This is a genomic window from Pseudomonas sp. KSR10 (assembly GCF_022355455.1).
Taxonomy (GTDB): Bacteria; Pseudomonadota; Gammaproteobacteria; order Pseudomonadales; family Pseudomonadaceae; genus Stutzerimonas; species Stutzerimonas stutzeri_E.
Genome location: NZ_JAKOEN010000019.1, coordinates 1 through 51,657 on the forward strand (window position 1 = coordinate 1; position 51,657 = coordinate 51,657).

The following is a 51,657-nucleotide window of genomic DNA, read 5'->3' on the forward strand; positions in this document are numbered from 1 at the left end:
CGCCCGCGTCCGCACTTCCTGTGCAAACTGGGCGGTAGCCTCGGCGCCGCGCAAAGCATCTGCGAGTTCGCCCTCTCCGTTGTCGTCGCGATAGGTAGCTTGCAAGGCCTCCAGCGTGGACGCCTGAGCCGTGACCTTGCCATCGATCTCACCGATGGCAACCGTGTGCTGCTCAACCTGCACCGCCAGGCCGTTCGCGGTTTCAACCGCCTGCCCAATGTCCAGCCAATAGGCTGCGTTAGGCGGAGGCGTGTTGATAGGGACGGCCTGCAACGCCTGGTACAGCCGGCGTCCGTTTGCACCACCGCGGACTACATCACCATCGGCATAGGTCAGGTCGGGGGCGTATGCGAGCGCATCGGTTATCTGGCTGACAGCCTCACTGATCCGCTCGTTGACGCTGCCCGGTCCATTGCCGTCGATGAGGTCGATGCGGTCGGCCAGGTGCTGGCCGAGTTCGGTCTCGCTTATCTGCCCAGCGATAATCTGCAAAATCAGTTCGGGATCGCTGCTTGTTTCAGCCTGCCGATAAAAGAAGGCGCTGGTCCCGTATGCGTTCACCGTCCGCACGTAGTAGTGATAGACCGTGTTGTATGCCAGACCTGTGTGGGTGAACGTGCCTCCACGTCCTAAATAGGTTGCCGCCTCTGGGTTCTCGGTTGGCGTCAGTGCATACCAATACTCGTATGTTCCCCCGTTCAGGCCGGTGATGTTGAACGGGATGAGGGTGATTGAATCAAACCCCTCTTGAATACTGACCGATTGTGGTTGCGGCGGGCCCATGATCGCTACGCTAATAGTCGATTCGGCCGATCGGCCATTTGCGGAGCTGGCATAAACTGACATCGCGTAATTGCCAGCGGGCAAACCCTGTACTTGACAATTCGAGGTTGCGCCCGGGACTTGGTAGGTTTGAACCGCCTTGTTCTCAGCGTCCCGGATAACCACCCCGTAATAGCTGATCTCGCCGTATGGCGGCGTCCAGCTCAGTACGCCCTGGCGCACCTCTGGTTCGCGATCAGCATCCCACGCCAGACCAGTTGGAGGCGCAACACCACCGACCGGGATATCGATAAACCCAATCGGCGTGTACTCGCGCCCCGCTTGGTCATCGAATATCTCTGGGCCGTATGGCTCAATGGTGACCGAGCACGCACTATCTGCCACCATCGACCAGTCGGTGACGATGAACTCGCCGGCCATATTGAGTGATGGCAGAGACACCATTACAGGACGGCCAGGGCGGCAATTGTAGCCCGCGAAATTCAGAGGCAGCTTAAGCCCGCCGCCGGTGCGCCGCATGCGAAGGACGATATCCGCCAGGCGCTGGGCCTGGTATGGATTGGTCACATACTTTAGATCGAGCGTCTCTGACAGCTCTTCTCCGTCCTCAGCCAGCCATGCTGCGCTCTGCACAGGCGGGTAATCAGTTTCTGCCCATGTTTCCGGATCGACGAACAGGCCGGTGATGGTGTTGATCGCGCTATCGTTGTCAACTTCCACCGACCCCTGCACCGCGCCAATCACCATATCTTCGGTGATGGTGAAGTTGGCAGGGCCATAGTAAGCGCCAACACGCATCATCCATCGGCCACCGACGCGGGAGATCTTCCCGCCGCACGCGGCCTCGATCTTCTTCAGCACATCGCCCCGGCGCTCGTCGTCGCCGATCACGGCACCCATCACATACCGAGCGCTGCCGGACCCGTCAGGGTTGCTAACGCTTTCGATGCAGATGTTCGCGGAATCGATGAACGATTCCATCACAAGCTCGTCGTCCGGCACGCCAAGCACAGTGCGCAGATACCACAGGGCAATCAGCGCGCAGTTGTCGCTGTAGCCAGTGTTCCCTGTTCGTGGGTCGTATATATCGGTTCGCCCGCGTACGATGAATTTTGCGTCTGGTATACCGCTCGGAAACTTCTCGTTGCTGTACTTCAGCGATACGCGCACGAATGACAGACCTTCGCCGATCATCGATTCGCGCCAATCCGGGCAATTCGCAAGCAGAAATGCGTTTGGCGTCGTTGGGTTGATGATTACCTCGTACGATGCGTGGCTGCCGTAGCTGGAGATAGGCTGATCGTTCAGCAATATCTCGTCAACGCCTGCAATGGCTCCTTCGCTCAGCGTGTAGACGAGATGCAGCCATTCGTTATCCGTCTGACCCCCAGCTTGCTCCTGCGCCCACTGCAGAACGCCACCAGTACTGATCCGACCTACGATGTACCGCGCCGCAGCCTTGGAAGAGCGCAGTGTCTGGCCGGATGGCTCAGCTGTGTAGCCGTCTTGGGAGACCTGCGACTGCTTCATCATCGAGAAGATCGCGCCGGCCGCCAAAGCCACCCCGGCAATGGCTAGGGCACTGGCGCCCGCGACAGCGGCGGCACCCGCTGCGATTGCTACTACGGCTATTGCTGGTGGCATTATTCAACTCTCCAAACAATCAAGGGCTCGGCCTGAACGCTGGTCGCGCCTTGTACGGTCAGCCCCCACCATGCCCCTGCCCAGCGGACCGCAACGGCCCGCCCCTCAGGAGCCTCGTGCACGCATACGTCACCGCGCTGCGCCATGGCCGGCTGAACACGCTTAAAGCAAGCATCCCAAGCAGCCTCGAGCGAACCATGACGCTTGGCCAGGGCGCGCTTTGCTCCAGTCTCGGTGCTGTATCGCCCTCGATAGTCCGCAGCAGGATCGACGCCGCAAACAGCCGCGCAGCAGTCCGCAGCAAACAGGCAGCAGTCGTTTTCCCCCCACAAAAAAGGCCGCTCAATGGCGGCCTGTATGGTTTCGTGTAGGCGTTTAGCCCAGTCTGGGTTTCGCATCATTCATACCTGAAGGTCGGAGCGTCTTTCTTGCTACCCCAGAACAGAGGCGACTCGCTCAGCTGGGCGATGGCGAAGAAGATTCGGTCGCCGGGGTAGCGTAGCTGGTGGTTTTCATCCGTCCATCGCTTCGAGCCGGGGCGGCTCCACTCAGCCATGCGATCAATGATCGTCACGCTGATCGAGTTCTTCCCGTCGTTTCCGCCGTAGTTGAACTTGGCGGCATCCATGCGGCCACTAAACAGGACGTCTGCGGCCATAGTGCCGTCTTGGCCGATCACGACGAACATCACGCGCCCCGGCCTTCCACGGCACCGCTCAACCAGCGTCTGCCGCAAGATGGTGTTGTCCAGGCCACTTAGGGTCAGGTCGACACTCATCGGACCGGACGGGCTGTCTGTCTCCTTCGCGGGTCCGATCTCTCCGAGACGGCCAACTCCGGTATAGACCTGCCCGCCTATGATGACGTCGCCGGTTCCGGTATGCGCCCGCACCACCTCGCTTGCGAAGTGAAGCTCGACCGCATAGAACGCTGTGAAGTTTCCCTGACCGATGATGTCTACAACGGCCTGGCTGATTGGGAACCCGTCCATCAGAAGGCCTCTCTCATCTCAATTGCACTGCCAGCAGACATCTGCTGCATGTCGACCGAGAACGAATCGTTCGACAGACGCATCTCGCAATACGGGTTCTTATACTCGACCGGAGTGCCTGGTGCGATCGTCGAGCGAATCCGCTTGTTAACTCGCACAAGAGCTGATCCGCCGCTGGCAATCGCGTCCTCGACGACCTCAAACAGCTGGCCGCCGATGGTGATGTAGTCGCCAGCACTGAAGGCTCGCCCATTGACAGAAATTCCAGTCATGCCGATCGCGAATGCGTTCGTGGCTGCAGATGAAACCGCCGGGGTGCCTATGTCGTCAGCCCGAGTACGCGTATCAGTGGGGACGTTGATTGTCCCCGCCATTCCCTGCAGGCGTCCCAGCATTGCTGTCAGGCGGCGCTCACGCTCTTGGCTCATGCTGTTGAACCGCATGGAGCAGCGCCAGTAGGCTCCCGGATAGCTCACTATCTGCTGCGCGTTCGAAAGTGACGATGTAAATGCTCGGCTGTTGTAGACGCAGCCCCACGTCATTTGGCTGGGGTACAGCTCGGACGGCCAGTTTTCAGCCATTTCACATCCTCCGTCGGATCGTCTGGATGATCGGCCCGTTCTGATTTGCGTCACGCATGACCTGCTCCAGCACCTGGCGCGACATATCGGTCATCATTTGGATTGCCTGTGGACTTACGTCGCTTGCCACGTTGAAGTTCTGATTCACCGTCATGCCGCCCGCTTTCGGTCCTTCTCCACTGCCCTTGCCAGATAGGTAATCCTTCAGGTCAGCGTTTGTTCGCCGGTCAACAACTCGCTCTCCCTTGTCGAGCAGCCATGTGCCCTCGCTAGGGATAGAGTCGATGCCGTCGTGGGCCATGCCGGACAAGCCGATAGAGCGGATGCCGGAAGCTTGAGCGGCTTGATAGCTGAGCGCGGCAGCAGCTGCTGCAACACCCAGGGCTGGGCCGATGTAGGGAATGCCTGCCATCGCCGAGTAGGCGTCCGATGCTGTCTTCGGCGCGTTCATCAGCACCTTAGCAAGCGCGTACCCCTTCTCTATGGCGAACATCGCTTTGTATGCGCTCGACTGCTCTCCGGCGAAGACCTCGGTAAGCCCCGCCATGTTGCTGAAGAACGCTTCGCCTGCCGCAAGCTGTACTTGCTGCCGCGCTGCTTCGATCTCTGCTATCCGGTTCTGGTGCTGCTGGTAGACATTCTGCTCGCGAATCAGATACTCCTGCTCAGTGATCGCCTTTGCCTCAAGGAATCCACGATGCTTCTCTAACTCTGTGGCTCGCCACTGCTCTAGCGCTACCGCATCCTGCTCAAGCACCATCAGCTCTCCGCTTGGCCCGGAAACAACCGCATCAACACCGCGAGTGCCAGGGGCTTGCATTACGCCCTCGACGGTCCCCGGCGCCTGATCGGCATTCATCTGCACTTCACGGATGCGACGCAGGGTTTCAAGTCTCTGCAATGCCTCGACGTTACCCTGGCGCTCGTACTCGGCGATCTTGGCGGCGTACTCCAGCTGGAACTGTGCGTCGTTGGCAGCGCGCAACTGGCCGGATTCGCGCAGGATGTCGATGCGCAGTTGTTCCTGCTCGGTCAGGTCGCGCTTGGTGTCGAGTTCTCGGGCCAGACCTATGAGGTACTCGGCTTGCTGGCCAACGATTCCTTTAAGCTCCCCGTTTTCAAGCTCGAATCTCAGGCTTGCGACTTCGCCTGTTTGCCCGTAGAGAGCGAGCTGGCGAGAGAGCGACTTCTCTATTGAGTCGTACGAGCTGGTGAGCTTCTTTATGGCTGCGTCGGCTGTTTTGGTGTCCTGCACGACGGCAGAAACCATCGCCGCGGAATCCTTGATCACTGCTTCAGGGCCGCCTGATGCGGGCACTGGCGGCGGTGTACGCGCCGACTTCCAAAACTCGTCAATCTGTCGCTGTGTGGCAGCAATGTTCGCCTTGATCTCTTCTTCGTCGAACAGCTTGATCGCTTGATTGTCGCCGCCGATGCGCAGCCGCTTCAGTGGATTGGCGAGCATGTCTTGGTAGGTCTGTAGCTGATCCTCAAGACGAACAATATCGTCCGATGCTGCGCCGTGAAACGTGGCCGCCATTTCCTCAGCAGCCCATCGAACAACCTCAACGGTGCCTTTCACTCCAGATGCTATGGCGTTAAAGGCGCTTACAATTCCTCCCGCCAATTGCTGAGCAGCTTCAACCGTAGCGGGGTCGGCCAGAATGGCCGACAGCTCCCCAATGGAATCAACTAGGCCGCCACTTGCGCCGGAGGTTTCATTGACCCTTCCAATGAAGACGCCGAACTGAGTTTCGAGGTTAACGAGCGCGTCTTTGACAGACGTCTCCATCTCGTCGGCGAACGCCTTGTTTTCGTCCCGGCTACGCCGCAGCCCTTCATTCAGCGCTTCGACCGATAGCTTGCCGGTGGCGCCAAGCTTGCGGATTTCTTCGGTACTACGGCCGGTCGCCTCAGAAATACCATTTACGATGGAAGGCGTGGCCGCAAGGATCGTCGCGAAGGCGTCCGCATCGACCTTGCCCTTCATCAAGGCCTTGGAGTAGGCATCCATTGCGCTGGTTGCTTGATCTGCACGGGCCGCATCACGCACTAAGGCGTATGAGAAGGAGTCGGTTATATCAAGCACTTCAGAGGTCGCATACCCGAGGTCGCGCAGAGTGTCAGCAGTGGACAGGTAAACCTCTTGCGCTTCACTGAGGGCGCGGTAGGTGCCGTTCGCCGTCTCCAACAGGCGCGCCTGTACCGTCTCGTACTCCTCCGTGCTACTCGTGGCGTTCCGAATACGCGAAGCCATCTGGCCGTACTCGTCGGAAGCCCGAATGACGGCGCGGACGCTAAGAAACGCAGCGAGAGGCGCGGCAACCGAGCGAACCACGCCGCCGAGGTTTCCGATGCTCTGCTCTGTGCGCCGAGAAGATTTCTCGAGCTGCCCGAGCGCCGTTCCGGCCCTGCCGACTTGCGTGCTGTCAACGCTGACGACCAGCTTTGCATATTCAGTCATTCGGCAACTCCAAAGTGCAAAGCATGGTTTTCGGATATGCGCTCGATCTGCCGACGAAGGCGCGGATTGATGGCTAGCAGATCAGCAACCTCTGCCGGCGTCTTGATAGGCAGCGACCACTCGGCAACCAGAGCGGATGCCAGAGTCGCCCGGCGCATCCTTCCTAGGCGCTTGCGCTCGACGGGACCCGCCGAATCAATAAGGGCTCGGTAACGCTCGGCACGCCTAGCCACTGCTGCGGCAACTGCCACGAACTCTGCGCTCAGCACAGAGCGCACCAATACCCACTCACGATTACCGTCCGGGTCTGCGAGTTCAGCGCGCACGCCTCGGCTTGAGCGAGTGCGCGTGTAGAAGTCTTGGGGTCGCATCACTTTTCCTTGAGCAATAAAAAACCCGCCGAAGCGGGTTTCGTTAATTCTGGCTTACTACATCCCAGGATATTTACCCAGGTCAAATTCAAACGCCCTTGTGCCTGCCCGGTAAAAGTCGATGCCAACACGGATTGCTCCGCCCTTCTTGACGATAGCTTCTAGCTGAGCCGCATCGCGCACAAACATGATGTCGCTGTCGTGCGTGCTACTTGGAAGGCCGGTCCACTGCTGAACCTTGCCGTCTCCTACGCGGAGGCTGAATCGGCAATCGTTTCGGTGGCAAAGCATCTGCCCTTTATCGATCTGGAGATACGCATCCAGCGCTCCTTCGACCCTGCGGAACGACAAGGTAAGGCCTGACCCTCCGCTAACGTTGTAGGGAAACTCAAAGTTTGTTGTGTTCTTCGAGCGGATTCGTAACACCTTAGCTTTCTTGTCGGTCATCGCTTCGGTGTACTCGTGAAGCGTCCAGGGAGATACTTCTGGCTTTGGTTGAGAGGGCAAGTTAGGCAGGTCAGGTCGAGCTTCGCCTGACGCCTGAGTTGAAGTAACAGGAGTTGTTGTCGGCGCCTTCCCCATTCCGCTGCCAATGCTGTACGCAATCGGGAGCACTACTACTAAAACAAATAGCCAGCCCAGCACGCCGACCTTCTTTTTCACTTTCGCCCCACAGTGCGGGCAGGCTTTAGCGCTACTAGCAACCTGACCACCACACTCCTTGCACTTTGAAATAGCCATTTGATTCCCTTCTAGTTACGCGTTTGCCTGCTTTTGCGCGGTCAACGACCATACAAGCGCCGCAACCCAGCCTATCAGCGTCCACCCAAGCAGCAGATTCAGGGCAGTTATCGCCACGGCATTCGCGTGATTCCGCATGGACGCAACAATTGTGGGCACAAAGTAGAGCGCTACGGCGAGCGCGAGCAGCACGAATTCCATTCAATACCTCGGACTTTGGATTGGAACAACTCTACCTCAGCCGAACAAGGCGCGCTCCGCTATACGCCTCGAAACCGAGGCGGTACACCCTGCTTTCGCCCCACGAAAGCTCGATGTCCTTTGACATGGAGGCTTTCGGACATAATCCCTCACCTAGCTCCATGCGAACGAAGTGCTCGCCGGGCTTCAGGTAAACGGTAATGCCCTCGCCCGGCCTAGCTGTGAAAGCACGGGTGTTGTCTACGTAGACCAGCAGATCGCAAGCAGCGCCCGTCATCCCAGTGTCGCGCAAGAAGACAACTTCACTCAGCCCTTCAGCTGGCGTAACGAACTGGGGCTCATAGACCCTTGTGGAAGGAATCGGCTTTGCTTCGCTTTCTGGCGTGGCTGAAGTCGCGCAGGCAGAAAGCAAAACCGTCAAAGCGATCGTAAAAAACTTCAACATACGAAGTCCTCTCCCTGTCAGAAAGCGCTGACTCTACCAAAACGCCAGCACAGAAACCCAGCACTAGGCTGGGGCTGGGTGGACTGAATGGTTAGGCGGTTGCCTTGGTTCAAGCAACAAGCACAGCCTATCCTGCAAGCAAAATACATTTTGCTTGCATAGTGCAAGCATTAGCGGATATTGTTCGTACACCAACAACCTGAAGAGCGGACCTCCATGCCAGAAGAAGCCAACAAGAAACCAACCGGACGCGCCAAGGGCGGTGCTGCACGCCAGGCCAGTCAAACGCCAGCTCAGCGCAGCGAGAACGCCAGGAAGGCTGCGCTGGCAAAAGCTGATATTGCCAAACTTCCTCGCGCAACCCACGGATCAGCAGATCACCCACTTAAGATCGGAGACATCGAGATACCATGCTATGTCCTTGACGATGGAACCCGTGTGATTTCACAGAGAGGAATGCTCTCTGGCCTGGACATGAAATACGGCACTCGTGCAGGTGGCGCTGACCGGCTCACGAATTTTGCGAGAGGAAAAGGAATTTCTCCCTTTATTAACAATGACTTAATGCTGCTGATCGAAAACCCAATAAAGTTCACTCACAGCGGCGGCGGCGGCGTAGCGTTTGGCTATCCTGCGACTCTCCTTGCTGATCTCTGCGACGCCATCCTTGCCGCACGAAAGAATGGCAGCATCCAAAAGCAGCAAGAACACATTGCCGCTCAAGCCGAAATCCTCGTGCGCGGCTTCGCTCGTGTAGGCATCATCGCGCTGGTGGACGAAGCAACCGGCTACCAGAAGGATCGTGCCAAGGACGCCCTTGCTCAAATCCTAGAGGCCTTTGTTGCTAAAGAGCTACAGCCATACGTTCGAGCATTTCCTGCTGACTACTACGAAGAGCTGTTCCGGCTTCGTGGCCTGAAGTATCCCCCGGAGAACCCTAAGTTCCGCCCTCAGTACTTCGGCCTGCTCACCAACGACATAGTCTATGAGCGCCTAGCGCCAGGGCTGCTAGAGGAGCTGAAAAAACAAGCCGCAAAAGATGAGAAGAAAAAACACCTGCACCGCAGGCTTACTCAGGAAGTTGGTCACCCGCGCCTTCGAGAGCATCTGGCATCCGTCGTCACCGCGATGAAGCTCTCGAATGACTACCCTGACTTCATCAGCAAGCTGAACCGGATACACCCTCGGTTTGGTGATAATCAGATACTGGATCTCGAAGAAGGCGACCGGTAGTCCGCAGCAAGCCCCCGGAGCCGGCCAGCTTTCGGGGTTTTTCTTTTCTGGCCGGCAGAGCGATTAGAAATAAATCCCCATGGTGATTCATCTCAACTCGCTGTAGTTACTGCTTCACCGGCTTGTAGTGAGGGGTTTTGTTTCGTTATCCATATGGGGAGCCAATTGAAAACTGCCACATATGCGGCCAGCCTTTCAGCTCAACGCCACCCGCTCCTCCACCGAAGCCAGCCGGCGCATCAGCGTGATTTCGTGCGGCTTGAGCGTGCGCCCGTACAGGTCCGCCCACGCTTTGATCTCGACCAGAGAGCCGATCGGCCTGGCTGAGCAGTACCACTCCCACACATAGCCCAGTTCAGGCGGGCATGGCGGGCCATCGAGGCGCGAGGGCCGCTTGCCAGTTTTCTCGGCGATTGTTTCCAGCTGTGCGCGAATAGTGATGCGCTTATCCGGCCCTTTCTTCGGCCTCGGGCCGGCAGGCTTGAGCAAACCCAACTGATGTTCTGCGTACTCGATCAGGCCTTGGCTGAGCCCGTCGAGCGTTTCCCAAAAAAACGGCGGCGATCACTCGCGAAACGGTCAACCTCAGCGGTGATGTAAGGCGACTCGCGCAGGAACTCCAGTAGGGCCGGCTCGCTGAACTCGTCCTCGAATGACCAGCCGATGATTAGCGCTGCGTTGAGCTTGAGCCTGGACTGCTCCGTCCGATCCGTCTTTTCCTTCTCATCCTTCACTGATGCGAAGGTCAACAGGTCGCGCCGGAACTCGTCCAGGGCGGCACGAAACTGATCGGAGTCGACGCCACGAATCAGCAGCCATTCGTCTGTCGGCGTGCCATCCGGCAGGGAGAGCGGCATGCGTTCCCCCTCGTTCGCCTTGGCACGAGTGAAAAAGTCACTCGGTTTCATGCGATGTCCTTACGGTGCCGGAATGCGGGTGATGGTGATTTCTGTCGAGACGGCCGGATCGTTGAATGCCCGGTAGTCGTAGGACTGAATGATTGGATCGTCGCCGCTGCCTTCTTCGCTCGATGTGGTCAGCTTGGCCTGAGTCATGCTGATTTCGTAGCTGTTGTCGCCGTCGGTCAGGGTCACAACCAGCGGAGTCTTCGTCTCGCCGAGGTACTTGGCCTTTAGGCGATCATCCTCGATGTACGCCGACAGGCTTCCGGAGACATTGATGCGGCCCAGTTTGATGTCGTAGGCATCGCGCGAGAACAGGCGATAGATCGCCTCCATGCCGTTGTCGAGATTGACGCTAAGCGCGGTAGCGTGGTTGAGGCCGGTACCGCCTTCGAACAGTGAGCCCTCGAACGTGGTCATCATCACGGTTTCGGTTGGATCAGCGATGCTCTCGGTGACGCCATCAAAGACGTAGGCCTCTTCCTTCGTGCCAATGATGGAGAAGGTGACGCCGATCTTGCCTTGCAGCGGGCAGTCGATGGCGACAGTGCCAACTTCACAGCCTCGGTAGATCAGCCAGCGGCCGATATCTTCGTTGTGCTTGAGGATGGAGAACTTGCGGCGGGGCGATCCGGTCTTTTGGACGTTGGCAGCCCAGGTTCCATGGAATGCGGCCTCCAGCAGCATGTCGAACGTGCCGTAGGTCAGCTCGGCCTCGAGGTCACCGGTCACGCTGGAGACGCCACTGCGCGACTCTGCCTGATGGCGGCCCGGAAGCATCTCGTCCGACTCTAGCTCCTCGACGGATTGGCTCAAGCCGTTGTTGATCAGGCGCAGCGGAATCCAGGCCACCGCAGGGTCCAGTGCGCCGCCGACGCCCTCGATCTTGATGTACGTGTTTTGGTTGACGCCTTGCGCATAGGGCATTTGCTATCTCCAGAAATGCAAAAGCCCGCTCAAGGCGGGCTGCGGTGTTTCGGGTTGTGGTTACGCCGGGAATGACCAGGCGGTGCAGTAGATGCTGACGCTGACGGACTGCCAGACGTCTTCTTGGCGAATCTGAGAGCGCTCAGCGCGGCGGATCAGTACGCCCTGACCTTGGTAATCCAGGCGCTTGCCGGACGCAAAGAACGCCAGCAGCGTGTCAGCGTCAGCCAGCAGTCCGGCATGGCCGGTGTTCTTCGGATGGAACAGGTCGATCTGCAGAATGCCCGTCCATTCCTGCGCCGCATCCTTGCCTTGGGCGGCCGGGACTCGACCAGTAGGAAGGCCAGTGAGGCGCGCCCAGCTTTGGCCCAGCACCGGATCATAGGTGCGACCTTCGAATGCCGTGCGCTCGATCGGCATGACCCCGGACGCGATGTAGGCCGACACCAGCGCCGAGTGAATTTTGCTCTCGCTCATGTTCACACCTTGTTTTTGCGGATTGCCGTGTCGACCATGCGCTCTACGCGGTCCATGTTCCGTTTCACCATCCCTTCAGGCGCCTGCTTCGAGCTGCCCTCCTCCAAGGCTATGATGTACGGGAGGTTGTTGGAAAGGTAGGTGACCTGCCCTGCGCCGTCCGGGGTTTTCTCAGCAACCTCGGAGACAGCCGCACTACCTGAAGGGTCAAGCCGCTCAGGGGAGGCAGCAGGAGCGCCAACAGAAGTAGTCCAGCCGCCTCTCGCCCGGCCGTGTTTTACTGGCGTCGCAAGAATTACGCCCCGGAACAACTCCAACGTCGCCAATCTGGTGATCTTGTTATGAGCCGATACAGCCTTCTCGTTGAACCGTCGAATGTCTTCGGAGAATGACATCAGCGCCTCCCTTGGACCTCGTAGGCCAGAACTTCACCGGTTGGATTTAGCGTGGAGACGGCAACCACCTTCCATACCAGGCCGGCAGCCGTGATCGTCGTTTCCAGCGTTGGCGCCCATTCAAGGCCGGCAGCACCGAAGAAGAACTTCTTGTCGTCGCGAAGGATCATCGAGCCGTCCGCGTACTGGGTACCTGACGACTGCAGGGTGTAATTGTCGAGGATGGCTTTCGTCGTCTGCGTGAGCGTCTGAGGCGGCGTTATCTCTCCCGTAACCGGGTCATACCCGCCGGCTTGCTCAAGCGTGAGCGTGATTGTTTCGCCGATTTCCTCGACGACAGCCAGCGCCTCGGCGGCGCCCTCTAGAATCTCGTCGCGCAGAGACATATCAGCCCCTCACCAATCGAATCTGGCCGCTGTTCGCCCACGGCCTGATGAGAGCCAGCGCGAACGCCTCGGCAGCCGACAGCGCCTTGCTGCCTTCGCGGAACGTCTTGCTCGACTGGACCGGGCCAGCGGTCACGCTTGTGCTCGTAACCTCTCGATCCTGAGCGCCGTACAGCCCGCCAGACGCCGCCAGCTGCGCGATCTCCGCCCCCGCCTGTACTACGTCAGCCGGGACGGTGGAAAACGTCACAGACAGCCGCTCCGTAAGCCAGACGTTTGCCATCAGCACCGCGCGGGCTTTTTTGTCTTCGGTAGTCCAGTCGGACCCCAGCAGGCTATCTACCTGCGCGATGGTGATGTACTCGGTCATGGCTTATTCCTAAGGAGCTTCGTCGAGCAGTTTTGCCAGTTCGGCACGCTCTGCCCCTTCGTCGAAGGTGATGCCCTTCTCGGTCAACTTTGCCTTGATGTCATCGACTCGCAGGCCATGGGAAGGCTTACGGCCGGTGCCACCTGCTTCCGGCTCTCCGTCTGCATCCTGAGGCTTGAACCGCGCATCAATGATCTTAAAGCCCTGCTTGCGCAGTTCAGCTTTGCGTTCCGGCGTGACCGGATGCGGCTCGTACGCGATTTTCAGTTCGGACATTTCAGTCTCCAGCAAACGGGGCGAGCCGAAGCCCGCCCCTATCGGTTACTTGGAAGCGTCACCGATGGTGATAACGCCTGCGCTGGCCTTGATCGAGTTGGCGACCAGATCCCAGTTGGAGCCCGTAGCCAGCTCGACATCGCTCGGCGACTTGCCGCCATTGGCGGTATCCCAGGTGTACCCCTTCATCGCCAGGCCGAAGGTGTAGTCGGCCTGGAAGGTCGTCTCGATGCGCTCCTTGCCGTTCGATACCGAGATGTTGGTGATGAGGTCGGAGCCATCCATCACCATGCCGGCGCCGTCTGCCAGCGACAGCACGCGCTGTTTGGCCGGAGCGGCAGGGTCGACCACGGCATCCGAGTACAGCGCCGGGGAGTCGGTGACGATCACGGCCTTGCCGAGAATGTCGACGATTGTCACGTCGCCGGCACGGAACAGCTGCTGCGCGTTGCCCAGGTTCTGCCCGATCAGCGCATGGAAGGTCGTGCCGTTCATCACCTGCGCAACCAGGCGAGCCGACGCATCGCCGAACTTGGCGTGCGCGGCGTTGATGGCGGCGTAGGTGATGCCTGCGGTAGCCGACACATCGTTCGTCGCAGCGGCCTGATTGCTGATGGCAGCGACCAGAGCCGCGATGACGGTGTTCAGCTGATCCGCGACGATAGCTTCGGACAGGTTGCGGCTGATGACCTCCAGCGCCTCTTCCGGGCTTTTCTGAATCCATGCGAGCTGGGAAGGCTCCCACAGGATCGGGCCGAAGCCGCCCGCGATCTTCACCGCGTCGTACTGCTTCTGTGCCAGCGCGGTGGCCGCCTGGTCCCCGTTGGCGGCGTAACGATCTACTCGACGCTGAGCGCCATGCAGGCCAGCCCAGAAGGACTCCTGCAGGAAGTCGCCGTCGATCCCTTGCGTGGTGAGGCGGATGGCACCGGCAGACGCGCCGTTGAACTTGTCGACGTCTTGGGCCAGGGTTTCGATGGTGGTTTGCTTGAGGTATTCGTTGAATACCTTCATATCGGAAAGGGCCATTGGGCCTCCTTATGCGTTTTCGGTGCGGGCCTTGATGGCGGCCAGGCGTTCTTCCCGGGTGCCGCCCAAGTTGCCCTTTTGAGGGGTCTGTTTGCCACCGCCGGTCGGGGCGCCGCCGCCATTGGCACCGGAACCCTTGAGGATGTGGTCTTTGTGGGGGTACGAGTCGACGAGGGTTTCCAGCGCTTCATCGAAGTCGGCCAGCTCACCAGGGCGCGCACGGCTGAAAATCTTGTTGCCGTTGGCGTCGTAGGCGACAACCTTGCCTTCCTCGATTTTGAAACAGCTGCCGAAGGTGGCTTGCACCATGTCCGCAGGAACGGCCAGCTTCTCGGCGATGACCTTGGAGCGCGCAAAACTGCCGCCGATCTTCTCGCCGTACAGTTGCTGTTCGAGGGTCTGCGCCTTGCCGTTGGCTTCGTCCAGCTGAGCCTGGAAGGCCTTGCTGATTTCCGACTTCACCTTCTCGATCTCACCGGCATCCACCAGTTTTTTCGCGTCGAGGTTGGCGAGCGTTTCCAGCGCCTTACGGGCTGCGGCCGGGTCTTCTATCCCATCAAAGCCTTTCAGCAGCTTTTCAGCAGCTTCCTTGCCTTCGCGGTGGGTCTTGGCCTCAGCGTTCAGCCGGGTAATGGTCGCGACGGTCGCAGGCGCATCGAATGCCACCTCCTTGCCGTCGTCGTGCACATAGACCGGCTTGCCGTCTTGCAGCACTGCGTTACCGTTTTCGTCGAGTTTCAACTTCATGTGGATCTCCGGGCATCCGCCCAACTTGATGTGAGCCATCCGGCCCGGTGACGCCCCGACCATCCGATCCGCAGGCATAAAAAAGCCCCGACCGAAGTCGAGGCTCTAGAAATGGAAAACCCGGCGCTAGGCCGGCTCAGACTCAACCTAAATGATCGCGCTCATAGCGAGACGCCAGCGAGTTGATGTCGTTAATCGTAACCTTCGCCTCAAACTCGCGCGTCGTTGAACGAACCGATACGAAAACTTTGGCTGGCTGGTCGGCGGTATCGCCAAGCATCTGGCTCAGCCTAACGACTGCCCGGGGATAATAGAAAAGATTGAGCCTCTCACCGTAAAGCAAGCGCACCGGCAGCGCGTCACTACCTGGGTAATAGCCCGTTGGCTGCAGATAATTAGGTGCGCCGTTAATGCGAAAACTTGTTCCAGAAACCAGCACCGGCCGCTTTCCAGTGGATGTGATTGTTACTCCCAGAAGCGGGAAGGGGACATCGCTCAATATTAAAGTCGAAACTCTAATATCTAACGCTTCAACGTCCTCCGATCGCTGCCGATCCGCCAACCAGAGCGTAGCAAGGACTGCCGCTAACGCGCCGACGCCAGAGACCCAGCCGCCGAGCGCAGCAAGCGCCGGGAGGAACAGCATCGCGAATTGGTCAGCATCGCCCGAACCGGCACCAAACGCGGCGCCCAGGGCGAATGCCAAGGCAGCGATAGCTATCGCGCCGAATGCAGCGCAAGCGGGCCAGAACATAGCTTATAGGGCGACGTTCGTATGAATTGCTAACAAAGCACCACCCTCTCCCCACGCATGAAGCACGACGCGCAAAGGTGCTGCTTCGTGCCGCCGCTAGCCTTGCCGCCCTTGTAGATAACGCCAACCTTCGTCTCGAACACCTCGCCGCCGCCGCACCGATGGCAGCGCAGCAGATGAGCCGCCTGGGGACGCTTCTGCATCACCTTGCGGGCTTTCTGGCGGTTATCGTCTTCTTTGGCTGTGCCATCGATGACGTGAAGGGTCGGTTTTCCTGTCATTGGGCCATCATAGCCCAGCTTTCTCGAAAGCGTCAGCGTCTCGCTTGCGCAATTCGTCCAGCGTGTAGACCTTGCCCTTCGAGTCGGTGAAGCGATCGACTGCGAGCCCACCGCTACGGAACAGCTTGCCGCGCTCCGGGCCGAGCACTTCATCTTGAAACGCCGCCGGTTTGCCCTTGAGCCACTGTCCGTAGCTGATGTCAGCAGCAACCTGCCCGTCCATGCTCGCTTGGGTGCCTGGGTCGATGTCGCTCTTGCTCAGACCCAGAGATGCCCATGCTGATTCGAGCACTGGGACGGACGTGCTGCGGCAATTCCAATGGCGCGGCGGTTGCGGCCCCTGCCCTACTGGGAATGTCTTGCCCGACAGGGATGCGCAGGTAATTGTCGTGCGCCCGTCCAGCGTGGCGAGAAACTGCCACTCATTGACGAGATGGTCGTTGACCTCGAACAGCGCCTGCCTGGCGTAGTTGGCCGTGTGGTTCACCGCCGTTCGCACCAATGCCTCAGCGCCCCGTCGATCGATCTCCAGCAGCCCGTCCGCGTAGCCATTCGTGCGCGTGCCACGCAGCCGGCGAACCATCTGACTGACCGTCTCACCTTCCACGAATCCCATCCGGATTGCGTCGCGAATCCGAGCCGCGCGCGCCGCCTCTATTCCAGCCAGCGCCTCCGATAGCAGCTTGCCCTGGAAAGGACGAGCCATCGCCGCCGCATAAACCTGATTGGCTGATATGGTGTTCAGGACCAACGCCTCGGCCACCTGATCAGGCAACACGCTCTGCAGTGCCCGATGCTGGTAGCTGCCCTCATACCCGGCAAGCTGCAGCAGTTCCTCGTCCAGCTCGACGCCGATCTGGCGATAGGCCTGAGCGTTGAGGCGCTGGACGCCGGATAACAGCGAATCCAGGCGCTGGACCGTGAAGGATTCCGGCGACATGCCATCCAACGCAACGAGGAGCTGTGCGAATAGATCCTCATCCACCCGATTAAGCAAGCCGATCATGCGTCGGACAACGCCGTTGCTGTAGCGCGTCAGATCGATAGCGTGGGCGATCGCGAGATCCGCTAGCCGCTCGTTTGCCGTCGCCATCACATCGCTCCGAGGCTTGGCCCTTGCTGCTCGATTCGCTCGAGCTCGTCGGCCCAGCTGTATTCATCGCTGATTACGCTACGGCGCTGCATCTCGGCGAACAAGGTCTCACTAGACAGCTTGCCCTGAACCGCCATATTGAGCAGCAGCGGAAGCGTCGTCTCCGGCGCGTAGTCCTGATCGAAATTGCCGCGCATCTCGACCATGCCGCCATCGGGTAGAGCCAGATAGTCGGCCATCACCTGCAGCATCTGCGCGAGGGCATCGGCAAACTGGCTGGCCATGCGAGCCAGCGGGGACAGCTCTTGTGCCGCTTCCTCGTTCGCCTGGGTCGCCGTCTTGGTCTGCTGCTTCTCTTTCTGCAGCAGCTTGGCGCCGGCCATCCTCATCTCCTCGATCAGGTCTTGCAGTGACTCTCGGCCGGCATTGATCGCCGCCCCGGTGTGCTCAACGTACTTTGCATCGCCGTCTTTCGGCATACGGGTCGCGCTTCCGGAGCTGATGACCAGTTTGAACTGCTCGTCATCGGTGAACATGAACAGCAGCGGCACCCGGGCGACGTGCAAGAGGTTGTCCTGATCGCTTTGCGACTGCCAATGCTTGACGTTGAGATGCGCCAGTTCGAGCAGAGGCGGTTTTGCCGTCAGGAAGCCAGTGCGTCCGGTGTAGAAGGTGACCAGCGGGACATAGCCCAGACTGGTCGAGCCTTCTTCGTGAATTACCCATCCGCCGCCATTCTCAGTCTTGCGGTAGGTGCGCCAGATGCCAGGTTCCAGCACGCGCACCTGGGCAATCGACTCCACGCCGAACTCACCGTCAGCCTCCTCGACCGTCTCCATGTAGCGGAATTGAGCAAGCTCACCTCCTTCTACACGCCAGCCCAGCACCTGCTCGGGTCTGACGATGACCGCGTAAGGGCGAACACCGGCTGCAATCTCGTCAGCTCGCGTGCGGAGCCCTTCGGCGCGCGGGTACTCGACCAGCACGTGACAGAGGCCATGGCTCAGCGCGTGACGGAACAAGTCAACCGACCAGCTGTTGAGGTCGTTGCCGGCCAGGTCGACGTCCTTGCACAGCTCTTTCACGCGCTCAGGCACGTCATCGCCCAGTTGTAGCGGGTCGGCGAACACGCGAGAGGTCATGTTCCCGACAGTCTCGGCGTAGACAGGGAGCAGCGTGGAGAGACGTAGCCGCTCCTTGTAGGTGTCTCCCTCTTCGGCCGGGTATTGAGGAAGCAGAGCACGCCCAGCGGCTCGCATAGCCTTCGTGCCACCCATCAGAGGCGCAACGATAGCCCAATCCTCGCGCATGGCATCCACGGCAGGGATCGTTTGGCTTGGGTCATTGCTCATGGGTTACATCCTGAGTGGGGTACTGGAAGCGGCGCGCTTCTTGATCGGGAACAGGAACGCCAATGGATACCCAGCGGCGTCATTGAGGTGGTCAACGCCGCTCGACTTATCGGGCATGCCGTTCTTGTCGTAGGCCTGTTGCTCCAGGCCGTCAGTCAGGTGCGGACAGCGGTTGGTGTTCACCTTCAGCCGGCGCTCGCCGTTGCCGTTGAGGATCAGCGCGTTGACGGCGTTCACTCGGTCGGCAATGGCTGGGTTTGTCGTGTTGACCCGGATCGAGAACCCGGCCTGCCTGAGGATGCTCAGGTCGGACTCGCTGGCGTTTTTGCTGCTGCTGTTCTGCCCGGACGCATCCGGGAAAATCTGGATCGGGTGGCCCTTCGAGGCGTAGCGCTCTTGCAGCAGCCTGGCCATGTCCGGTGTGTCACGGCCATCCGTCACCTCTGCTACTGCGACAGGCCAGCCGTCACGCAGGACGTAGATCGCCGCGCTCATCTTCAGGCGGTTGAAGTCCATGCCGACGATCAGCGGCTCGCGTTCTTTCTCTACCTCATCGCTATGGCACACTGTGCGGTCGAAGTCGGGATAGACAGCGCCTGATGTCAGGTTGACGAACTGGCCGCGCAGGTAAGCCCTGATCAACTGAGGCGGGTATGAGTCCTCCAGCGACGAAATGTAGTCGTCCGGCAGATTCGCCTCGTTGTCGTAGGTGCTGGCCTGAACCAGCCCGTACAGCGTCTTGAGCTCCGGCTTGTCGCTGATCTGCTTCACGAACTGCTGGTACGTGAACTTGAAGCCCTCGGGCGTGGTGGCCACGTCGACGCCGTTCTTCAGCCCGTCGACCTTGTAGCGCATCCGGGCGATGATCTTGCGCCAGGCCTGCTCAGCTTTGAGCTTGGCCATCACGTCCAGCTCGTCGACCAGGGCATGGCCGATTTTGAAGCCAACGATGGTCGCCGGCTTCTCCATCGAGCGGCAGATCACCGTGCTCCGGTACTGGCCGGCGCTGTAGAAGTCGACCTCTTTGTCGGACTCCTTGATCTTGATCCTCAACCCCCAGTCAAACGCCACCTCCTCGATGGTCGGGAAGAAGATGTCTCGAATCTGCGGATAGGTCGGAGCGAAGTAGCCGGAGTTGATCCGTGGCCATTCCCATACGTGCTTGCAGAGGCCGGCGCAGCCTACCCACGTCTTGCCAGAGCCGAACCCAGCCACGAACCCGCGAAACTTGTGCGGCATTGCCAGGAACTGAGCCTGCGGGACATTAAGCGTCGGCATCACGCTTCCTCGCGTCCACCACACTGACCGTAACACTGGATGGCGGAACGTCAGTTGGGCCGCCATCGCTCTTCGGCTGGCGATTCACGAACACATCGCCGCATTCCTTGGCGGCCTGCTCCAGTAGCTGGGCAGTCAGCGCCATGTTCTTCATATTCTCAGCTTTCTCAGCCAGGCGACCCAGCGTGCGGAGCCGATAAGCACGATTGGCAATCGGTATCTCTGCCGTCTCTTCGCGGAAGCGCTTGCGGGTGTCGTGGAACAGCGTCACCCATTTAGCGGCGAGGTTGACCCCAGCTCGCTTGGTTGGGTCGTGTTGCTCAACCTGCTGGCGAGTAACGTCAATGTCGAACTCCTGCTTCACCGCCTGTGAGACTTGGGTCGGAGTGTCGAAGCACGCCAAAGCCTGAACGATGAAGGCTTTCACATCGCTTTTCAGGGCTGCCATAGATTTCCATCCGTCTCATGCCTGTCTCGTTTCAGGCCGACTTGAGCAGACAGGTTCCGCAGGCCCTCGATATGTTGATCTTTGCCACCTCTGCCGGACCAGCCGCCGCGTCGATTAGCTGCTGCACACCCTGGCTTGCCCCGTAACGACGAACGACCCCGACGAATTCTTCGACGTCATGGCCGCGCATCTCCAGCTTGGGCAAACCTTCCTGCGTGAACTTGGGCGCGCCGTACCCGTCTTTCGCTTGCGCAATGTGGTACAGCTCGTGCTCGACCAAGGCGCAGAACTCAGCGTCTGAGCACTTGGCGCAGTAGTCCACAGATAGGGTGATGAGGTAAGCAGGCACTCGACCGAACCAATCCAGCATCTGCTGCTCTTGGCGAGCCTTCTGCCAGCCTCCGGCGCGGAAAGCTACCTGCTCGGCTTGACCAACTACTACCCTACCCTTCTTGGCGAATGAGGCAGATGCCCACAGCACGCCAATATCAGCGTCAATCAGGTGTGCGTGATCGGGGTTATGGATGCTGCCGGACTCGGTCAGGATCTGGGATTCAATCCATTCCCAAACCCCAACGGCCGGCTCAAGTCGCACGCCAAAGCCTGCTTCGGCCAGCTCTGCCAAGTCAGCAGGAGGTATTGGCCTAGCGTCCATATGGATCTCACAGGTTTACGTGGGGTTGTTATCACAGCGCGGTTCAGCGCACATACGCCTCGACCACCTTCGTCAATATGTAAAGGATGAAGCTCAACAGCAGCAACCGGTTTCTCCAGCGATATGCGCTCGAGCTCTTGTCACGCCAAATCTCAAGAGATCCTCTTAGGGCATCCGCGTCCCAATTCCGCTGCATTTCTAGATGGCCCAGCATCACCCCATTGGTTTGAATAGCGGTGATGCATGTTTCTATGCGTCTGAACCCTTTGTATGCAGCTGCAACAAGGGTAAGAAGCGATAGCAAATAGAGACTTTCGATGTTTAGGGCTATCTTCCCGAACGGATTGGTTTGGGCTAGATATGCACAGGCGGCGAGCGTAGCCCCAAGCACAAAGCGATCGAACTGGGAGTTCTGTTCGCTGTAGATTTGGTGCAAAAGCACGCTGCGAGAATCCGTATGGCTCATAGCTCGTCCGCGGGATGATTGGGGCTAGGATTATATCAGCAGCTCGATGGGCTTCTTCGCGCGGATGACCTCCAGATGAGCAAGGCACAACGGCTGCTGTTTAGATCGACGAGCGAAGTCACTACTCTTTGCAACGGCTATCCCAAATCAGCGCGAACTCCACAGGGGCGTCCGCCGTACGCAGCAGTACCTGCCCGCTATCGAGAACGATGAAACGCCTGCGTTTCACGTTAAGGCCCGACTCGGTGAGATAGCTCACCTCGCCGCATCCATTGCGCTCGTTCGTGAAGGTTGCCGATTCGGGAATCGATAGACGCTGCTGAACCTGATGGCGTGCCTGCATGGCAGCGTCGTCAGGCTTGCCGCCATTCCCGCATGAGCTGACCGCCAACACCGTTAGCAGAATGGTTGTCAGGACAACAGTTAGTCTTGGCCTAGGCAAAAGCGAGTCCATAAATGCTCAAAGGCTTGGTCATGGTATTCAGCTTCTACCATGACATCGTTTCCGTTCGTGGCAATGAACCGCCTATACCCAGATTCGCGCCCGTAAAAGTCGCGGTGCTTGAACTGACCACAGCGCCCGATCTGGTTACGGATCTCAACGGTGTCAGGGTTGCTAACGTGAGCGAGGAGCGCGGACCGAGCAGCAGACTCAACCTTGAGCTGAGCGGGACTATTAGCATCGGAGCGAGATGCAGACCACTTCGCTCCGATGAGTGCAATGATTGCCAGTGCGCAAGCGAGCAAGAATATCCTTCCCGCCGTACTGCCTGGCTGTTTGGTTCTATTCAACCGAATGTCTCGATAAATGGGGCTCTAGGCCCTCAAAGAAGCGCTTTAGATACCCAGCGAAGCCATCTCGAGTGGAGTCCGGTAGCTGGCTGCAGCGGAGTTGATGCAAGCACGTGCCTGGAAGTTATTCTTGTTGTCCGCCACCGCTTTGGCAACGTCCAGGCCCAGATCGCGTAGCCATTGTTTGCTGTAGATCACAGCGGCACCACCGATCGCGCCCAGCGTCAGCGCGGCGAACAGGTTGTAGATGTATGCCGAGCACTGGCCGATCTGCTGAGTAGCCACGCGGACTACTTCTTCGACCTCTTCGTTGTAGTTCAGGCTATCGGCAATGGACTGGTTCCAGATGCTCGCTACCAGGGCTTTGGTGACTTCGATTTGTTCGGGAGTGAGAGCCATGTTTATTTACCTCATATGCTTGGATGGATTGGCCGGCTTCAGCCGCATCGAGGTCGCTCTGAGGCGATATATCGAGACTCTCGGTCTTCAGGTGGTTCAAGGTTCCGCAGCGCGGGCACTTGATTTGGATAGTCGTGAACGCTCCCGTCCTTGCCAGGAGTCTGTTACAGGTTCCACAACGTTGGTCTTTCATGGTCTGCATAGCCTTTTCTTTTCTGATAGGCTCGCCCAGCACTCGCGAGTGCGGAGGGCCTTGGCTGGCTTGCAGGCTGGTTCTGCGGGTCGGCGCCTAGGGCTGATGTTGCTGCATCAGTTCTAGGAGCCCTCTTCTCTTCTTTGATTATTTCGAGCACCGTGCTCAGCTGTGAGCCGCCGCGTCGATTAGGTGCAACTAATCAGCGATCCCACCCAGCGAATTGTCTCTATCACTCCCCAGCCAAACAGGCAGAGGGTGAGAACGCAGGATGAGAGGACGATTACCCAGGTGATGCGCTTCATCAGAAACCCTCGTGGTCGTCGCGCTTCATATGCCTGCCTTCCGCTTAGCCTCGAGAACCGCATCCACAATCTCGGTGATTTGCCGGTCCTTCTTGGCCTCACTCCAGGCGAACAGGGCTCGAACCAATACCCATGCAGGCAAGCCACACACGAAGATGATGCCGCCGATGGCAATCATGCCCAGGTCGTCATTCACCCAATGGCCCAGGTCGAGCCAGCGAACTACGAAGGCGCCACCGCCGATGCTCGATACGGTCGTACTGATCATGGCCACGCAGAACTCGCGTACCGTCTTAGGCAGCGTCATGGCCATTACGACGATTGCAGCCAGTACAGCGACGAACCCGAAGGCGCCCAGCTTGTACAGCGCGATACCACCGAGGGTAGTGAGCGGGCCTGGTTCGGACATGGTGATACCCGTTAATTTCATGAGGGCACTCCCGGCCTCGGCCTGGTGGTGTCGTAGTTAGTCCGGCCTCACATGCCTATCGCTATCCGCTCGGTGCTAGGAAGCAGTCAAAGGCATGGGGCCGGAAACAAGAAAGCCCCGACACATGGCCGAGGCTTGTAATGGGTGCGCTGGGTAGGTGAGCCCTGATCTGACCGTTCGCGCATAAAAAAGCCCAGCGGTTAGGCTGGGCTCTTGAATGTGGTAGCAAGGCATGGAATCGAACCATGCTGAACGAGCTTATGAGACTCGCGACATCACCAGACAGTCGACCTTGCTAGCAAGTGAAGCGGTAAAACCGCAATCTGTGGGAATACTCACATACAACTGGCGCCACGTCTAGTCCTTTTACATGTAAATTTAAGCGGCCTCAGCATAACTGCAAAGCATCGCGTCTACCCAGGCGATTCCGGCAGTCAGATACATCTCTGCCTTGTTGTGGTGAACGCCCATAGCGCGGCCCAATTGGCGATAGCTAGTCATGCTGTGGCGATACCAGAGGAACAGCGCATAGGCGGCCTCTTGGTAGCGAGCAGCCATCCGGCACACCAGGCGATCAATCATCATGGCCGTTTCCTCTTGGATCTGAGGAACCTCGCCGCCTGTATTGCCCATCTTGTTGCACATCAGCGCGTATGTCGGGGATACGTAGCGCGGCAAGCCGGTCTGGCAGCGGACCCATATGCCCCATTGGCTCAGCAGATACTCGGTGCTTAGGTCTTTCATGCTTCGCTCCTCGGGAACAGGTTGAGCCCATCTTTCGCGCCGCCGTCATAGCAGGCCCTCGCCTTGCTCCCGCGCTCGTTCCACCGCTCCACGGCGATGCGCGCTACAGCCATAACAGTTAAGTCATGCAGCCCTTCAAAGATACCCAGCGTGCAGCTGTCGATTACTGGCCCTTGCGCCCCACATTCGTGACACCAGACGTAAGCTGAGTAGTTTTCTTCGGAGTACTCGTCCAGCGGACGGTCAAACTCCACCTCTTTGCCCGTCATGTAGTCCTTCGCGATGACGCAGGGCGGCCCCTCGCAGAACGGGCATGGCGCCATGGTGATTTGCTCGGTCATGCTGCTGCTCCCCGTGCTGCTGCCGCATCGCGGCGAAAGAATGTCCCGCCGACGCAGTGAATCAGCGTCTGCTTGCCGTTGGCGTAGGTGATGTCGTGCGTCCAGGTCCAGCCGCTCGGACTGTCGGCGTTGTAGGTCATGTCCATCTGTGAGCTGGTACCGACGGATCGGGCACCGTCGATGATCTCTGCGCCGTGTGAATGGCCCTTCACGACCTTGGCGCCGATTGTGGCGAAGCTCTTGGTCGATCCCCGGACCCCATTAGGCCCTTTGTGGCCGTGCCACCCGTGCTCTATACCGTGGCGCATGAACGACTCGCCTGGCTTGAGCCACCGCAGTCGGTCGCCGTGTTTCATCAGCTTGTCCATCCAGTACTGGAACGGGTCGCAGTAGCTTCCCTCATGGATGGCGCGGAGCATGGCGGCCTTCGTCTCGTGGAAAACAAGGGTGTTCTCCATGTCGAGGGCGTGCTCTGCCTTCTCGAGCCACTGAGTGAAGTGGTCGTGGTGGTTCGAATTGACAATCACTGTCTTGTCGGCAAACCCGGACAGCAGATCGACGTGACGGGCGGTGACCTTCAGCTCATGCAGTACGCCGCTGGTACCGCTGACATGGCGGCGGAACTTCTCGAAGAACTTGGCGTGGTGGCTGGCCGATCCAAAGTTCAGCACGTCATGCAGCACGAGAGCCTTCGGGCGGATCAGCTCGGCAAGCTCCTTGGTGGCCTGCGTAACGATCGGTGAAGCCATCTCGGCATGGATATCGCCCATGGTCAGCACCTCAGCGCGTGGCGCCGGCTCTGCGCCCTTCACCGTGTACTTGGTGGCGAGGTCGATAAAGCTGCCGTCCTTCATCGGGCAGATGTGGCGGATGTGCGTGCGCGGGCCATCCACTTCGACCACGACCGCACCGAGCGTGTGGTGGAACTTGCCAGAGGCGCCCGCATTGGTGTCGCTGTAGTTCTCGACTGTGCAGGCGCCGGTACTCATTACCAACTTGGCCGGCACGCCCGGATTGGTGGCCACAGTCTTCAGCGCGATCTTCGGGTGACCAATGATGGCCGAGGCGGTACCAGTCACGGTCTGCCACTTCTGCAGCGGATTGACTGCGGTCGGTTGGGTCTTGATGTCGGCCAGCACGATCAGGTCGCGGGCGATCTTGGTCCGCTCGCTGACCAGGTACGGTACCAGACGAGAATCCCACCACTCGTCATCGCGCTTAGCGTCTCGGTTCGTCGGGTTCTGGTACCGGAGCGGGATGACCATCAGGCGCGCGCCAATCTTCGAGCAGTATAGATGCAGCGTCTTCATGAAGCCTGCATGGGCCTTTGTCGCGTTTACGGCACAGGTGACCACGAATGTCTCGCCTGCGGCGCTCACGGCTTCTGCCGGCGCCGAGCTTGGCTGCAGCAGGCCTAGCCCGATGAGGCGCGTCCGGTGCCGCTCCACGTTGCGGATGTTCAGCCCCAGCAGCGCGGCAGCTTTTGCATTGCTGCGCCCGGTCATGGCTTCGATTAGCGCTGCGTCGTCGTGTTTGCGAGCAACCATTAAGCGGCCTCCCCCGAGGTGTACTTCATGATGCGAACGCGTACGGCGCCGCCTGAGACTGTTTCGTCGCTTACGCTGAGCTGTGTAACGAAACGGTTGTCATCGATGCCCAGCGCGTCAGCCAGGCCGTCTCTGCCCGCTTTGAACGCGGCGAGCATGTTGTCGTCGTCCCGCTTACGCCGGTCGGGAGGCAGGAACTCGATTGCCAGTAGTGCGCGACCTTCAGGCATGACCATTCCGGCCGCCTTGCACAGCAGATGGCAGTCAGCGCGGTACCTCTTGGCTATTGGCGCCTTGGCCCGCCAGTGCTTGCGCGAGTTCGGGCTGAGTTCCTTCGGCGGCCAGGGCAGCAGGACTTCGGTCATTTACCTGCCCTCGCTTCCAGCGCCGCACGAACCATCGACCGGAGCAGCGGGCTCATCCGCGACAGCTCGGCCGATACCCACTTGCGCCAGGGCTGAATCCCCATCGGCTTGCACCGGGCGCGCATCTTGTCCGCGATTACCCCGGCAAGCTGCTCCGCATTGGCCTTGGCAATCAGGCCGTCCGCTGTTAATCCGCGCCTCGCCGCAGAGGAAGTCATCGCCTAGCCTCGCCTGTAGATCGATTCGAGATACCTTCATGCGCTTGCCAGCCCGCTCAGTGCCTCAGCCTTCAGCGCGGCATAGGCCACGCAATCCTCGGCGCTGTCAGCGTGGTAGCTCGGGTTCTGCCACTGCCGCACGTCCTTTAGGACCTGCAGCAATAGCCAGCCCTCGGCCTCAGTCAGGTTCCGGCCGGTGATCGCGTTGAACGCCTCAACGGTTCGCCACATGGAGCGCTCCCCGTCCTGGGCGTCGTACTGCTTGCCGCGCTCTTCCATCAGGGCTTGGGCTTTACCAAGAAACTCGTGGGCTTTCATGCCGCCTGCTCCTGTCCGGTGAGCTGTTGCACCAACTGCAACAACTTCTCCTCTGTTCCGAATCGCTCGATGAAGGCCAGCTTTGCCAGGTGGATGCTTGGCACGGCCGGGTGATGGGTGCCGCGATGGTGCGCCGGGCAGAGTGGTATGCCGTCCATGTGGCTTGCGCGCTGACCCTTGCCGCGACCGGCGCGTGGGTGATGGATCTCGGCTGGCGTGCCGGGCGTGCCTTGCAGGTAGCAAGCAATGCAGCCCAGGGCGGCAACGCGGTTGAGGTGCTGCTTCTCGGCCTTGGTCATTGCGGCTCAACCCCATCTCGCATGGCGTGATGCTTGTCTCGCCGAATGATCGCCGTGCATGCCTCGTGACCGTGGAAGCACTCGTCTGGCATTCCTTTTGGGTCGCTGCAGCAGCAGTCAGAGCAGATCCAGCCGCATTCACCTCGCGCTGCTTGATCCGTCCAAATCCGCGTACTGGCATTCATGCTTTCGATGTGCGCCGGAAGATCAGCGAGCGGAACAACGGAAATCTTCACCTGAGTCATGCTGCAATTCCCCAATGATCAGCAGTGGTGAACTTCACGCCCTGCTCTGCTGCGAAGGCTTCCATCACCTCGAACATGTCGTTGAACCACTTCTTGCTCTGCTTGCGGGTGGAGATGCCCAGGACGACGAATCCGCCATTCAGGCCCGGCACGGCGCGCTGCTGCTCGACCGAGGCGCTGAAAATGTGCTTCCAGTCCTCGTCTTTCAGCATCTGGCCGTACCACTCAACCTGGCGGGAGATATCGCGCAACATGGCCCACATGCGGCGGTTCTGCTGGTCGCTGCGAACCTCCTCGCGCATGGTCCAAGTCCAGCCGGCGTCGAGGTCGATCTTCTGCAGGCAGTTGATAGCGCGCTGGCGGTCCATCTCGTTGCGTAGGGGGAAGGCTGGATTAGCCACGGCGGCGCGCCTCCATCTGTGCATGGATCTCTTCGCACGGCACGCAGCGCACGGCGTTCTTCACGGCCTGGCGGCGAGCCGGGAGGATGTCCTCGCCACAATCCAAGCAGTCCGGCCGGCCATCGCCCTGCAGCCTGGCCTGTACCAGCGCCACGCCACCTATACGATCCGCTTCCTCTAGGCCAGTAGCGCGATCTGTTACATCGGGGGCTGTGCGGGCCTGGTGGAAGGCTTCGGTGATTTCCATGAAATCAGACATTTATGCAACCTCCTGCATCTGGGCAGACGCGACCAGGGCGATACGCTCGCCAATCCAGCGCATCACGGGCACGGCCATAGAGTTTCCCAGCGCCTTGTAGCGGGGGCCGTCTGCGGCTTCCTTGTTTCGGTATGGGACGAGGGTGTAGCCGTCAGGGAAGCCCTGAAGGCGCTCGCACTCAGTAGGGGTTAGGCGCCGAACGGCTGAAGTGCTGGCGACCACGTTTGGCCCAAGTGCCGTGTCGCTGTTATCCACCTGCTTGCCATAGTTGCTTGTGATGGTCTGAGCCAGTTCGCGGCATGCGATGTAGTTCTGCTGCTGAGCTCCCGCTTCTGCGGCAAGCGCCCCAACGATCTGCCCGTCGCCATTGATCTGGCGAACCTCGCTACGGCTGTTCTGCGTGAATGCGCATACAGCGTTTTCACCTCCACTGTTACGGCCAAGCGCAAACGCTGTCGTCGTGCTGGTGCAGGGATCTTGCGTGCCATGACAGACAATCAGGCTGTCTGCCGTATCTACGTCGGTTCCTGGCGGACGATCTCCACCTGTGCTGTTTCCTCCAGCGCGCAAAGTAGGGCAGACGGTAGGGACTTCCCTCTTTTCTCGGCGCGGCGGAGTATCCCGGCGCACGCCTTCGCGCTCAAAAAGTACCGATGCGGGATCGAACCCTTCTCTAGCACTTGCCACAACGAACACACGGCGGCGGCGTTGGGCCAGGCCGAAATATTGGGCGTCAAGAACCCTCCACGCGATTGCTCTTTTGGGTCCATACACACAACCAGCGTCCGTCCACCGCTTCCCTGAAGGCTGCAGTTCGCAGTCCTCCCCAGCCAGCGCGCCAAGAAAGCAGCCGAAGGCGTTGCCTCGGTCGGAAAGTACCCCTGGTACGTTTTCCCAGACGGTGATTGCTGACTGCTCTCCCCGGGCAGTCCGAACATGGTCAATTGCATCTGCGAGCCTCACGAATTCGATAGTCAACTTACCGCGTGCGTCCTGTAGGCCCGCTCGCATCCCTGCAACACTAAACGCCTGGCATGGAGTGCCGCCGACAAGTACGTCAGGGGCAGCCACGGTGCCGGTCAGAACTTCCGTAGCGATCTTGGTCATGTCGCCAAGGTTCGGCACTTCCGGGTAGTGGTGAGCCAGTACGGCAGCTGGAAAGGCTTCGATCTCAGCGAGCCATGCGGCGCGGTAACCCAGCGGATGCCAAGCCACGGAAGCGGCCTCGATGCCAGAACAAACTGATCCGAAGTTCATTTCCCCGCCCCCGATGCCTTAACAGTTCCGTTCCAGCAGATTGCTATCCGACGAGCACCCTTGGTCATCTCTACCGATTCGCCTGAGGCGGACTGGTCGATGACGTAACCCTGTGCCTTGTATTCGTTCACCTTGGCCAGCTGGGGGCCGGTGAGGGAGTGAGAGCGGTTCATGGGGTTACCTCCAGCGACTTCAGCGCGGCCAGCTGCTCAGTCCTCCGGCGCTCGAACTCCTCCTGACGCGCCCTGATTGCTGCTTGGCGTTCCCGCTCTTTCGCTGCTTGGCTCTCCTCTACGGACGCCTTGACCAGCTTCAACTTGGCGCGAACGTCCGGGCTCGGCATCGCTACGCGTCCGGTAATAAGGCCAGCAATGGCGGCGCCGTTTTGGGTGACTGGCTCGTGCGTCAACTGAGCGCGGTATTCCTCAACGACCGGAGCAGGCAAGCGACCAAGGCGGCCAGCCTCTTCCACGGCCAGCAGGCGGCGCTGGGTGTCGTAGCCGGGCGACAGCTTCCAGCACACCGGCTTGCCTTCACGGCGGGCGGTGTCGACTTGGCGCTGGTAAGCGGACAGGAAGGACATGCGAGCCCCAACCTTGTCGCCGGCTTCCAGCACTGCGCGGGCGGCACCAAGGGCGAGCTGGATTTCGTCAGTCAGGACAACGCTGTCGAACTCATCGGACGCAGCCAGGGCGAGTGACCAAGCCTCGTTCGGCTCAGGACGGCCATCGGCGGCTTGAACGCGCTGAAGGATCGCGGCCAGTGTCAGCTTGCCGGTCAGTTCGCGGCGGCAGGCACGGAGCGCGGCGGCTATGTCTTCCATCTGGTAATCAGCGAGGTCTTCAGCCATCAGCTCGGCAGCACCGGCGCTGATCGCGTGACCCAGGGTTTCCGCTGTGGCGCAGAGCGCTGCGGCCAGTTCGGCTTGATCTTCACAGGAAAGCATTGCGCTTACCTCCCTTGTCACGAATACGCTGGGCGGCTTCTTGCGCGGCGTTGATATTGGCTTGGGTCTGCTCGAGCTGGCGGGCGGTAGCCGAGTTCATCTGGCGGCCGGTTTGCCATTGGGTGTGGTAGGCCTCGCACTTGGCGAGCAGGTTGTTCAGGCTGTGGCAGTCGTTGATCAGGCGGGCGTCGTTGATCGTGACGTAGTAGGCCGCGACGCTGTGCGCGACCTCAGCTCCAAGACGGTCGATCAGCTGGCTGATCTGGCCGCCAACCTTCGCGTTCCACACCGGCCACGCTGAATAGCGCTTGCGGTAGGCCATCGCGTAGTTGGCCCAGGCCTTGAAGGTTTTGCAGGTCTGGTCTTTAGGGCCGGGCATGTCGGCAGGGATATCAACACGCGGCGCCTCGAATGGAATCACGACCGCCCCGGCAGCGCTTGCCGCAGCCGGTAGGTTTTTCAGGTTATCTTCCAGGTTAAATTCCTGGTTAAAAGATTCCTGGTTTATAGGTCTGTGTGAACCTACCCCCTCAGTTCCCTGTGAACCTACCGTGGGTTCAGGCTGACCCATGGTAGGTTCAGGCTGAACGGGGTAGGTTCCCTGTGAACCTACCCCCTGGTTCATTAGGAGACGGTAGCTGTTCGGGAGTTTCACGCCGTTAGCGGCGCGGTTCTCAGTGACCAGATAACCCTTCTGCTCAAGCGTTTCGATAGCGCGTTTAACGCTCGATACGCTCATGCCGCAATCTTCGGCGATACGCTTGTGCGAAGGGTCACAGCGGCCAGTGTCGTGATTGGTCCGATTGGCCAGCATCAAGAGAACAAACTTCTCGCGAGTGGGCAGCTTTACATCTACTGCCCAGGCCATTGCCTGAAAGCTCATACCCTGGCCCCGCGCTTGATGGTGTTGATAATTTCGGAATTCATGTGTAACTTCCTTCCCGTGATTTGTTGCTGTTGAGAGCCCGCCCTTGCCCGGCGGGCTTTTTGTTGCCTGTCTTTCGGGTACTGGATAAATCCCCACCCTCTCCGCTGCGCTTACCTGTCGTTCGTGGTGGCCCTAAGATGTCAACCATGGAAACCAATGACAGGGATGTCCCGCTTAAGCAGCTGCCGCCTTCCACGGGAACGCCGGGCACAGCAAATCGCGCCGTATCTTTCCGGCTGTCGCTTCTTCGATTTGCAGGGCGCGTTCAGCAGGAACGGGGCGGGAGCCAGAGCACCACTGGCTTACGGTCGGGGGGCTTACTCTCAGGAGGCTTGCCAGCGCGGCCTTACCGCCAACAATCCTGGTGGCTTCTTCCATCGCTTCGGTGGGTGTCATTACAAGTTCTCCAACTGAACTGGAGAACAGAATAAGGCATTAGCTAATCACAAGGCAAGCCATTGCCTAACCAATAGTCGCTGAGGGCATATTAGGCAATGCTTACCGGTCCCGAACTCGGCGCCGCCATCGAGGCCGCGCGCGTAAAAAAGAACATTCCAAAGAACGCCCTCGCCAGGGAGTTCAAGATTTCTGCGCCTTCAGTTAACGGTTGGGTGGCCACTGGACGGATCGACAAGTCGAAGCTGATCGAAGTAATGCGGTATTTTTCTGACGTCGTAGGCCCTGAGCACTGGGGCCTTTCAGGGAGAGATGCCGAGCTGCTTCAGGTATTCGCAGGCCCAGGCACCCAGGGCTCCCAGGGAATCGCAGGTGCTGAGCCCGAAACGGCAGCGGATAGCGTCCTCAAAATGCTGGCTAAGGCAGGAAAGCTGACCCCAGAGGGTCGCCAGCGAATCCTGTCGGCAGTGGCAGAGGTGTCGGAGTCGCCATCCACCGGCAACGTCATCTCCCATGACTTTTCCGGGCTGCGTGCTCGCCCCGAAGAGATCCTGATCCCTCAGTACGACGTTCGCGCGGCGATGGGTCACGGCCAGGTACCGGCCGACTACAACGAGGCCGTCCGCAATCTGGTCATTCGTGAAGATGTCCTGCGCGAGAAAGGCGTCAACTACACCTCTCCCGAAGCGCTGGCCATGATCACTGGCTGGGGACAGAGCATGGAAGGGACGATCAATGACAAGGATCCGGTAATCGTTGATCGAGGGGTGAATGAGTTCATTGGCGAAGGCGTTTACGTGCTGACCTGGCATGGCCTTCTCTACATAAAGCGGATACAGCAGAAGGACGCCGACCATTTCTGGCTGATCTCCGACAACCCGAGCAATAAGGACTTGGAGGCACGGATCGATGACGTAACGATCCATGCCAAAGTCCTGCTGGTCTGGAACGCGCGGAAGCTCTGACCGAACAAAGGAATCACTATGTACATATGGATTTTTCTGGCTAGCTATCTGGCGGCGTTCTTGGTGGGATTCTTTGTCCTATCCCAAAGAGTCAGGGCTGAAGCGAATCATATGATCGAGCGAGGGCTCGATGCCGGCATGATCGACGACTTCTATGCAGCGATGGGGCGGCCAACTCTTGTTGCGGTTGTTCGCATTACCGCCGTCTCAGGAACGTTGCTCGGAGCTGTTGGATCTCTGGTCGCATGGGTATTTCTCGCGCAATAAATCATGCCGTGGGCGCCATGTTGCCGCCGGGAAAGGTTAGGGTTTGATCAGAGTCACAATCGCACTATCCGTGTACCTCTGCTGTATAACCGCCCAGTAGTGCCACTGCGGCACCTGCTATACACTCTGAGTGCAGAATCGCTATACTCCCGCGCCCTTCGAAAATGCCGGAACATTGAGGCTTTCGATGCGGTCATAGCTTCACTGCTACCTAGGCAGAAATAGCGCGCATACGCTGAGGAAAAAAAATGAAACCCGACAATATCTTGCTTCGTTGCTTCGCTGAGCGGAAGGAAGGTTACTGGCAGGCTTTCTGTATTGATTTGAATCTGGCCGTGCAGGGTGATTCTCGCGACGAGGTTACTCGCAAGCTACATGCTCACGTCTACGATTACCTGAAAGACATTTTCGAGGGTGAGGATCGCCCTTTCGCGGCGCAGCTGCTTACGCGCAAGGCACCGATTTCTCTGCGCGCACGCTACTATCTGATTGCTGCGCTATGTCATTTCCACCGCATCAAGGATCGCTGCACTTTCCAGGATGCCATGCCACTTAAGCTGGCATAAGTGGGGCGGCTACATCCACTGACTTGCAAGCAAGTTAAGGACGCGTTGAAGTTTTTGGGTTTTGAGCCAAGAGAGCGCACAGGAACATCCCACGAGAAGTGGGTTAAAACGGAAGGCGGGCAGCGATGGATCGTGACGGTCGACTGTCCTAAATCTCCGTTCGGTCCTGACCTGATAAAATCCATGGCATCCCAAGCTGGGATGAAGACTAGGGTTTTCCACAAGATTGCCGCATCGATGTAACCAAAGCCCCGCACCTAGCGGGGCTTTTTGCTTACGCCATGTCAGCATTTTCCTACACGACCAAGCGAACCTCAGCCATAGATAACCATACCGTCTTAAACCATAGTTCTTTGGCATTAGCGCAGGACGCGCACCGAGCCAGGAAGGCCGAAGGATTGCTGTGAGGAGTGCAGCTTCAGGGCCCGAAAGGAACAAGCAGAAACGTATGCAATAGAGCCCCGCTTCGGCGGGGCTTTTTGTATCTGGTCTACGCTGAACCTCTACCCTGGAGGTTCATATGAAAGATGCCGATGCGCTCCCCGCCCTGCTCTACAAGCTCCACATGAACCAACTCGCCATAGGCGCGGCCGTCGAAGAGCTGGCCATCTGGGTTGGGCAACGAGGCTCGATCGATACTGCTCAAATCGTCAAAAGCCATCTCAAGCAGATCAGCGATAGCTCTGACGACATCGCCGATCTAATCGCGACGCTCATGGCGATCGAGTAGAGCCATACCTGCCGCAAACTTATGCGCGTCAGAACGGAGCGTCTTCCAAAATCGGCGTCACCTCCTCCCCCTCGACGACCTGGTCGTCATCGCTCGACTTCTCCCATTCCAGCGTGACGGTGCCGTCGTCGTTGAAAACCATGTTCAGCCCGTCCGTCTCGGCCAGCATTTCCATCACCGAATCCCATGCCTCCTGCGGATCATCGTCGAGCCGGTGAATCGTCACCCTCCTCCCCAGCTGCGCAATAGGCGAGTTGATCATCGCTGAAACCCGCAACCCCAGCTTTTCTGCTGGGCTCGGCTTCCTTGCCTCCTGCATTCCCTTCTGCTTTGCCATCTTAAAACCTCCCCTTTGTACTGTATGCACATACAGTAGTCAGGGCCGTTTCGATTAGGCAATGCAAAAATTCGTCGAATAAATTAGGCATTAGCTATTTACAAGAATTAGGCATTGGCTTATCTTGAACCCATCGAAGCGAAACACAGCGACGACAGGCCGAGAGGCCTCGGGCTTACCCGGAATGCTCTTTAAACAACTTGGAACCCCTCCGCTGTCCCGACGCAGAAATGCGAGCGACGGAGGCTAAACACGACAGCCCGCGCTGCGACGAGATGCGCAGCCGCTTGAAGGCCTTATGCCGAGAGCGCCGTTACCGATGCCCTAGCGGGCCGCGCCTTGAGACGACTCCGTGCGCGAAATCAGTTGGCGAATATGCCGCCAGCAGTAACGGAAAAGAGACGACCCGGTCGCCACGGTGGCCGGGATGCTCTCCAGGAAGCCTTCGCAGAGGGCTTCGCGGAAAGCAACACCAGACAACGGAGATAACCATGGACACCATTCAAATTGATGGTTGGCAAGGACACCTCGGCCAAGGTTTGGCCCCGCGCCAACTGCTGGCAGTTCTCTGGGCAGCGACAGACAAAACCGCGAAAGAGATCGCCCGCCGCATGGATTGCAGCCACTACACAGTCAAGCAGCAGCTCGACGACGCCCGTTTCAAGTTGGGCGCCCGCACCACCCGAGGCCTATGCCTCGAAGCCATGAAGCGCGGAATCATCAGCCCACTTGTTTTGCTGCTCTGCCTATCTACTGGCATCAGCTCAATAGATCGCCCCGTTCAGCGCCCAGTACGCCCCGTAAAGGTGGCTAGCGTGATGCGGGCGCAGCGGCAGGAGATCGCATGACCCCTGACAAAAAGTTAGGCCTCTGCTGGCTATCGCTGGCCGTGGCAGTCCTTCTGCTCAACCTGAGTTGAGGTATCCCATGTCTCAGAACCTAAAAAACACGCTCGGCTTCATGGTCGGGCTGCTAATCGCTTTCGCTATAGCCGCCGTGATGAACGGTTGGGTGTAGCTCGAACTACTGAGGATTCCTTAGGAGTTCACAGACCCGCCCCATACGCCGTCCAGACGCACCCCGGCAGCAGACGCTGACAAGGGTTAAGCGAGTGGATGAGGTGGAGTTGGTGGCTTAACAACGAACGGAGGTAATCAGGATGAGCAATCCAGTTTGGCCGGATCACTTCCGGTACATCGACGAGATCGGCCCTGAAGGGGTTTCGATCATCTGCAAGCGGTACGTAGTCATTCGCGAAACCGAACACTGCTACTGGCTGGTAGTTCCCAGCTACGCCTATGTCGCCAAGGCTCGCCTTGAGCGTGGCGGCATTCCAAAGTATGCCAAGCGCGTGCTGAAGGAATCAGGCCGGCGCTTTGCGTACCCAGAAAAAGCCAAGGCGCTTGAGTCCTACAAGTCGCGGAAGCGCTGGCAGCTACGACACGCAGAGCTAGCCACCGAAAGGGCGCGCGCGGCACTGGACGAGATCAAGGATCTGTCAGCAATAGAAGATCTGCGCATCTGCGCTGGCGGCGACTACATCAAGAATTTGGGCTGGGAAGCGGCCTAACCCATGCCGACCCTCCCCGAGCTGTACCTAATGGCAGCCGTTCTATTAGCCACCCTGGTTTATGACTGGCGCCGGGAACGTAAATAACCCCGCCCCATGGGCACCCATCAGCACATAGGAGGATGAGATGAGCGAAGGATTTACGCCGGGGCCTTGGGAGGTTGTAGGCGCGCACGTCTACACGAAGCTGGGGGCCCTTAACCGAGCTGGATCGCGCGCACATCAGACTGACGGCTGGAACGTTGCCAGCATCAATCCATGGGCATGCACGAACGCAGCCGGAGAGGATGAAGACATGCCCGTGACTGAGTCCATGGCTAACGCACAGCTGATAGCGGCTGCGCCTGACCTGCTGGAGGCGCTTATAGAGCTCCGCGACTGGTACGCAGAGCACACCGGGATGCCGGCCGCTCGCGCAAACGCAGCCATCGCCAAGGCCCGCGGCACAGCATGACCCCCTATCACGGCTTACTCCTCCTCACCGCTATCTGGATCGTATGGATTGTCAGGGAGTGGTGGGGGAGGAATTGGAAGGAGAAGGATGATGGAAGCGAAAGAGGTTGAGACAGGCGGGCCGGCGTTTCCTACCGGCAAGCAACACCTGGAGCGGCTTGCTGGAACCCGATACGCGCATCGGGTCGTATCAGACGGATCAGGCATGACCCTTCGCGATTACTTCGCAGCGAAGGCGATGCAGTCAATGGTGAACAGCGGCACCTATGAAGTTGGCGGCTGGGATCAGCGAGACATAGCCATCCAGAGCTACCAAATGGCCGACGCAATGTTGGCTCAGCGCACCAAGTAACACCCCTCCTACACCCCAGCACTCACCGCAAAGCCTCCCCTTGTAACCACTGGTCCTGCGATACAGGACGGGGGCTTTGCAGTGGGTGCCATTCCGCGAGGATTCAACATGAGCGAGCTAATCGAGGCACTGGAGCCGTTCGCCCTTGAGGCGGCGCTGTGGCACGGCAAGGTCAAGGATGACCGCGAAATCATCACCGTGAGCAGCCACGAGGATTTCGACTGCCAGCAAGAGCGATACATCACGGTCGGCGACCTTCGCCGGCTGGCCCGCATTCACGCAGAGCTGGTGAGCCAGCAACGGAGCGCAGCATGAACCAAGACATCCAGAACGCCCTGCTGGGCCTGTTCAGCGTGTGCCTCGAAGTTAACGGCGCCGGACGCCTCAACGCCCACATGAGCTATTCGCCGCACGTCAACTGCGTGGCTGTCTACGTCCTCCCGGCTGACACCGAATACCAGCTGGCCGACCGCGACTACAGGCTGAACGAGGACGTGTACATCTGCCGCAACTTGGGCGGCACACCACAGCAGATCGTGGCGAACCTCAACGCCCTGGCGGGAAAGGTTCGTGAGTTTCTGCTACCAGCGCACGAGGAGGCGGCATGATCAAGGAAGTGAAGCGGTACGCGCCGTGGGACTCGGAAAACGGAATGGTCGAGCACCAGTTTGGCAACTGGGTTGACGCGGATGACTACGAAGCCCTTCTCGCTGAGCGGGATCAACTCAGAAGCACACTGATTGAAACCAGGCGGCTATTCGTAAGAGACACGGACGAGCTGATCGCTGAGCGGGATGCGCTCCGGGATGAAAATGCAAACCTCCAAACTCGGCTCACCGGCATGACATTTGACCGAAACTGCAGAATGGAGGAGCGGGATGCGCTGAAGAAGGTGCTGGATCGTCAGGTTCCGCTGCATGACGCGATCCAGCGTGCGGCTGGCGATCTGCCGGAAGGGTGGGAAATCCGGCTATGCGTTGAGCATCACGCTGGCTGGGTTGAGCTGATCGGCCCAGACGGTTCAGAAGACTTCGCCACCAACGATGAGCGCCTTGATTACACCGTTATCGACGCGCTTGAACACGCCCTGCAAGGAGCGCAGCCATGCACATAGCCAAGGCAGCAGCCGGCTGGGTTTTCTTCGCCTTCACAGCAGCGTGTATCGGATCAATTGCCCATGTCGGCCTGTTGGGGGGTGTGTGATGGATGTGCTCAAGACAATCGGCGGCGGTGTGCTGGCTCTGGCCGGCATCGCCTTGTGGTTCATGGCTAGCGGACTTGCAGGGAGGGTGACGGGAATATGAACAATATCGATTGGAACGAAGCTCCCGAGTGGGCAACTGGTCACGGCCTCATGAATGGCGGCTTTGGCATAGAGCAGGTGTGGTTCAACGCCGAGCAGTACCAGTACCAGCATATGCGTTGTCGCGGGGGTTACGGCCCTTATCCATTTGGCGACGGAAACGCGGCCATTGGGGAAATCCATTTCCAGCAACACAGACCGGCGCCATGGTCAGGCGAAGGCCTTCCGCCAGTTGGGACGGTGTGCGAGGCATGGCACAACGGATCAGCCCAAGGAGTTGTTGAGGTGCGTTACGCCGGGGATTGCATGGTTCTCTGGAATGTAAAGCTGAAGCACGAGCAGTGCTCGGTTGCTGAGAACTACTCGTTCCGCCCCATCCGCACGCCCGAGCAGATCGCGGCGGAAGAGCGGGAGAAGGCCGTCGACGCCATCCAAGACGATCTGTCGCTGTCTCCTGAGTGCCGCTACATCGCTAAGCGAGTTTATGAAGCCGGCTACCGCAAGGTGACCCCATGAACCGCGCCCTCCCCATCCCACACGACGACACCCCATCAGGCCACAGCTATGCGGCTGCGTTGTGGACCATCTGGATATTCGGCCTAACCGGTGTGTTCCTCTTCGGCCTGGCGTTCGAAGCCGCGCTGAATCACTTTTTCGGAGTTTGAACAATGAGCAACCAGAACATGAGCATCTGGAGCCAGGTCGAGAAGACCGCTCCGGAGGCCACCAAGTCAGCGAAGGTCGACGGCCAGAACATCACCAGTATCAGCGGCCAGCACATGATCAAACGCGCCACGGAGATCTTCGGACCCGTCGGCATCGGCTGGGGATGGAGCGTAATCGAAGAGCGCTTCGACGAAGGGCCGGAGGTGCTGAACGACAAAGGGCTCTCGCTTGGCCGGATCCAGAGCCACACGGTGCGTATAAAACTTTGGTTCATGCAGGATGACAAGCGCGGCGAGATCGAGCAGTACGGCTGCACCAAGGCCGTCTACAAGTCGAGCTACGGAATGTCGGTCGACGCGGAGGCACCGAAGAAGTCGCTCACCGATGCCATCAAGAAGGGATTGGCGATGCTTGGCTTCAGCGCGGACATTTTCCTCGGTCTCTACGACGATCAGGACTATGTGGCAGAGCGCAAGGCGGAAGCAGCACTGGAGCAGGCGGAGAACAAGGAGGACGAGGCCGAGCGGCAGCGCCTGGAGCGTCTCGACTGGCTCAAGGCGGCGCTCGAAACCATGGCCGGCGCCGTCACCATGAATGAGCTGAACAAGCTGCACGCCACCTACGTGCGCAGCGCCAGCCGCCGCAATGAAGAGAAGTTCGTCAAGCGCCTAGCGATGGCCTTTGAGGAGCGCAAAGCCCAGTTTGAGCAGAAGGAGGCCGCATGACCGCCCTTTACGAAATCACCGGCCAGTTCAAGGAGCTGGCCCTGCTGCAGGAGACGGCAGACGAGGACGTAGCCGTTGCCATCCGCGACACGCTGCAAGGCATTGAAGCGGAGTTCAACGACAAGGCGCTGGCCGTCTCGCACGTCATCCTCAACTTCGACGCCGACGTTGCCGCGCTGGATAAGGAAATCGACCGACTGCAGGAGCGCAAGCGCCTCGTCACAAACCGTCAGCGCGAGATCAAGGAATACCTGCGCGAGAACATGGAAGCGGCCGGCCTGACGAAGATCAGCTGCCCGCTATTCACCATCACCCTCGCCAAAGGCCGGGAATCGGTTGTGGTGGATGACGAGAACTCAATCCCTGACGAGCTGATGAAGGTCAAGACCGATATCTCGCCAGACAAAACTGCCATCTCCGCCAAGCTCAAGGCTGGCGAGGAAGTGCCCGGTGCGCGCCTGGAGCGCGGCCAATCATCCATCCGCATCAAGTAAGGAGCCAGAATGGCAAATCTCAACGAATGGCGCGGCATCGGCCGGCTTGGAAACGACATTGAAGTTCGCTTCATGCCCAACGGTAACGCCGTCGCCAACTTCAATATCGCGGTCGATGACAGCTACAAGGACAAGCAGACCAACCAGAAGGTCGAGCAAACCGAGTGGGTGCGCTGCGTGGCTTTCGGCAAGACAGCCGAGTTCCTGGGCGAGTGGCTGCACAAGGGCAAGCGCATTCTGGTCTGCGGCAAGATGAAGACCCGGAAGTTTGAGAAGGATGGTGTCGAGCGGTACGTGACAGAGATTCATGTCGGCCAGGGAACCGAGATCATCGATTGGCCGGAGAAGGATGCCCAGCGGCAGCCACGCCCGCAGCAGAACCAGCCCCGCCCACAGAGCCAGCCGCAGCAGCAGCCAGCGCCGGACTACGACAGCTTCGACGACGACATCCCCTTTGCCGACCCCTATCGCGGCGACCGCTCCCTTCTGATCTGACGGAGACGAACATGCAAATCAACATGACCAAGCAAGTCCCGGTCGACGTGAAAGAGTTTCGTATCCATCTCAAAGTTCGTGACAGCTTCGGCGGCGACCTTGTGGACGCGCAAGGCGACACGGTGAAGTGTTACGAAGGCTACGTGCCTGACTTCTTCCCGGGCGAGCACTACGGCGACTATCTGATCCTGAACATCGATATCGAAACGGGCCATATCCTCAATTGCAAGAAGCCCCGCCCTGATGACCTGCAACAGTTCATCAGCCAAGCCGCCGACGACGACTGACCCACCCGGGCGCCCCTCGGCGCCCTCCTCCCCGGACAATAACCATGAACCTCGATGACACCATTCGAGCGATGGCCGCACTCGGCCAGAGCAAAGGCCAGGTGCGCGAAGCCCTGGGCATTCCACGCAACAAGTTCACCGAAATCGCAAAGATGCTTCCGGATATCCACTGGCAACAGACGCCGGAAGAACGGGCCGCACGGATCGCGGGAGCGAAGAAGGGAATCGCCACCCGGCGCGCCAAGCATCTCCGCACAGTAAACGGCGTTACCGGATCGATCGAAGAACTTTGCGAGCGCTTCGGCCAATGCAGCGCAGGCCACGCGCGACGACGCATCCGGCAGGGCATGTCGCCAGCTGAGGCCATCACCACGCCGGCGCCCGGACGATGGAAGAAGGCCGCATGACCGAACACGAAAAAATGTGCTCGTGCTGCAAGGAATGGTGGCCGGCAGATACCGAGTTCTTCTTCAGGAACATGAGGACGAAAGACGGCCTCGGCTACAGCTGCAAGGCCTGCTTCTTCGAGTCGCCCACCTACCGATCGCGCAAAGATCGTACGGCTACGGGCCCCATGTACTCCCCCTGGGAACGCCTATTCAGACAAGACGAGGCCAGAGCCTCATGAGGTGATCCATGTTCACCGAATCAGCAACAGTCAAGCGAATCAACCGGCAGTGCGTCATCTGGCTGCACAAGCCGACCAATACCCGATACGTGAAGGTAGTTAGCAATGGCGCCGAGACGCTGATGCAGGGCGTCAGCGGACACCGGTACGTGACTGAGGACGAACTAAACAACGCCGAAATTTGGACTACAGCGTAGGCCGGGAGGTTGTCATGGAACCGATCGAAGAAATCGTGCACATCCCGGCCGACGCCTGGGCAATGTGTTTTGTTGCTGCCCACCCCGAGCAGTCTGCGGAACTGGAAATGCTGACCCAGGACTACCTGGCGCACGGCGGAGAGATCCACGAAGTGCCAGCCGGTGTGCGGACTAAGCCCGACAGCAAGGCCGAGCGTCTGCTCGGCGTCATCCCAACTACCCAGTTCAGCCGAGGCGAACACCTCGAACACATGGCGCCGGCCGAGCGGCGGAAGTCAAAGCGTGACGCGAAGCTGGTCGAGCAGATAGCCCAGCTTCTCCCGGTACCGAACCGGGCCGCGATATCCAAAGCCCTCGGCATCAGCGACGACCTTACGAGACGGCTGCTCATGGAGCACTTCGGCGAGGAAGCGCGCGGCCTTCTCGAATCACGGTTCGACGACGGCCCAGCTCTCGCCCGCGTCCGCCAGGCTATCGCAGGCGGCGCAGTCGGCTACCTGACCATCTGCGAGCGCGCCTGCGTCCACTACGCGACATTGAAACGACTCGAATCCAAATACAGGCTGAAAATCACCAAGGCCACGCGCCGAACGGAGATGCAATCATGACGACGGAATTTGACGAACTACAGCTCGAGCGCGAGCGGCACCGCGAGACGTGGACGCAGCTTGAGCAGGTGACGGGGTTGCTGTGGGATGTGGTTTATGTTTTCGAGGGGAATCATCCAGCCCCAGGGCTAGTGATCGCTCGCGTTCGCAACACGCTATCCCAGCAGGCCGAGCCAGATGAGTGCTTCTGCCATACCGGTAACGCATCGCTGATGCACCCTTGCCCGGTTCACCCTGTCGAGGTCGAAATGGAAGTTACACAGGCCGAGCCAGCCCCGGCGCAGGATGAGCGGGAGGCGAGCTATGCGGAAGTCGGTCGGGCACTGGAGCAGGCAATCACCCTATTTGTTCCTGGCTGGTCCCCGGCTGAGTGCCCGTCTGAAATCGTGGCGCATTTATGCAACGAACTGGATGAAGCACGCCCCGCGCAGACCGAGCAGCAGACTCCCGCTCAGGCCAATACCGTGGCTAAATTCTGGAACGCGCTGTGTTTGGCGCGCCAGTGCTGTACCCCCGACACGCTGGGAAAAGGCCTCCTAGAGGCAGGTGCGCCGGAAGATATTGCTACGGAAATCACTGATGCGTTCCGCTTCACGCCGCACCGGGACATTACTAGGTTCTATGAGGATTACGCTTACTCCACAGGAAATACCCAGTGGCAGAGCTACCTCGCGGCGTTTCTTGATGGCTTTATCGGCGCACATGATCCGGCCCCCATCGCGCAGACCGCCCCGCAGCGGGAGCAGAGCGGGCTGGTGGAGGCAATAAAGCGCGCACATCAGCAGTTCAAATACATCAGCGAGGGTGGCAGTTTTTATCTTTCTACTGCTGCGGAAGGTATGCGCCAAACCCATTACGCCCTGCTCGCCACACCCAGCCCCGCCAAACGAGGTGATGCATGGCTGCGAAGGAGGCGTGATATGCAGGGAGAAAAGGAGGTTGACGGTTACTGGTGCGTTGTGTGCAGTCGTTTCATTCATGCCGACGAGCACGGCGTGATCGTCCACGATGCTACGCCGCACCCTCCTATGGATTTTGACGAAGAGAAAAGACCGCAATGAGCACGCCACCAAGGATTCGCGGCCTTGTAGATAAGCTTGAGTGGGCGGTAAGGATGCAAATCTATGCAAAGCCAGCCGATAAGAGAGCCCGAAAAAATGACGTGCTTCAGGCAAAGATGGATTTGCTAAGAGCTTTTGCCGTTATTGCTGATAAGCCAACCACCCCCTAACCCACACACCACATCACAGCCTGCCGGCGAGAGTCGGGCGGGATAGGAGAAGTCATGTTCGCTGAATCTGATGTGACAGAGATCATGCGCAAAGCCAACGAGGCAGAAACCGCGTATCGCTTGGAGCAATCACGTAAGCACGACGAAGCCCTGGCCTACGCAGCTAGTCTAGTCAGCCCACGCAAGCTGCAGCACATCAAGGAATACATAGCTGAGTCAGAGGTAACAAGCGACTTCGAAATCACGGACAGCCACGACGGACACAAGGAAGACTGCTCGGGTTACGCGTTCCGCTACGTCTATTTGGTCCAGCGAACCGGCCATCTAGGTGATGACCATGACGGCGAAATCTGGATACCGCTGCCGAAAGGGAAGTTCTTGAAATTCCACTTCGCTATGTAAACGCCTAGCCCCACACACGGGAGGAGATAGACATGAGCTTAGACGTTTCGCTTTTTGACGACGAAGACCGATGCCTGTACGACGCCAATATCACGCACAACCTGAACACAATGGCTGGCGAGGCCGGCATCTATGAGCACCTTTGGCGCCCGGATGAGATCGGCGTGGCTAAGGCAAGCCAGCTGATCGAGCCTCTGCGCGCCGGGCTGGCTCAGCTAGTCGAGAGGCCGACCCACTTTGAACAGTTCAACTCGCCGAACGGCTGGGGGCTTTACGTCCACTTCGTACCGTTCGTGGCGCGCTACCTGGAAGCCTGCATTGCCAACCCTGACGCCAACGTGCGGGCCTGCCGATAGGAGATAGACATGCAGCACACAGACAAGGCGATAGCAGAGTTCGAGGCGTGGTGGGACAGGCAGCCTCACCGCGAGCAGTTCGAGGACGTGAAGGATCAGATGCGGAATGTGTGGCTGGCGTCGCGGAGGGAGCTGGTGATTGAGCTGCCGCCTCCTTACCCGATGCCCGATGAGCCTGAACATGCATTCGACGATAGCTGGATGGACGCCTACCACGCGGCAACCGGGATGCGTCATGTTTGCCGCGCCGCCATCGAAGCAGCCGGCGTAACGGTGAGGGGGTGAGGGATGGGCGCACGAGAGAAACCAGAGCCGATTGAAGGCCAGCAGGTCGACAAGGTGTACGAGAGGAAGTTGGCCGAACTGATCGGCACGACGCCGAAGGCCTTGGAGCGGAAGCGTCAGCGCGGAGTGTTGCCGCCTGGCGTATGGGAGAAGATTGACGGCTGTATCATGTACAGCGTGGAGAGGTACAACGAATGGGCAGAAAGTCAGTGGGGCTCCCCCAGGGCGTCGAGATCGCTGGGAGCTCCGTCCGCATCCGCTTCACATGGAAGAAAGAGCGACGTTGCGAAACGCTCCCCTATCCTCAAACGCCCAAGGGATTTGCAGCAGCAGCCGGTTTACGAGCTCAGGTAACACAGCTGATCAAGCTCGGTATGCTCACGGACGACAAGTATGCCGAGCTCTTCCCCTCCTCCCGCTACACCCTGGCACGCATCACGCCTACCTTCGGCCACTTCGCACAGCTCTGGCTGGACAGCCGGCAGATCGTGTTCAACACCCGCCGCAACTACCTGCGAGTCCTCAACAAATACTGGATGCCTCACTGGGCAACGAAGCGGCTGGACGAGATCCTGCCGGTTGACGTGCGCGTGCTGATGACCAAGATCGAATGGAACTCAGCGACCGATCGGAACGCCGCGGTACAGGCAGCGAAGGCCATCTTCGAGGCGGCGACCAAAGATGGCGTGATTGCCGAGAACCCCATGCGGTCAGTCGAGAAGGCCAGGGAGGCCGAGCGCGACATCGATCCATTCACCCCGGCTGAGCGTGACGCCATCCTGGCCGACCTGTACGGGCGCCTGACGGGCATTCGCAGGAGTTACGCATCCTTCTTCAAGCTGGCGTTCTACACCGGACTGCGTACAGGCGAGCAGCTTTCGTTGCGCTGGTCTGACGTTGATCTGGAGAACAGGACAATTCGGATTCGGGCCACGCTTGAGAAGGGCAAGGCGCGGGACAACACGAAGACCAAGCGCATTCGCAAGGTGCTATTGGTGGACCAGGCCATTGAGGCACTGGAAGAGATGGCCGAGCTCACCCGCGACTGGAATGAGTTCGTGTTTGCACCCACCAGCGGCGCGAAGGGAAACATCAGCAACGTGGTCAGCACGGCCTATCATCTGAAGCAGTCGATGAAGCGGCTGGGCATTCGTCCACGTCGGCAGTACGATACGCGGCACACCTACGCGACGGTCTGCCTGTCGGCTGGTATCGCTCCGGCCTTCATCGCGCAGCAGCTCGGCAACAGCATCGAAACGCTGCTCAAGCACTACGCAAAGTGGATCTCCTCGAGCGCAGACTGGGCCGAACTGGATAAGCTGAAAAACAGCTAAACGGTACGGAATTGGTACAGAGACGAAGCGGCGAACCGTCAAAGCCGCACGGCACTAGACGCACAGCCCTTCGTTTTGACTTGCCGGTATAGTAAAAATACCGAACTCACCAGTCTAGTATTAAAAAGCCGATATGACAGAAAACCCATCCGTACCCTCTGGCCCGGGCCGCCCGAAGGATCTCGCCAAACGCGAAGCCATCCTCGCCGCCGCTCAGGTGCTGTTTCTCAGTAACGGCTACGAAGGCAGCAGCATGGACGCTATCGCCGCAGAAGCGGGCGTCTCCAAGCTCACCCTGTACAGCCACTTCAAGGACAAGGAGGCGTTGTTCGGCGAAGCGGTGAAGACCACCTGCGAGACGCGCTTGCCGCGCAAGCTGTTCATGCTCGAGGAAGATTGCTCGATCAGGCAGGTGCTGCTGGATATCGGTCGTGCCTTCCATGAGTTGGTCAACAGCCCTGAATCCATTGGCCTGCACCGTCTCATGGTCGCCATGGCGCCGCAGAATTCCGCTCTGTCACGGATGTTCTTCGATGCCGGGCCGCAGCGCTTGCTGTGGGATCTGGAGCAGCTACTGACCCAGGCCAACCAGCGCGGCATGTTGAACACGGACGACCCCATGCGCGCCGCCGAGCACTTCTGCTCGTTGATCAAGGGCGCCGCGCATTTCCGTCTGCTGATTGGCTACGCGGAGCTGCCCGATACCGCCGAAGCGGATAAGCACGTACGGGACTGCGTTGCCTTGTTCATGCGAGCTTATGGGGTGGCAGATACCCCGGAAGGCTGAGTCAAATCGGCTCGTTCGAGGAAACCAGAGCGCCGAAAGCCCCTTGGGTATGCGTGAGCGTCAGGGTGACTCATCTCGGCGCCAGCTGCATGGCGTTCGATCAGCGGTGTTAGTCGTGACTCAGCGCGCCGATCCGGTGAATGGACAGATCTGCGCCGTTGTACTCCTCTTCCTGGCTCAGGCGTATCCCAACGATCGCCCTGAGGAGGCCGTACACGAGGAACCCTCCAGCCAATGCAACCAGCACGCCCAACGCCGAGCCCAGTAATTGACTGGCCATACTGACACCGCCCAGCCCGCCCAACGCCTGTCGACCGAAGACACCACAGGCCAGCCCGCCCCAGACACCACACAAACCGTGCAACGGCCAAACGCCGAGCACATCGTCGATCTTCCACTTGTTCTGCGCTGCGGTGAAGGTCCATACGAACAAGACCCCAGCGACCACCCCAGTGATCAGCGCCCCGACCGGGTGCATCACGTCGGACCCGGCACAGACCGCCACCAGCCCGGCCAGAGGACCGTTATGCAGGAAGCCTGGATCGTTGCGACCGATGACCCACGCCGCCGCAGTCCCACCGACCATCGCCATCAGTGAATTGATCGCTACCAACCCGCTGACGCCTTCGAGCGTCTGCGCGCTCATTACGTTGAAGCCGAACCAGCCGACGATGAGGATCCACGAGCCCAACGCCAGGAACGGAATATTGGACGGCGCAAAGGCTACCAGTCGACCATCGCGATAGCGGCCGTTGCGCCGGCCTAGCAGAGTGACCGCGCCGAGCGCCAACCAGCCGCCCATGCCATGCACCACCACCGAGCCGGCGAAATCGTGAAACGGCGCGCCGAAACGTGCTTCCAGCCAGCTTTGCAGACCGAAGTTGCCGTTCCACATCAGCCCCTCGAAGAACGGATAAATGAACGCAACGATCAGCAGCGTCGCGCACAGCTGCGGCCCGAACCGAGCCCGTTCGGCGATGCCGCCCGAAATGATCGCCGGTATCGCGGCGGCAAAGGTCAGAAGAAAGAAGAACTTCACCAGCGAATAGCCATTATCGACGACTAATTGGTCGGCCGGCTCCATGAAGGTCACGCCATAGGCGATCCAATAACCGATGAAGAAGTACGCCAGGGTCGACACGGCAAAATCGGCAATGATTTTCGATAGGGCATTGACCTGATTCTTCAGGCGCACGGTGCCGACTTCGAGAAAGGCAAAGCCGGCGTGCATGGCTAGCACCATGACGGCGCCCATGAGGATAAAAAGAGTATTGGCGCCGTGAACCAGCACCTCCACCGCACTACTCGGGTTTTCCATTAACTGCATTCCTGCCGAGTGAAACGCACCAAAACAGCAAGCCTTCCCAGCCGCACGCACCATGATGCGTCACAAGCTGATTAGCAACTCGCCACCATCTCCGTTAAGCGATCTCTAGGGCTCATTGAATTCGGGCATCTTTTTCTATTGATTCAACGATTTATGAGAATCGCTCATTGAAGCTGCGCCTTACCGCGCGCTATTTGGGTGCGACGATGAGTAAAGGCGCACCAAACAACTGCAAGCCCCGTACCAGCGAAACGCCTTCTGTGAGCCGATATGGCGCAGGCCGGTCATAGCAGCGTCGCGTGCAAGTGCAGAAATCCAAGAGGAAGGCGCGCTTACTGCGCAGCGCAAGTGGGACTAGAGCGCGGAGAGGGTGCGAAATTCGTCCTGCGCGAGTTGATCGGTCATGCCGCTGACGAAATCCTGCAGCATGCGGCAACGATAATAGAACTCCCACAACGGCTGATCCGGCGAACCTGTGGGATGCGCGTTTAGCGCCTCGTGATAAGCCTTGATCAGCTGACTGGGCAAGCGCCGCGCGAGCATTTGCAGGTGCGGCTCGCTGCGGCATCCGCTTTCGGTCAGGGCCTGGAAGGTTGCCGGGGCCACGCGCAGCAATGGTGCATAGGTATCCAGCAACCCTTGAAGGATTCGATAGCCCTGGAGCTGCAGGGTCTCCACCTCTCGATGGCAAAAGACCCGCTCCATCGCCACGTCCTTGAAGGTTTGCACGATGGCGTTGGCCAGGCTGGCGTCTTCGAGCAGGGCACGGTCCAAAGTGCCGTGATACACCTCCTCGATATGCTCGATGAACTGCTGAGCCGCATGCTGCACGAGCGGATGGACCATGTTCACTCGCAGCCAGATGAAAAACTCGCCGACCTTGTTGATCGGCTCTTTCTCGGCACGCGACTGAGCGTAGGTGACCATGCTGCGGAAACTGCGCCCGGTTGTCGCGATCGGCTCGTCTGGCGAACCGTGCTCGACGAACTTGGCCAACAGCAGTTGCGACAGCTGTTCGATAGTGAAAATACCCTTCTCCACAGAGTCCTCGATGTCCGCCAGGCAATAGGCGATGTCGTCTGCCGCCTCCATGATGTACGCAATCGGATGACGGCTGCCTGATTGCAGTTCCAGCGAAGCTCGCAGATCCCTTATGAACGGTTCCTCGGATAGATAGAAGCCTGGCTTCTTGTGCAGGTAGGCGCCAGGCGTGCCCTTCCCCGGCTTGGGCGCATAGGCCGCTCGGACATATTTGAGCAAACCGGCCGTCTGGGTATAGGTGAGGTTCAACCGCAACAGGCTGACCACGAGTCGAATTGCCTGGGCGTTGCCTTCGAACTGCTTGAGGTCGGCGAGCATCCGGGCGCGTAGCGCTGCATCGCCCCGCTCCGCCGGGACGGCTACATCGAACAGCCCTTCCAGCTTGCCGCCAAACCATTCGCTGATAGCGAATTCACCGAAGTGCCCAAAGGGTGGATTGCCGATATCGTGCATCAGGCAAGCCATCTCCACCAGGCTTTCCAGCGCCCCCTCGAGCCCATCGAGACCATACTCGCCAGCCTTGCTGCCGAGCTGTTTGTACAGCGTGCGGACGATGAAACGTCCCGTCTGCTGGACTTCCAACGAGTGCGTCAGTCGGCTGCGCACCGCCGCATTGCGTTCCAGCGGAAAGACCTGGGTTTTTTGTTGCAGCCTGCGCACCGCAGCGGAGTTGATGATGCGTCCGCGGTCGCTTTCAAGCTGATCGATCACCAACGACAGATCGCCATCGGACGCCTTCAGACCCGATTCCACCCGACCGTAGGGCCGCTGGCGGGAGATCTTGTGCTTGAAATTCACCGGCTCCGGCATGGCTAGGCTCGTTCTTTAGGTGGGAACCGCGAGCCTAGCGCGGCCCGTCAGCTTTACCAAGCGATCAGAGGTCAACACAGCCGTCCGGCGGAGCGTACCGGCAGTAGCAGCTCCCGCAGCGACAGAACAGGTCACAGCCGATACTGGCGAAAATGTTGTCTGACAACATGTTTAAGTTTAGGTAAAAATAGCCGATGTCATAATATGACTTTGCCATTGGCAACCTGCCCGCCTGAGGAAAAATAACAATGAAGAATCTCAAGGTCAGCACCAAGCTGGCTCTAGGCTTCGCCGCGGTTCTGCTGCTGACCATCTGCGTCGCCACCATCGGCGTATTCAGCATGGACGCACTGATTTCACGTAGCGACAAAGCGCAAACCGCTGAAAGCCTGCTCAACGAAGCCAATGAAATTCGCTATGCCCAGGTGCGCTTCGAAGAACGCGGCGATGCCATCTATGCCACTCGCGCAGCCGACGCGGTAGCGAAGATCACCCAGCTGGTCGAGCAGAAAAGAGCCGACTTTTCCGAACCGCAAGATCGGCGGTACTTGGAAAGCATTGCCAACGAAGCAATCCGTTACCAAGAGGCCTTCTCCAAGCTGGCGGCGTTGCGTGATCTGAAGAAACAGACCCGGGCCAATTGGGTCGACACCGGCAACACCACCGACAAGCTGATCGCCGATCTGGAACGTCGTTGGAACGGGGTGCACGGCAACCCGGTCCTGCACCCGAGCGGCGATATCGCGAACATCGCGCTGCTCACCACCGAATTGTCGAAACAGAACCGCCTGCTGCGCTTCACCGTCCGAGGCTATCTGATGGAGGAGTCCGAATCGGCGCTACAGACACTGAACGAGCAATTCAAAGCGCTTAACGCTGCCATCGCGCCACTGGAGGACGAGCTGATCGGTCCTCAAGCCGAAAGTCTGAAAACGCTCAAAGCGAGCGCCAACGAATATGTCGAACTGGTTAAAAAACTACCGCCGATCGTTGCTCGACAGCATCAGGCGCGCCAGGACATGGAGGCGATTTTCGCCACGCTTTACGATCATGCTCAGGGGATCATCTCTAACCAGACGCAGATGCGCGCAGAAGATGCGCGCATGAAAAAGCTCCAAGTGATGGCCATTACCGTGCTCGCTATTGTGTTCGGTGTGCTGATCAGTGCGCTGATGGTTCGCCAGATCACTCGACCACTCGATCAGGCCGTACGTCTCGCCGAGCGCATCGGCTCCGGCGACATGACCGGGCAGGAGATCGAGAATCGTAACGACGAATTTGGCCGACTGCTCGAGGCCATGAGCAAGACACGCCGTAATCTGCAGCAGTTGATCGGCCATATCGGTGGCATCACTACGCAGCTGGCGACCGCCTCCGAACAACTGTCGACCGTGACCGAGCAGACCAGCGCGGGCGTAAACAGCCAGCGGCAGGAAACCGATCAGGTCGCCACGGCCATGCATGAAATGACCGCCACGGTGCAGGAAGTGGCACGCAATGCCGAAGAAGCATCAGGGGCAGCCAAGCGCGCGGACGAGCAAGCAACCAAGGGAAATGCCGTGGTGCAACGTGCGCTGTCGCAGATCGACCATCTATCCAGCGAGGTCAATTTATCGGCCGCGGCGATGACCCGACTGAATCAAGAGACCGATGGCATCAGTACCGTGCTGACCGTCATCAACGGTATCGCCGAGCAAACCAACTTGCTGGCACTCAATGCCGCCATCGAGGCCGCGCGCGCCGGTGAGGCCGGCCGAGGCTTTGCCGT

The 51,657-nt window shown here is 59.2% G+C and carries 74 protein-coding genes, 1 tRNA gene and 1 pseudogene (1 of these 76 only partly in view); 28 read left to right on the forward strand and 48 right to left on the reverse strand.

Annotation, left to right across the window (positions count from 1 at the left end):
- The 9 genes from MCB86_RS08735 to MCB86_RS08775 all read right to left on the reverse strand — a co-directional run.
- On the reverse strand, positions 1-2,427 hold a 2,427-nt coding region (locus MCB86_RS08735; RefSeq protein WP_239610612.1), incomplete at its 3' end, for a fibronectin type III domain-containing protein.
- Complete coding sequence (locus tag MCB86_RS08740) at positions 2,427-2,825, reverse strand: hypothetical protein (protein ID WP_239610613.1); 399 nt, start codon at positions 2,823-2,825, stop codon at positions 2,427-2,429. The genes MCB86_RS08740 and MCB86_RS08735, both read right to left, overlap by 1 nt.
- The gene (locus tag MCB86_RS08745) at positions 2,825-3,421 is read right to left on the reverse strand and encodes a hypothetical protein (protein ID WP_239611575.1); all 597 of its coding nucleotides are present in this window, start codon (positions 3,419-3,421) and stop codon (positions 2,825-2,827) included. Before MCB86_RS08745 ends, MCB86_RS08740 begins: the two co-directional genes overlap by 1 nt.
- On the reverse strand, positions 3,418-3,999 hold the full coding sequence (locus MCB86_RS08750; RefSeq protein ID WP_239610614.1) for a hypothetical protein: 582 nt from the start codon (positions 3,997-3,999) through the stop codon (positions 3,418-3,420). The genes MCB86_RS08745 and MCB86_RS08750 overlap by 4 nt, the downstream gene beginning before the upstream one ends.
- Position 4,000: 1 nt before the next feature.
- The gene (locus MCB86_RS08755) at positions 4,001-6,463 is read right to left on the reverse strand and encodes a tape measure protein (protein WP_239610615.1); all 2,463 of its coding nucleotides are present in this window, start codon (positions 6,461-6,463) and stop codon (positions 4,001-4,003) included.
- Positions 6,460-6,834, reverse strand: a complete 375-nt coding sequence (locus MCB86_RS08760) for a hypothetical protein (RefSeq protein ID WP_239610616.1) — start codon at positions 6,832-6,834, stop codon at positions 6,460-6,462. Before MCB86_RS08760 ends, MCB86_RS08755 begins: the two co-directional genes overlap by 4 nt.
- Positions 6,835-6,891: 57 nt before the next feature.
- A complete protein-coding gene (locus MCB86_RS08765) occupies positions 6,892-7,575 on the reverse strand; it encodes a zinc ribbon domain-containing protein (protein WP_239610617.1) in 684 nt (227 codons plus the stop codon).
- Positions 7,576-7,590: 15 nt separating this feature from the next.
- The gene (locus MCB86_RS08770; RefSeq protein ID WP_239610618.1) at positions 7,591-7,776 is read right to left on the reverse strand and encodes a superinfection immunity protein; all 186 of its coding nucleotides are present in this window, start codon (positions 7,774-7,776) and stop codon (positions 7,591-7,593) included.
- A gap of 31 nt (positions 7,777-7,807) precedes the next feature.
- Positions 7,808-8,221: a hypothetical protein gene (locus MCB86_RS08775; RefSeq protein WP_239610619.1), complete on the reverse strand. Its 414-nt coding sequence runs from the start codon at positions 8,219-8,221 to the stop codon at positions 7,808-7,810.
- Positions 8,222-8,437: 216 nt separating this feature from the next.
- On the opposite strand from MCB86_RS08775, the gene MCB86_RS08780 reads away from it, so the two are divergent.
- Positions 8,438-9,454 (forward strand): P63C domain-containing protein, encoded by a 1,017-nt coding sequence (locus tag MCB86_RS08780; RefSeq protein WP_239610620.1) that lies wholly within the window; start codon positions 8,438-8,440, stop codon positions 9,452-9,454.
- A gap of 195 nt (positions 9,455-9,649) precedes the next feature.
- On the opposite strand, the gene MCB86_RS08785 is transcribed toward MCB86_RS08780, so the two are convergent.
- From MCB86_RS08785 to MCB86_RS08960, 36 genes and pseudogenes are all read right to left on the reverse strand, one after another.
- On the reverse strand, positions 9,650-9,949 hold the full coding sequence (locus tag MCB86_RS08785) for a hypothetical protein (protein ID WP_239610621.1): 300 nt from the start codon (positions 9,947-9,949) through the stop codon (positions 9,650-9,652).
- Positions 9,950-9,969: 20 nt separating this feature from the next.
- Entirely contained in the window at positions 9,970-10,362 is a 393-nt protein-coding gene (locus MCB86_RS08790; protein ID WP_239610622.1) for a hypothetical protein, read from the reverse strand.
- A gap of 9 nt (positions 10,363-10,371) precedes the next feature.
- Positions 10,372-11,283, reverse strand: a complete 912-nt coding sequence (locus tag MCB86_RS08795) for a phage tail tube protein (RefSeq protein WP_239610623.1) — start codon at positions 11,281-11,283, stop codon at positions 10,372-10,374.
- Between the two features lie 60 nt (positions 11,284-11,343).
- Entirely contained in the window at positions 11,344-11,760 is a 417-nt protein-coding gene (locus MCB86_RS08800; protein WP_239610624.1) for a phage tail terminator-like protein, read from the reverse strand.
- A gap of 2 nt (positions 11,761-11,762) precedes the next feature.
- Positions 11,763-12,155 carry an HK97 gp10 family phage protein gene (locus MCB86_RS08805; RefSeq protein WP_239610625.1) on the reverse strand — a complete coding sequence of 131 codons (393 nt, stop codon included), beginning with the start codon at positions 12,153-12,155 and terminating at the stop codon, positions 11,763-11,765.
- Positions 12,155-12,541: a hypothetical protein gene (locus MCB86_RS08810; protein WP_239610626.1), complete on the reverse strand. Its 387-nt coding sequence runs from the start codon at positions 12,539-12,541 to the stop codon at positions 12,155-12,157. Before MCB86_RS08810 ends, MCB86_RS08805 begins: the two co-directional genes overlap by 1 nt.
- A gap of 1 nt (position 12,542) precedes the next feature.
- Complete coding sequence (locus tag MCB86_RS08815) at positions 12,543-12,911, reverse strand: hypothetical protein (protein WP_239610627.1); 369 nt, start codon at positions 12,909-12,911, stop codon at positions 12,543-12,545.
- Positions 12,912-12,920: 9 nt separating this feature from the next.
- Positions 12,921-13,187 carry a hypothetical protein gene (locus MCB86_RS08820; RefSeq protein WP_239610628.1) on the reverse strand — a complete coding sequence of 89 codons (267 nt, stop codon included), beginning with the start codon at positions 13,185-13,187 and terminating at the stop codon, positions 12,921-12,923.
- Between the two features lie 45 nt (positions 13,188-13,232).
- Complete coding sequence (locus MCB86_RS08825; protein WP_239610629.1) at positions 13,233-14,216, reverse strand: major capsid protein; 984 nt, start codon at positions 14,214-14,216, stop codon at positions 13,233-13,235.
- 9 nt (positions 14,217-14,225) lie between these two features.
- Positions 14,226-14,963 carry a DUF6651 domain-containing protein gene (locus MCB86_RS08830; RefSeq protein ID WP_239610630.1) on the reverse strand — a complete coding sequence of 246 codons (738 nt, stop codon included), beginning with the start codon at positions 14,961-14,963 and terminating at the stop codon, positions 14,226-14,228.
- A 142-nt stretch (positions 14,964-15,105) separates the two neighbouring features.
- The gene (locus tag MCB86_RS08835; protein WP_239610631.1) at positions 15,106-15,669 is read right to left on the reverse strand and encodes a hypothetical protein; all 564 of its coding nucleotides are present in this window, start codon (positions 15,667-15,669) and stop codon (positions 15,106-15,108) included.
- 77 nt (positions 15,670-15,746) lie between these two features.
- Positions 15,747-15,998 carry a hypothetical protein gene (locus tag MCB86_RS08840; protein WP_239610632.1) on the reverse strand — a complete coding sequence of 84 codons (252 nt, stop codon included), beginning with the start codon at positions 15,996-15,998 and terminating at the stop codon, positions 15,747-15,749.
- Between the two features lie 7 nt (positions 15,999-16,005).
- Positions 16,006-17,091 carry a minor capsid protein gene (locus MCB86_RS08845; protein ID WP_239610633.1) on the reverse strand — a complete coding sequence of 362 codons (1,086 nt, stop codon included), beginning with the start codon at positions 17,089-17,091 and terminating at the stop codon, positions 16,006-16,008.
- Entirely contained in the window at positions 17,091-18,443 is a 1,353-nt protein-coding gene (locus MCB86_RS08850) for a DUF4055 domain-containing protein (protein WP_239610634.1), read from the reverse strand. Before MCB86_RS08850 ends, MCB86_RS08845 begins: the two co-directional genes overlap by 1 nt.
- Before the next feature lie 3 nt (positions 18,444-18,446).
- The gene (locus tag MCB86_RS08855) at positions 18,447-19,721 is read right to left on the reverse strand and encodes a terminase family protein (RefSeq protein WP_239610635.1); all 1,275 of its coding nucleotides are present in this window, start codon (positions 19,719-19,721) and stop codon (positions 18,447-18,449) included.
- Positions 19,708-20,169: a DUF2280 domain-containing protein gene (locus MCB86_RS08860; protein ID WP_239610636.1), complete on the reverse strand. Its 462-nt coding sequence runs from the start codon at positions 20,167-20,169 to the stop codon at positions 19,708-19,710. Before MCB86_RS08860 ends, MCB86_RS08855 begins: the two co-directional genes overlap by 14 nt.
- A 31-nt stretch (positions 20,170-20,200) precedes the next feature.
- Positions 20,201-20,824: a putative metallopeptidase gene (locus MCB86_RS08865; protein WP_239610637.1), complete on the reverse strand. Its 624-nt coding sequence runs from the start codon at positions 20,822-20,824 to the stop codon at positions 20,201-20,203.
- A gap of 43 nt (positions 20,825-20,867) precedes the next feature.
- Positions 20,868-21,290 (reverse strand): hypothetical protein, encoded by a 423-nt coding sequence (locus tag MCB86_RS08870; protein WP_239610638.1) that lies wholly within the window; start codon positions 21,288-21,290, stop codon positions 20,868-20,870.
- A 121-nt stretch (positions 21,291-21,411) separates the two neighbouring features.
- The gene (locus MCB86_RS08875) at positions 21,412-21,633 is read right to left on the reverse strand and encodes a hypothetical protein (protein WP_239610639.1); all 222 of its coding nucleotides are present in this window, start codon (positions 21,631-21,633) and stop codon (positions 21,412-21,414) included.
- A gap of 494 nt (positions 21,634-22,127) precedes the next feature.
- The gene (locus MCB86_RS08880) at positions 22,128-22,481 is read right to left on the reverse strand and encodes a hypothetical protein (RefSeq protein ID WP_239610640.1); all 354 of its coding nucleotides are present in this window, start codon (positions 22,479-22,481) and stop codon (positions 22,128-22,130) included.
- Between the two features lie 52 nt (positions 22,482-22,533).
- Positions 22,534-22,683: pseudogene (locus tag MCB86_RS08885) on the reverse strand (Com family DNA-binding transcriptional regulator); the annotation flags it as partial.
- Positions 22,684-23,004: 321 nt separating this feature from the next.
- Positions 23,005-23,409, reverse strand: coding sequence for a hypothetical protein (locus MCB86_RS08890; RefSeq protein ID WP_239610641.1), 405 nt, complete (start codon positions 23,407-23,409; stop codon positions 23,005-23,007).
- 220 nt (positions 23,410-23,629) lie between these two features.
- Positions 23,630-23,706 (reverse strand) — tRNA-Met (locus tag MCB86_RS08895).
- A gap of 81 nt (positions 23,707-23,787) precedes the next feature.
- Positions 23,788-24,153 (reverse strand): antiterminator Q family protein, encoded by a 366-nt coding sequence (locus MCB86_RS08900; RefSeq protein WP_239610642.1) that lies wholly within the window; start codon positions 24,151-24,153, stop codon positions 23,788-23,790.
- On the reverse strand, positions 24,150-24,494 hold the full coding sequence (locus tag MCB86_RS08905; protein ID WP_239610643.1) for a Lar family restriction alleviation protein: 345 nt from the start codon (positions 24,492-24,494) through the stop codon (positions 24,150-24,152). The genes MCB86_RS08900 and MCB86_RS08905 overlap by 4 nt, the downstream gene beginning before the upstream one ends.
- On the reverse strand, positions 24,491-26,041 hold the full coding sequence (locus MCB86_RS08910) for a hypothetical protein (RefSeq protein WP_239610644.1): 1,551 nt from the start codon (positions 26,039-26,041) through the stop codon (positions 24,491-24,493). The genes MCB86_RS08905 and MCB86_RS08910 overlap by 4 nt, the downstream gene beginning before the upstream one ends.
- Positions 26,041-26,406 carry an endodeoxyribonuclease RusA gene (locus tag MCB86_RS08915; RefSeq protein WP_239610645.1) on the reverse strand — a complete coding sequence of 122 codons (366 nt, stop codon included), beginning with the start codon at positions 26,404-26,406 and terminating at the stop codon, positions 26,041-26,043. The genes MCB86_RS08910 and MCB86_RS08915 overlap by 1 nt, the downstream gene beginning before the upstream one ends.
- Complete coding sequence (locus MCB86_RS08920) at positions 26,403-26,624, reverse strand: hypothetical protein (RefSeq protein ID WP_239610646.1); 222 nt, start codon at positions 26,622-26,624, stop codon at positions 26,403-26,405. Before MCB86_RS08920 ends, MCB86_RS08915 begins: the two co-directional genes overlap by 4 nt.
- A gap of 36 nt (positions 26,625-26,660) precedes the next feature.
- Positions 26,661-26,942 (reverse strand): DUF6378 domain-containing protein, encoded by a 282-nt coding sequence (locus MCB86_RS08925; protein ID WP_239610647.1) that lies wholly within the window; start codon positions 26,940-26,942, stop codon positions 26,661-26,663.
- A complete protein-coding gene (locus MCB86_RS08930; RefSeq protein ID WP_239610648.1) occupies positions 26,939-27,241 on the reverse strand; it encodes a Ref family recombination enhancement nuclease in 303 nt (100 codons plus the stop codon). The genes MCB86_RS08925 and MCB86_RS08930 overlap by 4 nt, the downstream gene beginning before the upstream one ends.
- A 241-nt stretch (positions 27,242-27,482) precedes the next feature.
- Complete coding sequence (locus tag MCB86_RS08935) at positions 27,483-27,887, reverse strand: recombination protein NinB (RefSeq protein WP_239610649.1); 405 nt, start codon at positions 27,885-27,887, stop codon at positions 27,483-27,485.
- On the reverse strand, positions 27,880-28,146 hold the full coding sequence (locus MCB86_RS08940) for a TraR/DksA C4-type zinc finger protein (RefSeq protein WP_239610650.1): 267 nt from the start codon (positions 28,144-28,146) through the stop codon (positions 27,880-27,882). The genes MCB86_RS08935 and MCB86_RS08940 overlap by 8 nt, the downstream gene beginning before the upstream one ends.
- Positions 28,147-29,403 carry a DNA cytosine methyltransferase gene (locus MCB86_RS08945; RefSeq protein ID WP_239610651.1) on the reverse strand — a complete coding sequence of 419 codons (1,257 nt, stop codon included), beginning with the start codon at positions 29,401-29,403 and terminating at the stop codon, positions 28,147-28,149.
- Between the two features lie 169 nt (positions 29,404-29,572).
- Entirely contained in the window at positions 29,573-30,349 is a 777-nt protein-coding gene (locus MCB86_RS08950; RefSeq protein WP_239610652.1) for a hypothetical protein, read from the reverse strand.
- Positions 30,336-31,232, reverse strand: coding sequence for a helix-turn-helix domain-containing protein (locus MCB86_RS08955; protein WP_239610653.1), 897 nt, complete (start codon positions 31,230-31,232; stop codon positions 30,336-30,338). Before MCB86_RS08955 ends, MCB86_RS08950 begins: the two co-directional genes overlap by 14 nt.
- A gap of 219 nt (positions 31,233-31,451) precedes the next feature.
- On the reverse strand, positions 31,452-31,673 hold the full coding sequence (locus tag MCB86_RS08960) for a Cro/CI family transcriptional regulator (protein ID WP_345772240.1): 222 nt from the start codon (positions 31,671-31,673) through the stop codon (positions 31,452-31,454).
- A gap of 98 nt (positions 31,674-31,771) precedes the next feature.
- Between MCB86_RS08960 and MCB86_RS08965 the strand changes: the two genes are divergently transcribed.
- The 4 genes from MCB86_RS08965 to MCB86_RS08980 all read left to right on the forward strand — a co-directional run bounded on the left by MCB86_RS08965 (position 31,772) and on the right by MCB86_RS08980 (position 34,201).
- Positions 31,772-32,638 (forward strand): S24 family peptidase, encoded by an 867-nt coding sequence (locus MCB86_RS08965; RefSeq protein ID WP_239610654.1) that lies wholly within the window; start codon positions 31,772-31,774, stop codon positions 32,636-32,638.
- Between the two features lie 18 nt (positions 32,639-32,656).
- Positions 32,657-32,905, forward strand: a complete 249-nt coding sequence (locus tag MCB86_RS08970) for a hypothetical protein (protein WP_239610655.1) — start codon at positions 32,657-32,659, stop codon at positions 32,903-32,905.
- A gap of 248 nt (positions 32,906-33,153) precedes the next feature.
- Positions 33,154-33,471 carry a hypothetical protein gene (locus MCB86_RS08975; RefSeq protein ID WP_239610656.1) on the forward strand — a complete coding sequence of 106 codons (318 nt, stop codon included), beginning with the start codon at positions 33,154-33,156 and terminating at the stop codon, positions 33,469-33,471.
- Positions 33,472-33,991: 520 nt separating this feature from the next.
- Positions 33,992-34,201 carry a hypothetical protein gene (locus tag MCB86_RS08980; RefSeq protein ID WP_239610657.1) on the forward strand — a complete coding sequence of 70 codons (210 nt, stop codon included), beginning with the start codon at positions 33,992-33,994 and terminating at the stop codon, positions 34,199-34,201.
- 28 nt (positions 34,202-34,229) lie between these two features.
- Here the strand turns inward: MCB86_RS08980 and MCB86_RS08985 are convergent, their stop codons facing one another.
- Complete coding sequence (locus MCB86_RS08985) at positions 34,230-34,538, reverse strand: DUF1654 domain-containing protein (RefSeq protein WP_239610658.1); 309 nt, start codon at positions 34,536-34,538, stop codon at positions 34,230-34,232.
- Positions 34,539-35,029: 491 nt separating this feature from the next.
- Here MCB86_RS08985 and MCB86_RS08990 point away from each other — a divergent pair, with 491 nt between their 5' ends.
- The 22 genes from MCB86_RS08990 to MCB86_RS09095 all read left to right on the forward strand — a co-directional run bounded on the left by MCB86_RS08990 (position 35,030) and on the right by MCB86_RS09095 (position 46,711).
- Complete coding sequence (locus MCB86_RS08990) at positions 35,030-35,386, forward strand: helix-turn-helix transcriptional regulator (protein WP_239610659.1); 357 nt, start codon at positions 35,030-35,032, stop codon at positions 35,384-35,386.
- A 311-nt stretch (positions 35,387-35,697) separates the two neighbouring features.
- A complete protein-coding gene (locus tag MCB86_RS08995) occupies positions 35,698-36,108 on the forward strand; it encodes a hypothetical protein (RefSeq protein ID WP_046164117.1) in 411 nt (136 codons plus the stop codon).
- A gap of 295 nt (positions 36,109-36,403) precedes the next feature.
- Complete coding sequence (locus MCB86_RS09000) at positions 36,404-36,562, forward strand: hypothetical protein (RefSeq protein WP_239610660.1); 159 nt, start codon at positions 36,404-36,406, stop codon at positions 36,560-36,562.
- A gap of 90 nt (positions 36,563-36,652) precedes the next feature.
- The gene (locus MCB86_RS09005) at positions 36,653-36,913 is read left to right on the forward strand and encodes a hypothetical protein (protein WP_239610661.1); all 261 of its coding nucleotides are present in this window, start codon (positions 36,653-36,655) and stop codon (positions 36,911-36,913) included.
- Between the two features lie 108 nt (positions 36,914-37,021).
- Positions 37,022-37,228 carry a hypothetical protein gene (locus tag MCB86_RS09010; protein WP_239610662.1) on the forward strand — a complete coding sequence of 69 codons (207 nt, stop codon included), beginning with the start codon at positions 37,022-37,024 and terminating at the stop codon, positions 37,226-37,228.
- Positions 37,225-37,521 carry a hypothetical protein gene (locus tag MCB86_RS09015; RefSeq protein WP_239610663.1) on the forward strand — a complete coding sequence of 99 codons (297 nt, stop codon included), beginning with the start codon at positions 37,225-37,227 and terminating at the stop codon, positions 37,519-37,521. Before MCB86_RS09010 ends, MCB86_RS09015 begins: the two co-directional genes overlap by 4 nt.
- Complete coding sequence (locus MCB86_RS09020) at positions 37,518-38,027, forward strand: hypothetical protein (protein ID WP_239610664.1); 510 nt, start codon at positions 37,518-37,520, stop codon at positions 38,025-38,027. The genes MCB86_RS09015 and MCB86_RS09020 overlap by 4 nt, the downstream gene beginning before the upstream one ends.
- A 186-nt stretch (positions 38,028-38,213) precedes the next feature.
- A complete protein-coding gene (locus tag MCB86_RS09025) occupies positions 38,214-38,732 on the forward strand; it encodes a hypothetical protein (protein ID WP_239610665.1) in 519 nt (172 codons plus the stop codon).
- On the forward strand, positions 38,729-38,881 hold the full coding sequence (locus tag MCB86_RS09030) for a hypothetical protein (RefSeq protein ID WP_239610666.1): 153 nt from the start codon (positions 38,729-38,731) through the stop codon (positions 38,879-38,881). Before MCB86_RS09025 ends, MCB86_RS09030 begins: the two co-directional genes overlap by 4 nt.
- A gap of 3 nt (positions 38,882-38,884) precedes the next feature.
- Complete coding sequence (locus MCB86_RS09035) at positions 38,885-39,607, forward strand: Rad52/Rad22 family DNA repair protein (protein WP_239610667.1); 723 nt, start codon at positions 38,885-38,887, stop codon at positions 39,605-39,607.
- Positions 39,604-40,101 carry a siphovirus Gp157 family protein gene (locus MCB86_RS09040; RefSeq protein ID WP_239610668.1) on the forward strand — a complete coding sequence of 166 codons (498 nt, stop codon included), beginning with the start codon at positions 39,604-39,606 and terminating at the stop codon, positions 40,099-40,101. Before MCB86_RS09035 ends, MCB86_RS09040 begins: the two co-directional genes overlap by 4 nt.
- A gap of 9 nt (positions 40,102-40,110) precedes the next feature.
- Positions 40,111-40,596 (forward strand): single-stranded DNA-binding protein, encoded by a 486-nt coding sequence (gene ssb / locus MCB86_RS09045; RefSeq protein ID WP_239610669.1) that lies wholly within the window; start codon positions 40,111-40,113, stop codon positions 40,594-40,596.
- Between the two features lie 11 nt (positions 40,597-40,607).
- Positions 40,608-40,883, forward strand: coding sequence for a hypothetical protein (locus MCB86_RS09050; RefSeq protein WP_239610670.1), 276 nt, complete (start codon positions 40,608-40,610; stop codon positions 40,881-40,883).
- Between the two features lie 44 nt (positions 40,884-40,927).
- Positions 40,928-41,290: a hypothetical protein gene (locus MCB86_RS09055; RefSeq protein ID WP_239610671.1), complete on the forward strand. Its 363-nt coding sequence runs from the start codon at positions 40,928-40,930 to the stop codon at positions 41,288-41,290.
- 229 nt (positions 41,291-41,519) lie between these two features.
- A complete protein-coding gene (locus MCB86_RS09060; protein ID WP_239610672.1) occupies positions 41,520-41,708 on the forward strand; it encodes a hypothetical protein in 189 nt (62 codons plus the stop codon).
- 14 nt (positions 41,709-41,722) lie between these two features.
- Positions 41,723-42,316, forward strand: coding sequence for a hypothetical protein (locus MCB86_RS09065; RefSeq protein ID WP_239610673.1), 594 nt, complete (start codon positions 41,723-41,725; stop codon positions 42,314-42,316).
- Positions 42,313-43,377: a hypothetical protein gene (locus tag MCB86_RS09070; protein ID WP_239610674.1), complete on the forward strand. Its 1,065-nt coding sequence runs from the start codon at positions 42,313-42,315 to the stop codon at positions 43,375-43,377. The genes MCB86_RS09065 and MCB86_RS09070 overlap by 4 nt, the downstream gene beginning before the upstream one ends.
- A gap of 224 nt (positions 43,378-43,601) precedes the next feature.
- Complete coding sequence (locus tag MCB86_RS09075; RefSeq protein WP_239610675.1) at positions 43,602-43,949, forward strand: hypothetical protein; 348 nt, start codon at positions 43,602-43,604, stop codon at positions 43,947-43,949.
- A 32-nt stretch (positions 43,950-43,981) separates the two neighbouring features.
- Positions 43,982-44,305 (forward strand): hypothetical protein, encoded by a 324-nt coding sequence (locus MCB86_RS09080; RefSeq protein ID WP_239610676.1) that lies wholly within the window; start codon positions 43,982-43,984, stop codon positions 44,303-44,305.
- Positions 44,306-44,314: 9 nt separating this feature from the next.
- Positions 44,315-44,590: a hypothetical protein gene (locus MCB86_RS09085; RefSeq protein WP_239610677.1), complete on the forward strand. Its 276-nt coding sequence runs from the start codon at positions 44,315-44,317 to the stop codon at positions 44,588-44,590.
- Positions 44,591-44,784: 194 nt separating this feature from the next.
- Positions 44,785-45,924, forward strand: a complete 1,140-nt coding sequence (locus MCB86_RS09090; RefSeq protein ID WP_239610678.1) for a site-specific integrase — start codon at positions 44,785-44,787, stop codon at positions 45,922-45,924.
- Between the two features lie 133 nt (positions 45,925-46,057).
- Positions 46,058-46,711, forward strand: coding sequence for a TetR/AcrR family transcriptional regulator (locus MCB86_RS09095; protein ID WP_239610679.1), 654 nt, complete (start codon positions 46,058-46,060; stop codon positions 46,709-46,711).
- Between the two features lie 109 nt (positions 46,712-46,820).
- On the opposite strand, the gene MCB86_RS09100 is transcribed toward MCB86_RS09095, so the two are convergent.
- Both MCB86_RS09100 and dgt read right to left on the reverse strand, forming a co-directional pair.
- Complete coding sequence (locus MCB86_RS09100; protein WP_045162919.1) at positions 46,821-48,029, reverse strand: ammonium transporter; 1,209 nt, start codon at positions 48,027-48,029, stop codon at positions 46,821-46,823.
- A gap of 363 nt (positions 48,030-48,392) precedes the next feature.
- Positions 48,393-49,889, reverse strand: coding sequence for a dGTPase (gene dgt / locus MCB86_RS09105; RefSeq protein WP_239610680.1), 1,497 nt, complete (start codon positions 49,887-49,889; stop codon positions 48,393-48,395).
- Between the two features lie 248 nt (positions 49,890-50,137).
- Here dgt and MCB86_RS09110 point away from each other — a divergent pair, with 248 nt between their 5' ends.
- Positions 50,138-51,657: the 5' portion of a methyl-accepting chemotaxis protein gene (locus MCB86_RS09110; protein WP_239610681.1), read on the forward strand. It continues 403 nt past the right edge of the window; the window shows 1,520 of its 1,923 coding nt (coding positions 1-1,520); it begins with the start codon at positions 50,138-50,140; its stop codon lies beyond the right edge, outside the window.

Bases quoted from the DNA above. Each gene is read 5' to 3' on its own strand.
- MCB86_RS09085 (WP_239610677.1), top strand. From the start codon at position 44,315: ATGCAGCACACAGACAAGGCGATAGCAGAGTTCGAGGCGTGGTGGGAC.
- MCB86_RS08760 (WP_239610616.1), bottom strand. From the start codon at position 6,834: ATGCGACCCCAAGACTTCTACACGCGCACTCGCTCAAGCCGAGGCGTG.
- MCB86_RS09015 (WP_239610663.1), top strand. From the start codon at position 37,225: ATGAACCAAGACATCCAGAACGCCCTGCTGGGCCTGTTCAGCGTGTGC.
- MCB86_RS08915 (WP_239610645.1), bottom strand. From the start codon at position 26,406: ATGACCGAAGTCCTGCTGCCCTGGCCGCCGAAGGAACTCAGCCCGAAC.
- MCB86_RS08855 (WP_239610635.1), bottom strand. From the start codon at position 19,721: ATGCCGACGCTTAATGTCCCGCAGGCTCAGTTCCTGGCAATGCCGCAC.
- MCB86_RS08805 (WP_239610625.1), bottom strand. From the start codon at position 12,155: ATGTCATTCTCCGAAGACATTCGACGGTTCAACGAGAAGGCTGTATCG.
- MCB86_RS08790 (WP_239610622.1), bottom strand. From the start codon at position 10,362: ATGAAACCGAGTGACTTTTTCACTCGTGCCAAGGCGAACGAGGGGGAA.
- MCB86_RS09075 (WP_239610675.1), top strand. From the start codon at position 43,602: ATGTTCGCTGAATCTGATGTGACAGAGATCATGCGCAAAGCCAACGAG.
- MCB86_RS08925 (WP_239610647.1), bottom strand. From the start codon at position 26,942: ATGAAAGCCCACGAGTTTCTTGGTAAAGCCCAAGCCCTGATGGAAGAG.
- MCB86_RS08860 (WP_239610636.1), bottom strand. From the start codon at position 20,169: ATGGCAGCCCTGAAAAGCGATGTGAAAGCCTTCATCGTTCAGGCTTTG.
- MCB86_RS08825 (WP_239610629.1), bottom strand. From the start codon at position 14,216: ATGGCCCTTTCCGATATGAAGGTATTCAACGAATACCTCAAGCAAACC.
- MCB86_RS08865 (WP_239610637.1), bottom strand. From the start codon at position 20,824: ATGGACGCTAGGCCAATACCTCCTGCTGACTTGGCAGAGCTGGCCGAA.
- MCB86_RS08880 (WP_239610640.1), bottom strand. From the start codon at position 22,481: ATGGCTCTCACTCCCGAACAAATCGAAGTCACCAAAGCCCTGGTAGCG.
- MCB86_RS08850 (WP_239610634.1), bottom strand. From the start codon at position 18,443: ATGAGCAATGACCCAAGCCAAACGATCCCTGCCGTGGATGCCATGCGC.
- MCB86_RS08960 (WP_345772240.1), bottom strand. From the start codon at position 31,673: ATGACACCCACCGAAGCGATGGAAGAAGCCACCAGGATTGTTGGCGGT.
- MCB86_RS08845 (WP_239610633.1), bottom strand. From the start codon at position 17,091: ATGGCGACGGCAAACGAGCGGCTAGCGGATCTCGCGATCGCCCACGCT.
- MCB86_RS09055 (WP_239610671.1), top strand. From the start codon at position 40,928: ATGAACCTCGATGACACCATTCGAGCGATGGCCGCACTCGGCCAGAGC.
- MCB86_RS08965 (WP_239610654.1), top strand. From the start codon at position 31,772: ATGCTTACCGGTCCCGAACTCGGCGCCGCCATCGAGGCCGCGCGCGTA.
- MCB86_RS08945 (WP_239610651.1), bottom strand. From the start codon at position 29,403: ATGAACTTCGGATCAGTTTGTTCTGGCATCGAGGCCGCTTCCGTGGCT.
- MCB86_RS08985 (WP_239610658.1), bottom strand. From the start codon at position 34,538: ATGGCAAAGCAGAAGGGAATGCAGGAGGCAAGGAAGCCGAGCCCAGCA.
- MCB86_RS08830 (WP_239610630.1), bottom strand. From the start codon at position 14,963: ATGAAGTTGAAACTCGACGAAAACGGTAACGCAGTGCTGCAAGACGGC.
- MCB86_RS08750 (WP_239610614.1), bottom strand. From the start codon at position 3,999: ATGGCTGAAAACTGGCCGTCCGAGCTGTACCCCAGCCAAATGACGTGG.
- MCB86_RS08975 (WP_239610656.1), top strand. From the start codon at position 33,154: ATGAAACCCGACAATATCTTGCTTCGTTGCTTCGCTGAGCGGAAGGAA.
- MCB86_RS08905 (WP_239610643.1), bottom strand. From the start codon at position 24,494: ATGACCGAGCAAATCACCATGGCGCCATGCCCGTTCTGCGAGGGGCCG.
- MCB86_RS08995 (WP_046164117.1), top strand. From the start codon at position 35,698: ATGAGCAATCCAGTTTGGCCGGATCACTTCCGGTACATCGACGAGATC.
- MCB86_RS09000 (WP_239610660.1), top strand. From the start codon at position 36,404: ATGCCCGTGACTGAGTCCATGGCTAACGCACAGCTGATAGCGGCTGCG.
- MCB86_RS08770 (WP_239610618.1), bottom strand. From the start codon at position 7,776: ATGGAATTCGTGCTGCTCGCGCTCGCCGTAGCGCTCTACTTTGTGCCC.
- MCB86_RS08990 (WP_239610659.1), top strand. From the start codon at position 35,030: ATGGACACCATTCAAATTGATGGTTGGCAAGGACACCTCGGCCAAGGT.
- MCB86_RS09090 (WP_239610678.1), top strand. From the start codon at position 44,785: ATGGGCAGAAAGTCAGTGGGGCTCCCCCAGGGCGTCGAGATCGCTGGG.
- MCB86_RS08930 (WP_239610648.1), bottom strand. From the start codon at position 27,241: ATGACCAAGGCCGAGAAGCAGCACCTCAACCGCGTTGCCGCCCTGGGC.
- MCB86_RS09040 (WP_239610668.1), top strand. From the start codon at position 39,604: ATGACCGCCCTTTACGAAATCACCGGCCAGTTCAAGGAGCTGGCCCTG.
- MCB86_RS08940 (WP_239610650.1), bottom strand. From the start codon at position 28,146: ATGTCTGATTTCATGGAAATCACCGAAGCCTTCCACCAGGCCCGCACA.
- ssb (WP_239610669.1), top strand. From the start codon at position 40,111: ATGGCAAATCTCAACGAATGGCGCGGCATCGGCCGGCTTGGAAACGAC.
- MCB86_RS09095 (WP_239610679.1), top strand. From the start codon at position 46,058: ATGACAGAAAACCCATCCGTACCCTCTGGCCCGGGCCGCCCGAAGGAT.
- MCB86_RS09070 (WP_239610674.1), top strand. From the start codon at position 42,313: ATGACGACGGAATTTGACGAACTACAGCTCGAGCGCGAGCGGCACCGC.
- MCB86_RS08820 (WP_239610628.1), bottom strand. From the start codon at position 13,187: ATGTCCGAACTGAAAATCGCGTACGAGCCGCATCCGGTCACGCCGGAA.
- MCB86_RS08980 (WP_239610657.1), top strand. From the start codon at position 33,992: ATGAAAGATGCCGATGCGCTCCCCGCCCTGCTCTACAAGCTCCACATG.
- MCB86_RS09060 (WP_239610672.1), top strand. From the start codon at position 41,520: ATGTTCACCGAATCAGCAACAGTCAAGCGAATCAACCGGCAGTGCGTC.
- MCB86_RS08910 (WP_239610644.1), bottom strand. From the start codon at position 26,041: ATGGTTGCTCGCAAACACGACGACGCAGCGCTAATCGAAGCCATGACC.
- MCB86_RS09035 (WP_239610667.1), top strand. From the start codon at position 38,885: ATGAGCAACCAGAACATGAGCATCTGGAGCCAGGTCGAGAAGACCGCT.
- MCB86_RS08875 (WP_239610639.1), bottom strand. From the start codon at position 21,633: ATGCAGGCACGCCATCAGGTTCAGCAGCGTCTATCGATTCCCGAATCG.
- MCB86_RS09010 (WP_239610662.1), top strand. From the start codon at position 37,022: ATGAGCGAGCTAATCGAGGCACTGGAGCCGTTCGCCCTTGAGGCGGCG.
- MCB86_RS09005 (WP_239610661.1), top strand. From the start codon at position 36,653: ATGGAAGCGAAAGAGGTTGAGACAGGCGGGCCGGCGTTTCCTACCGGC.
- MCB86_RS09080 (WP_239610676.1), top strand. From the start codon at position 43,982: ATGAGCTTAGACGTTTCGCTTTTTGACGACGAAGACCGATGCCTGTAC.
- MCB86_RS08870 (WP_239610638.1), bottom strand. From the start codon at position 21,290: ATGAGCCATACGGATTCTCGCAGCGTGCTTTTGCACCAAATCTACAGC.
- MCB86_RS08840 (WP_239610632.1), bottom strand. From the start codon at position 15,998: ATGACAGGAAAACCGACCCTTCACGTCATCGATGGCACAGCCAAAGAA.
- MCB86_RS08920 (WP_239610646.1), bottom strand. From the start codon at position 26,624: ATGACTTCCTCTGCGGCGAGGCGCGGATTAACAGCGGACGGCCTGATT.
- MCB86_RS08900 (WP_239610642.1), bottom strand. From the start codon at position 24,153: ATGAAAGACCTAAGCACCGAGTATCTGCTGAGCCAATGGGGCATATGG.
- MCB86_RS08890 (WP_239610641.1), bottom strand. From the start codon at position 23,409: ATGAAATTAACGGGTATCACCATGTCCGAACCAGGCCCGCTCACTACC.
- MCB86_RS09100 (WP_045162919.1), bottom strand. From the start codon at position 48,029: ATGGAAAACCCGAGTAGTGCGGTGGAGGTGCTGGTTCACGGCGCCAAT.
- MCB86_RS08800 (WP_239610624.1), bottom strand. From the start codon at position 11,760: ATGAGCGAGAGCAAAATTCACTCGGCGCTGGTGTCGGCCTACATCGCG.
- MCB86_RS08810 (WP_239610626.1), bottom strand. From the start codon at position 12,541: ATGTCTCTGCGCGACGAGATTCTAGAGGGCGCCGCCGAGGCGCTGGCT.
- dgt (WP_239610680.1), bottom strand. From the start codon at position 49,889: ATGCCGGAGCCGGTGAATTTCAAGCACAAGATCTCCCGCCAGCGGCCC.
- MCB86_RS08740 (WP_239610613.1), bottom strand. From the start codon at position 2,825: ATGCGAAACCCAGACTGGGCTAAACGCCTACACGAAACCATACAGGCC.
- MCB86_RS08970 (WP_239610655.1), top strand. From the start codon at position 32,657: ATGTACATATGGATTTTTCTGGCTAGCTATCTGGCGGCGTTCTTGGTG.
- MCB86_RS08765 (WP_239610617.1), bottom strand. From the start codon at position 7,575: ATGGCTATTTCAAAGTGCAAGGAGTGTGGTGGTCAGGTTGCTAGTAGC.
- MCB86_RS08755 (WP_239610615.1), bottom strand. From the start codon at position 6,463: ATGACTGAATATGCAAAGCTGGTCGTCAGCGTTGACAGCACGCAAGTC.
- MCB86_RS09050 (WP_239610670.1), top strand. From the start codon at position 40,608: ATGCAAATCAACATGACCAAGCAAGTCCCGGTCGACGTGAAAGAGTTT.
- MCB86_RS08780 (WP_239610620.1), top strand. From the start codon at position 8,438: ATGCCAGAAGAAGCCAACAAGAAACCAACCGGACGCGCCAAGGGCGGT.
- MCB86_RS08815 (WP_239610627.1), bottom strand. From the start codon at position 12,911: ATGACCGAGTACATCACCATCGCGCAGGTAGATAGCCTGCTGGGGTCC.
- MCB86_RS08775 (WP_239610619.1), bottom strand. From the start codon at position 8,221: ATGTTGAAGTTTTTTACGATCGCTTTGACGGTTTTGCTTTCTGCCTGC.
- MCB86_RS08795 (WP_239610623.1), bottom strand. From the start codon at position 11,283: ATGCCCTATGCGCAAGGCGTCAACCAAAACACGTACATCAAGATCGAG.
- MCB86_RS08955 (WP_239610653.1), bottom strand. From the start codon at position 31,232: ATGAGCTTTCAGGCAATGGCCTGGGCAGTAGATGTAAAGCTGCCCACT.
- MCB86_RS08950 (WP_239610652.1), bottom strand. From the start codon at position 30,349: ATGCTTTCCTGTGAAGATCAAGCCGAACTGGCCGCAGCGCTCTGCGCC.
- MCB86_RS09025 (WP_239610665.1), top strand. From the start codon at position 38,214: ATGAACAATATCGATTGGAACGAAGCTCCCGAGTGGGCAACTGGTCAC.
- MCB86_RS09030 (WP_239610666.1), top strand. From the start codon at position 38,729: ATGAACCGCGCCCTCCCCATCCCACACGACGACACCCCATCAGGCCAC.
- MCB86_RS09065 (WP_239610673.1), top strand. From the start codon at position 41,723: ATGGAACCGATCGAAGAAATCGTGCACATCCCGGCCGACGCCTGGGCA.
- MCB86_RS09020 (WP_239610664.1), top strand. From the start codon at position 37,518: ATGATCAAGGAAGTGAAGCGGTACGCGCCGTGGGACTCGGAAAACGGA.